This is a genomic window from Micromonospora sp. NPDC005087 (genome assembly GCF_042872965.1).
Lineage (GTDB): Bacteria > Actinomycetota > Actinomycetes > Mycobacteriales > Micromonosporaceae > Micromonospora.
The window spans coordinates 230,687-288,357 of record NZ_JBIALB010000009.1 but is presented as its reverse complement, the minus strand read 5'-3'; the positions used below and the strand labels follow the sequence as shown (position 1 = coordinate 288,357).

At 74.7% G+C, this 57,671-nt stretch carries 32 protein-coding genes (2 of these 32 running past the window's edge); 9 read left to right on the top strand and 23 right to left on the bottom strand.

Annotated features, from left to right (window positions below; genetic code table 11):
- From ACFYPS_RS22255 to ACFYPS_RS22195, 13 genes are all read right to left on the bottom strand, one after another.
- On the bottom strand, window positions 1–2,639 hold the 5' portion of the coding sequence (locus ACFYPS_RS22255) for an amino acid adenylation domain-containing protein (RefSeq protein ID WP_387326674.1). 475 nt of this gene lie to the left of the window's left edge; the window shows 2,639 of its 3,114 coding nt (coding positions 1–2,639); the start codon lies at window positions 2,637–2,639; the stop codon falls past the left edge of the window.
- Between the two features lie 114 nt (window positions 2,640–2,753).
- Window positions 2,754–2,942 (bottom strand): MbtH family protein, encoded by a 189-nt coding sequence (locus ACFYPS_RS22250; RefSeq protein ID WP_354966705.1) that lies wholly within the window; start codon window positions 2,940–2,942, stop codon window positions 2,754–2,756.
- A complete protein-coding gene (locus ACFYPS_RS22245; RefSeq protein WP_387326671.1) occupies window positions 2,942–3,895 on the bottom strand; it encodes a TauD/TfdA family dioxygenase in 954 nt (317 codons plus the stop codon). Before ACFYPS_RS22245 ends, ACFYPS_RS22250 begins: the two co-directional genes overlap by 1 nt.
- 23 nt (window positions 3,896–3,918) lie before the next feature.
- Window positions 3,919–9,378, bottom strand: coding sequence for an SDR family NAD(P)-dependent oxidoreductase (locus ACFYPS_RS22240; RefSeq protein WP_387326668.1), 5,460 nt, complete (start codon window positions 9,376–9,378; stop codon window positions 3,919–3,921).
- 14 nt (window positions 9,379–9,392) lie between these two features.
- Complete coding sequence (locus tag ACFYPS_RS22235) at window positions 9,393–12,920, bottom strand: amino acid adenylation domain-containing protein (RefSeq protein WP_387326666.1); 3,528 nt, start codon at window positions 12,918–12,920, stop codon at window positions 9,393–9,395.
- On the bottom strand, window positions 12,917–15,226 hold the full coding sequence (locus tag ACFYPS_RS22230) for a lantibiotic dehydratase (protein WP_387326663.1): 2,310 nt from the start codon (window positions 15,224–15,226) through the stop codon (window positions 12,917–12,919). Before ACFYPS_RS22230 ends, ACFYPS_RS22235 begins: the two co-directional genes overlap by 4 nt.
- Window positions 15,223–18,288 carry a thioesterase domain-containing protein gene (locus ACFYPS_RS22225; RefSeq protein WP_387326660.1) on the bottom strand — a complete coding sequence of 1,022 codons (3,066 nt, stop codon included), beginning with the start codon at window positions 18,286–18,288 and terminating at the stop codon, window positions 15,223–15,225. The genes ACFYPS_RS22230 and ACFYPS_RS22225 overlap by 4 nt, the downstream gene beginning before the upstream one ends.
- The gene (locus ACFYPS_RS22220; RefSeq protein ID WP_387326657.1) at window positions 18,285–21,803 is read right to left on the bottom strand and encodes an AMP-binding protein; all 3,519 of its coding nucleotides are present in this window, start codon (window positions 21,801–21,803) and stop codon (window positions 18,285–18,287) included. The genes ACFYPS_RS22225 and ACFYPS_RS22220 overlap by 4 nt, the downstream gene beginning before the upstream one ends.
- 417 nt (window positions 21,804–22,220) lie before the next feature.
- Entirely contained in the window at window positions 22,221–22,718 is a 498-nt protein-coding gene (locus ACFYPS_RS22215) for a DUF2267 domain-containing protein (protein ID WP_387326654.1), read from the bottom strand.
- 42 nt (window positions 22,719–22,760) lie between these two features.
- Complete coding sequence (locus ACFYPS_RS22210; protein ID WP_354966713.1) at window positions 22,761–23,159, bottom strand: NUDIX domain-containing protein; 399 nt, start codon at window positions 23,157–23,159, stop codon at window positions 22,761–22,763.
- Window positions 23,160–23,213: 54 nt separating this feature from the next.
- A complete protein-coding gene (locus ACFYPS_RS22205) occupies window positions 23,214–24,572 on the bottom strand; it encodes a hypothetical protein (RefSeq protein ID WP_387326651.1) in 1,359 nt (452 codons plus the stop codon).
- Window positions 24,569–25,390, bottom strand: a complete 822-nt coding sequence (locus ACFYPS_RS22200) for a sugar phosphate isomerase/epimerase family protein (protein ID WP_387326648.1) — start codon at window positions 25,388–25,390, stop codon at window positions 24,569–24,571. The genes ACFYPS_RS22205 and ACFYPS_RS22200 overlap by 4 nt, the downstream gene beginning before the upstream one ends.
- Entirely contained in the window at window positions 25,390–26,427 is a 1,038-nt protein-coding gene (locus ACFYPS_RS22195) for a zinc-binding alcohol dehydrogenase (protein WP_387326645.1), read from the bottom strand. The genes ACFYPS_RS22200 and ACFYPS_RS22195 overlap by 1 nt, the downstream gene beginning before the upstream one ends.
- 116 nt (window positions 26,428–26,543) lie before the next feature.
- On the opposite strand from ACFYPS_RS22195, the gene ACFYPS_RS22190 reads away from it, so the two are divergent.
- From ACFYPS_RS22190 to ACFYPS_RS22175, 4 genes are all read left to right on the top strand, one after another.
- Entirely contained in the window at window positions 26,544–27,938 is a 1,395-nt protein-coding gene (locus tag ACFYPS_RS22190; protein ID WP_387326642.1) for an ABC transporter substrate-binding protein, read from the top strand.
- Complete coding sequence (locus ACFYPS_RS22185) at window positions 27,935–28,891, top strand: carbohydrate ABC transporter permease (protein WP_387326639.1); 957 nt, start codon at window positions 27,935–27,937, stop codon at window positions 28,889–28,891. Before ACFYPS_RS22190 ends, ACFYPS_RS22185 begins: the two co-directional genes overlap by 4 nt.
- On the top strand, window positions 28,891–29,757 hold the full coding sequence (locus ACFYPS_RS22180) for a carbohydrate ABC transporter permease (RefSeq protein ID WP_089021366.1): 867 nt from the start codon (window positions 28,891–28,893) through the stop codon (window positions 29,755–29,757). Before ACFYPS_RS22185 ends, ACFYPS_RS22180 begins: the two co-directional genes overlap by 1 nt.
- A gap of 112 nt (window positions 29,758–29,869) precedes the next feature.
- Window positions 29,870–30,475 (top strand): class I SAM-dependent methyltransferase, encoded by a 606-nt coding sequence (locus tag ACFYPS_RS22175; protein ID WP_387326634.1) that lies wholly within the window; start codon window positions 29,870–29,872, stop codon window positions 30,473–30,475.
- 21 nt (window positions 30,476–30,496) lie between these two features.
- On the opposite strand, the gene eccB is transcribed toward ACFYPS_RS22175, so the two are convergent.
- On the bottom strand, window positions 30,497–31,882 hold the full coding sequence (gene eccB, locus ACFYPS_RS22170) for a type VII secretion protein EccB (protein WP_387326631.1): 1,386 nt from the start codon (window positions 31,880–31,882) through the stop codon (window positions 30,497–30,499).
- A 127-nt stretch (window positions 31,883–32,009) separates the two neighbouring features.
- Between eccB and ACFYPS_RS22165 the strand changes: the two genes are divergently transcribed.
- The gene (locus ACFYPS_RS22165) at window positions 32,010–32,729 is read left to right on the top strand and encodes a spermidine synthase (RefSeq protein WP_387326628.1); all 720 of its coding nucleotides are present in this window, start codon (window positions 32,010–32,012) and stop codon (window positions 32,727–32,729) included.
- Between the two features lie 118 nt (window positions 32,730–32,847).
- A complete protein-coding gene (locus tag ACFYPS_RS22160; RefSeq protein ID WP_355067416.1) occupies window positions 32,848–33,024 on the top strand; it encodes a hypothetical protein in 177 nt (58 codons plus the stop codon).
- Between the two features lie 12 nt (window positions 33,025–33,036).
- Here ACFYPS_RS22160 and ACFYPS_RS22155 read toward each other — a convergent pair whose 3' ends face one another.
- The 6 genes from ACFYPS_RS22155 to ACFYPS_RS22130 form a co-directional block, all read right to left on the bottom strand.
- On the bottom strand, window positions 33,037–34,839 hold the full coding sequence (locus tag ACFYPS_RS22155; protein WP_387326626.1) for an acyl-CoA dehydrogenase: 1,803 nt from the start codon (window positions 34,837–34,839) through the stop codon (window positions 33,037–33,039).
- Window positions 34,840–34,944: 105 nt separating this feature from the next.
- Entirely contained in the window at window positions 34,945–46,728 is an 11,784-nt protein-coding gene (locus ACFYPS_RS22150; protein WP_387326623.1) for an amino acid adenylation domain-containing protein, read from the bottom strand.
- Window positions 46,721–47,065, bottom strand: a complete 345-nt coding sequence (locus tag ACFYPS_RS22145) for a phosphopantetheine-binding protein (RefSeq protein ID WP_387326620.1) — start codon at window positions 47,063–47,065, stop codon at window positions 46,721–46,723. The genes ACFYPS_RS22150 and ACFYPS_RS22145 overlap by 8 nt, the downstream gene beginning before the upstream one ends.
- Window positions 47,062–47,886 carry a hypothetical protein gene (locus ACFYPS_RS22140; RefSeq protein WP_387326617.1) on the bottom strand — a complete coding sequence of 275 codons (825 nt, stop codon included), beginning with the start codon at window positions 47,884–47,886 and terminating at the stop codon, window positions 47,062–47,064. Before ACFYPS_RS22140 ends, ACFYPS_RS22145 begins: the two co-directional genes overlap by 4 nt.
- Window positions 47,822–50,929 (bottom strand): AMP-binding protein, encoded by a 3,108-nt coding sequence (locus tag ACFYPS_RS22135; protein ID WP_387326614.1) that lies wholly within the window; start codon window positions 50,927–50,929, stop codon window positions 47,822–47,824. The genes ACFYPS_RS22140 and ACFYPS_RS22135 overlap by 65 nt, the downstream gene beginning before the upstream one ends.
- Entirely contained in the window at window positions 50,926–52,674 is a 1,749-nt protein-coding gene (locus ACFYPS_RS22130; RefSeq protein ID WP_387326611.1) for a non-ribosomal peptide synthetase, read from the bottom strand. Before ACFYPS_RS22130 ends, ACFYPS_RS22135 begins: the two co-directional genes overlap by 4 nt.
- A gap of 288 nt (window positions 52,675–52,962) precedes the next feature.
- Here ACFYPS_RS22130 and ACFYPS_RS22125 point away from each other — a divergent pair, with 288 nt between their 5' ends.
- The 3 genes from ACFYPS_RS22125 (at window position 52,963) to ACFYPS_RS22115 (ending at window position 55,328) form a co-directional block, all read left to right on the top strand.
- Complete coding sequence (locus tag ACFYPS_RS22125; protein WP_387326608.1) at window positions 52,963–53,385, top strand: MmcQ/YjbR family DNA-binding protein; 423 nt, start codon at window positions 52,963–52,965, stop codon at window positions 53,383–53,385.
- A gap of 149 nt (window positions 53,386–53,534) precedes the next feature.
- Window positions 53,535–54,572, top strand: coding sequence for an L-dopachrome tautomerase-related protein (locus tag ACFYPS_RS22120; protein ID WP_387326605.1), 1,038 nt, complete (start codon window positions 53,535–53,537; stop codon window positions 54,570–54,572).
- Between the two features lie 60 nt (window positions 54,573–54,632).
- Entirely contained in the window at window positions 54,633–55,328 is a 696-nt protein-coding gene (locus ACFYPS_RS22115) for an alpha/beta fold hydrolase (protein WP_387326602.1), read from the top strand.
- A 99-nt stretch (window positions 55,329–55,427) separates the two neighbouring features.
- On the opposite strand, the gene ACFYPS_RS22110 is transcribed toward ACFYPS_RS22115, so the two are convergent.
- The 3 genes from ACFYPS_RS22110 to ACFYPS_RS22100 all read right to left on the bottom strand — a co-directional run.
- On the bottom strand, window positions 55,428–56,681 hold the full coding sequence (locus ACFYPS_RS22110) for an MFS transporter (RefSeq protein WP_354966732.1): 1,254 nt from the start codon (window positions 56,679–56,681) through the stop codon (window positions 55,428–55,430).
- Complete coding sequence (locus tag ACFYPS_RS22105; protein WP_387326599.1) at window positions 56,678–57,274, bottom strand: ArsR/SmtB family transcription factor; 597 nt, start codon at window positions 57,272–57,274, stop codon at window positions 56,678–56,680. The genes ACFYPS_RS22110 and ACFYPS_RS22105 overlap by 4 nt, the downstream gene beginning before the upstream one ends.
- Window positions 57,275–57,335: 61 nt before the next feature.
- Window positions 57,336–57,671 carry the final stretch of an LLM class flavin-dependent oxidoreductase gene (locus tag ACFYPS_RS22100; RefSeq protein WP_387326596.1) on the bottom strand. The gene runs 1,278 nt beyond the window's last position, so only the last 336 of its 1,614 coding nucleotides appear in the window; its start codon lies beyond the right edge, outside the window — the gene reads right to left on this strand; its stop codon occupies window positions 57,336–57,338.

Genomic DNA, 57,671 nt, shown 5'->3' with positions numbered 1-57,671 from the left:
AGGTAGCCGACCAGCGTCGGCTCGCCGCTGTCGGCGCGGACCACGACCACGGCCTCGTCCACGTCCGGCCGGGCACGCAGCACCGACTCGATCTCGCCCAGCTCGATCCGCATGCCCCGGACCTTGACCTGGTTGTCCCGGCGGCCCACGTACTCCAGCGTCCCGTCGGCCCGCCAGCGGGCCAGGTCACCGGTGCGGTACATCCGCTCCCCCGCCGGCCCGTACGGGCAGGGCAGGAAGCGCTCGGCGGTGAGCGCCGGCCGGCGCAGGTAGCCCCGGGCCAGTTGCGACCCGGCGACGTACAGCTCGCCGACCACGCCCGGCGGTACCGGGGTCAGCGCGGCGTCGAGCAGGTGGACCCGGGTCGTCCAGGTGGGTTGGCCGATCGGCACCGGACCGGCGGGCACCGGCTGCCCGGGGGCGATCCGGGCCGCGACGCAGCCGACGGTCGCCTCGGTGGGGCCGTACTCGTTGATCACGGCCACCTCGGGGTGGGCCCCCCGCCAGCCGGCCAGTTGCTCACCGGCCAGCGCCTCGCCGCCGATCACCAGGTCGGTGGTGGGCGACAGCGCGTCGTCGAGCAGCGGCAGGTGGCTGGGGGTGACCTTGAGGAAGGTGGGCGGGCCACCGGCGCGGGCCGCCGGCGTGTCGATGCCGGCCAACCGGACCGTGCCGCCGGCGGTGAGCGGGCCGAGCAGCCCGGTCACGGTCAGGTCGAACGAGACCGGCGAGTGCAGCAGCGCGGTGCCGGCCAGCCCGGGGTAGGTGTCCTGGGCCCAGGCCAGGTACGCGGTGACCGCGCGGTGCTCGATCAGCACGCCCTTGGGCCGGCCGGTGGAGCCGGAGGTGTAGAGCAGGTACGCGGGGTGCTCCGGGTGCAGCGGCGACCGCCGGTCGTCGTCGGTCAGGTCGGCGCCGTCCAGGTCGGCGGCGGTCGTCGGACCGAGCACCAGCGCGTCGGTCGGGGCCAGCTCGGCCGTCCGCGGGGTGGCCAGCACCAGCGCCGGCTCGGCGTCGGCCAGCAGGTAGCCGATCCGGTTCGCCGGGTAGTCGGTGTCCACCGGCAGGTACGCCGCGCCGGACTTGAGCACCGCGAGGATGGCCACCACCAGCTCCACCGAGCGGGGCAGCAGCAGCGCGACCCTGGTCTCCGGGCCGGCGCCGCGCTCGACCAGGAGCCGGGCCAGCCGGTTGGCCCGGGCGGCCAGCTCGGCGTAGCTCAGGTGCATGCCGTCGCAGACCAGCGCGACCGCGGCCGGGGTGGCGGCGGCCTGCCGCTCGACCTCGGCGACCAGGGTGGCCGGGGCGACCTCACCACCGGTGCCGGTCCAGGTGAGCAGCACGTCGCGTTCGGCGTCGTCGAGCAGGGGCAGCGCGGACAGCCGCGTCGCCGGGTCGGCGACGGCGGCGGCGAGCAGCCGCAGGTAGCGGGCGACGACCGACTCGGCGGTGGCCCGGTCGAACAGGTCGGTGCGGTAGACCAGCCGACTGGTGCCGCCGGTGATGTCGAAGGCCAGGTCGTCCTTGGTGGTGCCCAGCGGCACCGGGTCCAGGCCGGAGTCCGGGATGAAGTTCAGCGCGGTCTGGAACACCGGCTGCACCGACGGGTCACGGTGCGGTGTGACCACCTCGACGATCCGCTGGAACGGCGTCTGCCCGTGCTCCATCGCGTCCACCAGGCCGGCACGGATCCGGCCGAGCAGCTCGGCGACGCTCGGGTCGCCGGCCAGGTCGCACCGCAGCGCGACCGGGTTGACGAACATGCCGATCAGCGGGGTCAGCTCGGCCGTGTCCCGCCCGGCGGTGGAGACCCCGACCACCACCTCGGGATCGCCGGAGATCCGGGACAGCAGCGCCGCGAAGGTGGCCAGCAGCACCATGTACGGGGTGGCCGAGGCGTCGGCGGCGAGCTGCCCGACGCGGTCCAGCAGCCCTTCGGGAAGGTCGAAACGCACCTCGTCGCCGGCGAAGCCGAGCTGGGTGGGGCGTGGCCGGTCCAACGGCAGGCCGGTCACCGCCGGCGCGCCGGCCAACTGCTCGCGCCAGAAGGCGAGCTGGCGTGTCAGCTCGTCACCGGAGAGCTGGTCACGCTGCCAGACGGCGAAGTCGGCGTACTGGATGGGCAGCTCGGGCACGTCGGCGGGCGCGCCGGTCAACGCGGCCCGGCTGAACGCGGCCAACTCGGCGTCGAAGAGCACCGCGGAGTGGCTGTCGAAGACCGCGTGGTGCACCACGAACTGCAACCGGAGCCGGTCGTCGAAGCGGGCCAGCCGGGCCCGCCACGGTGGCGGGGCGTCCAACGGGATCGGGGTGCGGGCAAGCTCGGTCATCGTCTCGGCGTACCGGCGCTCCTGCTCGTCGGCGGGCAGGCCGGTCAGGTCCAGCTCGGACAGCTCCAGCGGCTCGGCGGCACGGACCACCTGCACCAGCGCGCCGTCGACCATCCGCAGGTGGGTACGGAGCGACTCGTGCCGGGCGACCACCTGGGCGAGCACCTCGACGGCCTGCGCCGCGGTGACGCCGGCCGGGAACCGCCACGGCGCCGAGACGTTGTAGACCGGCGAACCCGGGTCGAGTTGGTTGGCGGTCCACACCCGCTCCTGGGCGAAGGAGGCCGGGAAGGTCCACTCCCTGGTCATCGGTGCCACCTTCCGTTCGCGACTGCGGGGCTCCGCTTCGCTGCACTCCTCGCGCTCACCGGTGCCGCCTTCCGTTCGCGACTGCGGGGCTCCGCTGCGCTGTGCTCCTCGCGCTCACCGGCTCGCCTCGCGTACCGAGCGGGGGCGCATGTCGGTCCAGACGGTGTCGATGTGCGCCAGGCACTCCTCGCGGGTGCCGGCGAAGCCGGCGTCGTGCCACCCCGCCGGGAGGTCCCGCTCGGCCGACCAGATGGAGTACTGCTCCTCGTCGTTGCGTACGACCAGGAATCGGGTTTCGGCCATCACTGCTCTCCAACGGTGTCGGGGGTGTGCGGTTCGGCCATCGCGACGGCGATCCTCCGGGCGCCGGTGAACGGCTCCCGCCCGTGCGCGGCGGTCATGTTGTCGACCACCAGCACGTCGTCGCGCTGGTAGTCGAATCGGACACTGGCGGCCCGGTACGCGGCGCGCAGGTGGTCCATGACGTCGGCGGGGATCTCACCGCCGTCGCCGTAGTAGGTGTTCGACGGCAACCCGTCGGCGCCGAACATGGCCAGCAGGCCTTCCTGGATGTCCTTGGCCAGGCTGCTCACGTGGAAGAAGGTGGCGTGGTTGAACCAGCGGGGGGTGTCCGAGCCGGGCCGGTGGTGCACGGCGTCGCGGACCGCCCGGGTACGCAGCCCGTCGCGGCCGGTCCACTCCAGACTGATCCGGTTGACGGCCGCGTACGCCTCGACCTCGGCCCGGTCGTCGGTGCCGAACACGTGCTGCCAGCTGGCGCCGAAGTCCTCGTGGAAGTTGCGCATCAGCATCCAGCGGCGGCGGACGAACTCCTCGCGTACCGCGGGGTCGATCTCCCGGTAGACCTGGCGGATGTCGGCCAGGGGTGTGGCGCCCAGCGTCTCCGGCGCGGTGATGCAGTAGAAGAACAGGGTCAACGGCCAGCGCGCCTGGTACGAGTTCTCGTTGTGCAGGAAGATCTCTTCGTCCGGCGGGTAGTCGGTCGAGGTGTACACCTGGCCCTTGATGGCGTGCCGCGGCGAGGACCGCTCGGTGTAGGTCAGCGGCTCACCGGACAGCGCCCGGACCACCTGGTCGAAGCCGTCCACCCCGTCCACGTCGAAGCCGCGGAACAGCAGACCACCCTGCTCGGCGAGGGTGGTCCGCAGCTCGGCGCGGCGCTCGGTAATCAGCTCGGTCAGTGCCCGGCCGTCGGATTCGACGACCACGGGCAGCGTGGCGATCGTGTCGCTCATGGCTCTCCAGTCCTGATTTCTCGTCACGCGCGGGGCAGTCGCGGAATGGCGGGGATCGGTGCCGGGCTGGCCGGCTCGTCGGTGGTCGTGCCGCGCAACTCCTCGATCCGGGCGGCCAGCCCGGCCACGGTGGGGATCTCGAAGAGGCTGCGCATCGGCAGCTTCACCCCGGTCGCCCTGCGCATCGCCGCGATGAGCTGCACCGCGACCAAAGAGTTGCCGCCCAGGGCGAAGAAGTCGTCGTCGAGGCCGACCCGGGTCACCCCGAGCGCGTCCTGCCACACCCGGGCGATGGTGCTCTCCAGCTCGGTGCCCGGTGCGGCGCTGCCGTCCCCGACGCCGGGCTGGACCGGATCGGCGACCACGTCGTCGCCGGTGAGGTTGCCGGTGGTGACCCGCCCGGCTCGACGGCGGATGTCGTCCACCGTCCGGGTGGCGATGACCACCTGGGCGCCGAGGCCGGCGGTGAGGCTGCGACGGAACGCCTCCGCGCCGTCCACCGGCCGGATGTCCTCGGTCGAGGTCGGCGCGGCAGAGCCTCCGTCCGCATCGGACGGTCCGGTCAGGCCGCCGGTGACCGCGCCCTGGTCGACCCGGCGCAGCACGAAGTCGCTGATCGCGACCAACTCCCGGCCGCCCGGGTCGCGCAGCGACAGATCGGCGGCGACGACCTCGTCGGTGTCGCCGGCCCGGTGCCGCAGCTCGCTGGTGAACCGGGCCGGCAGCGGCCCCCGCACCACGATCCGGCCGTACGACATCGGCAGGTACGTGCCGCTGCCCTGACCCCGGCCGAACGCGGTCGCCACGTCCAGCAGCGCGGGGTGCAGGCCCCAGTCGGGCAGGTCGCCGACGGCCGGAGCGGGTGCCTCGACCACCGCCAGTTCGGAGCCGTCGGCCAGGTGATGCTCGCCCAGCGCCGCCCAGCGCGGCCCGAAGGTGAGCATGCTGGTCCTGCCCCGGCCGAAGGAGGCGTCGTCGTCCACCCGACGGCCGGCCGGAACGGCCGGGACAGCCGGTGGGGCCGGCTCGTCGGTCCAGCCGGCCGCGCCCCGCACATGGGTGCGCAGTCGGCCACCGGCCAGGCTCCGGACCGCGAAGTCCGTGCCGCCGTCGTCGGCCCGCGTCAGCTCCACCCGGTACTGGGCGACGGTGCCGTCGGGCACCGCGAACGGCTCCAGGAAGACCACGTCGCGCAGCTCCACGGCCGCTCCCGGGCCGGGGGCGGGCAGCGCGGACGCCACCGCGGCCCGCACCGACTCCAGGTGGGCGGTGCCCGGCACCACCGGAACCCCGCCGATCCGGTGCTCGTCGAGCAGCCAGTGGGTGCTGGCGGAGACCAGACCGTGCAGCACCGTCTCCGCCGGCCCGGTGACCTTCGTGGTGAGCACCGGGTGGTCGACCGGGCTCGTCACCGTGTCGCGGCCGGCCGCCCGGAACCCGGCCGGCGCGGCGGTCTCCACGGCCATGCCCACCTCGGCCCAGCCACCCCAGTTCTGCGACAGCACCGGGGCCCGCCAGCCCGCGCCGGAGCGGGCGTGCGCGTCCAGGAAGGCGTTCGCGGCGCAGTAGTCGACCTGCCCGAAGCCGCCGACCACCGCGGTGATGGACGAGCAGAGCACCACGAAGTCCAGCGGCAGGTCGCCGAAGACCTGGGCGAGGGCGAGGGTGCCGGCGAGCTTCGGGGCGAGCACCCGTTCCGCCTCGGCCCGCTCCTTGACCTCGGCCATCCCACCGCCGGGCAGACCGGCCGCGTGGACGATGCCGTCGACGCCGCCGTACGCGGCCGTCGCGGCGTCGCGGACCCGGCGCAGGTCGGCCGGGTCGGTGACGTCGGCGGCGAGCACGAGCACCTCGGCGCCGGCGGCCTCTATCCGGCGGATCGCCGCGATGGCCCGTCCGGCCCGATCATCGCCGCGCACGGCGAGGTGGTCGTCCCACCGCTCGCGCTCGGGCAGCCCGGAGCGGGCCAGCAGCACCAGCTTCGCGCGCGCCCGGGTGGCGAAGTCCTCGGCCAGGGTGATGCCGATGCCGCCGAGGCCGCCGGTGATCACGTACCGGCCGCCGTCGCGGAGCGCGCCCGGCTCCCCCTCGGCATCGATCGTCACCTGCTCGACGTCGGCCACCCAGCGGCGGCCGCCACGCAGGGCCACCTCGGGCTCCCGGGGACGGCGCAGCTCGGCGACCAGCGGGCCGGCGTCGTCGTCGGTCGGGTCCGCGTCGATGAGCCGGACCGCCAGCCCGGGCAGCTCGGCCGGGAGCACCCGGGCCAACCCGGCGAGGGTGGCGTGCTCCGGGCGGCGCAGGTCGTCGCCGCGCACGTCGCCGATGCCGGCGGTGAGCAGGTCCAGGGCGAGGCCGTGCTCCTCGCCGGTCAGCCCGGCGCCGGCGAGCGCCTGCACCAGGTGCAGGGCGCTGAAGAAGCCCAGGTCCTGGGCGGCCCAGGTGGCCGCGATGTCGGTGCCGGTGGGCGCGGCGTCCAGGGTGAACGCGTGCACCAGCCGGATCGGCGGTGCGGCGTCGGCGGTGAGCGCGGCGACCAACGCGTCGTGGTCGGCGCGTACACCCGGGCGCAGCCGGTAACCACCGTCGGCGGCGGCGAAGGCGTCGCCGGGGCGTACCGGCACCGGGTCGGCACCGGCGGCCCGCAGGCCGGCGACCAGCGCGTCACCGCGCGGACCCGCCGTGAGGACCAGGCAGCGGCCCAACGACCCGGACGGCGGCAGCGGCGCGGCCTGCCGCCAGACCGGCACCGCAAACCACCCGGCCAGCGGTCGCGGCCCGGTCTCCACCGGCGCGGCGGCGACGGGCTGTTCCGGGTCCGGCTCGATCCAGTAGCGGCGGCGCTCGAACGGGTACGTGGGCAGCGGCACCCGGCGGGCCGTCGGGTCGGCGTCGACGCGCACCGGAAGCCCGGCGCACCACAGCGCGCCGGCGGTGGCGAGCAGGGCGGCCAGATCACCGGTGCTCTCCCCGGCGGCGGGCAGGCTGGCCAGCGGGGTGAGCGAGCGCTGCTCCGGCGCGGCCTTCGCGACCTGCATCCGGGCCAGGCTGGCCAACTGACGGCCGGGACCGCACTCGACCAGCTGCCACGTGCCGGCGGCCAGCAGGGTGGCCACGCAGTCGCCGAAGCGGACCGGCTGACGCAGGTGCGTCGCCCAGTACGCCGGGTCGATCGCCTGCTCAGCGGTGATCCAGGTGCCGGTGACGTTGGACAGGAACGGCACCGTCGGCGGGCGCAGCGGGACCGTGCCCATCAGCGCGGTGAACTCGGCGAGAATCGGCTCCACCATCGGCGAGTGGAACGCGTGCGACGTGCGCAACGCCTTCGACTTGCCCTTCAGCGTCGCGGCGAACGCCTCGACGGCGGCGGTCTCGCCGGCCACCACACAGGTGCCCGGGCCGTTGACCGTGGCCACCGAGAGGCCGTCGGGCAGCAGGTCGGCGACGACCGACTCGTCCAGCGCGACGGCGAGCATCGAGCCGGCGGGCAACGACTGCATCAGCCGGCCCCGGGCGGCGACCACCCGCAGCGCGTCCGGCAGGCTCAGCACGCCGGCCACGGTGGCCGCGACGTACTCGCCGATGGAGTGGCCGATCATCGCGGCCGGTCGGACCCCGGCGGCCTGCCAGAGCGCGGCCAGGGCGTACTCGACGGTGAACAGCGCGGGCTGGGTGTAGCGGGTCTGGGTGAGCTTCTCCCCCGCCGCCGGATCCCGGCCGAGGATCAGGTCGCGCAGGTCCAGACCCAGGTCGGGGCGGAGCAGCTCGGCGCACTCGTCGACGACCGCGGCGAAGCGGGGCTGCTCGGCGTAGAGCTGCGCGCCCATCCCCGCGTACTGGGCGCCCTGACCGGAGAACAGGAATGCCACTGTCGGGGCTGGACGGTCGGTCAATGGTTTCGGTCCGCGGAGAGGGGCACGGAGAGCGGCTGCTGCCGTGGGGAGGTCGGTGGCGACGACGGCGCGGCGATGCGGGTGTGCGCGGCGGCCGACGAACAGGGTGTGCGCGACGTCGGCGAGGTACGCGGGCCCGGCGTCGGCGGCGCCGTCCAGGTGCGTGGCGAGGCGTTGCACCGCCCCGTCCAGGGCGCTCGGGGTGGCCGCGCTGACCTGGAGCAGGTACGCCGGGCGCACCCGACGGTCCGTGCGGTACGCCGCCGGCGCCTCCTCCAGCACCACGTGGGCGTTGGTGCCGCCGATGCCGAACGAGCTGACCCCGGCCCGGCGGGGCCCGCCGTCGGTGTCCCACTTGGTGAGGGTGTTCGCCACGTAGAACGGGGTGTCGGCGAACTCGACGGCCGGATTCGGCGTCTCGAAGTTGATCGTCGGCGGGATCAGCCCGTGCTCCATGGCGAGCACCGTCTTGATCACGCTGACGATGCCGGAGGGTTGGCTGAGGTGGCCGATGTTCGACTTCACCGAGCCGATGCCGCACCAGCCCCGCTCGTCGGTGTCCCGGGCGTACACGGCGGACAGCGCCGCCACCTCGATCGGATCACCCATCGCGGTGCCGGTGCCGTGCGCCTCGACGTAGCTGATGGTGCGCGGGTCGACGTCGGCCATCGCCACGGCCTGGGCGATGGCCGCCGCCTGCCCGTCGATGCTGGGCGCGGTGAAGCCGACCTTGGCGGCGCCGTCGTTGTTGATCGCGTTGCCGAGCACGACCGCGCGGATGGCGTCCCCGTCGGCGATCGCGTCGGAGAGCCGCTTGAGCAGGGTCACCCCGGCGCCGCTGCCCCACACCGTGCCGTTGGCGGCGGCGTCGAACGGGCGGCAGCGACCGTCGGGTGAGGTGAAGCCGTCCATGCCGAGGTAGCCGACGTGCGGCAGCTCGATGTTCACACCACCGGCGAGCGCCATGTCGCACTCGCCGTTGCGCAGCGCCTCGCAGGCCAGGTGGAACGCGACCAGCGACGTGGAGCAGGCGGTGTGCACGGTCAGGCTCGGCCCGCGCAGGTCCAGCCGGTACGACACGTTGGTGGCCACATAGTTCGGCGAGTTGCCGGTGGCGATGGAGACCGCGGAGTGCGGGTTGCCGCCGACCCGCCGGTTCCGCAGCACGTGCCGGTTCAGGTAGATGTTGCCGCCGGTGCCGGCGTACACGCCGATCGCGCCGTCGTAGCGGGTCGGGTCGTAGCCGGCGTCCTCCAGCGCCGTGTGGCAGGACTCCAGGAACAGGCGGTGCTGCGGGTCGGTCAGCTCCGCCTCCCGGCCGGTCATCCCGAACAGCGTGGCGTCGAACTCGTCATAGCCGTCGACCAGCGGAGCGCGACTGACCCAGCCCGGGTCGTCGACCTCCTCCACGCTCGCGCCCCGGGCCAGCTGCTCCTCCCGGGTCAGCTCGGTGACCGACTCCACCCCGTCGATGAGGTTGCGCCAGAACTCGCGCACGTCGGCCGCGCCGGGCAGGCGCGCGGCCAGACCGACGATCGCGATCGGTTCGATGCCCTCGTCGGGCAGGTCGGCTGCGGTCGGGTTGCTCATCAGGTCGTCCTTCGTCACGCGGTGCCGCCGGGGCGGCGGGGAGGGATACGGCGGGTACGGCCGCGGCGGGCGGCGGCGCGCAGAGCGGCCCGCGCCAGCTCCGGGCGGTCGGCGGCTCCGTCGAGGCTGGCGGCGAACGCCCGGATGGTGGGGTGGCGGAACAGGTCGAGCATCTTGATGGACCGGCCGGTTGCGGTGGTCAGTCGGGCGTGGACGGCGGCGAGCGCGAGGGAGTGCCCACCGATGTCGAAGAAGTTGTCGGTCACCCCCACCCGATCGCGCTCCAGCACCTCCCGCCAGATCCCCGCGACCAGCTCCTCGGTCTCGGTGAGTCCGTCCGGGCCGGCGGGCACCAGCGCCGGCGGGTCGCCGCCGGCCACCGTCATCGCGCCGAGCTGCGGCACCCGCACGGTCGGCCGGGGCAGCGCGGCGGCCACCTCGCGGGCCGGCGTGTCCGGTGCGCCGGCCAGCGCACCCACCAGTTCGGCCAGGTCGGCGAGCAGGTCGTCGATACGAGTGGCGTCGAACAGGTCCGGGTTGTAGACCACCTCGACGCCGGTGCGGCCGTCGGTCTGCACCACGTAGACGGTGATGTCGAACGGCGAGCCCGGTTTGGGCACCGGCACCGCCTCGGCGGTCAGCCCGGTCAGCGTCAGCCGTGGTGGCGCGAAGTTGAGCACGTTAAACAGCACCTGCACCAGCGGCGCGCGGGCGGTGTCCCGGCCGACGCCGAGCGCCTCGACGATCCGTTCCAGTGGCGCCCCGGGATGCGCGGTGGCCTCATGCAGCTCCCCGGAGCACCGGTCGACCAGCTCGGCGAAACTCGCCCCGCCGGTACGGACCCGCACCGGCACGGTGTCGATGAAGAAGCCGATCACGTCGTCGAAGGCGGCCAGCCGCCGGTCGGCGACGATCGCGCCGAGCACGTGGTCGTCGCCGCCGGTGAGCCGCGCGATCAGCTCACCGAACGCGGCGAGCAGCACCGCCGCCACGGTCGTGCCGCGCCGCTCGGCCAGCTCGCGGACCGCGCGGTCGGTGTCGGCGGGCAGCCGGACGGCCGCCTCCGCACCGGCGTAGGTTTGCACCGCGGGTCGGGGTCGGTCCCGGGGCAGGTCCAGCACCGTAGGGACGCCGTCCAGGTGCGCCGTCCACCAGGCCAGGTCCGCCGCGCCGCGCAGCCGGTCCCGTTCGGCCCGCCAGACCGCGTAGTCGGCGTAGCGGGCGGGCAGCTCCGGCAGCGCCGGCGGTTGGCCGGCCACCGCCTGGGCGTACCCGGCCGCGAGGTCGTCGTAGCAGACCCGTTCGGACCAACCGTCGAAGACGGCGTGGTGCCAGGTGGCGGCCAGCACGTGCTCGGCCGGGCCGAGCCGGTAGACGGTCACCTGCCAGGGCGGCCCGGTGGCCAGGTCGAAGGGGTGCGCGGCGCCGCCCGCGAGCATCCGGGTCAGCTCGGCCTCCGGCTCGGCGCCGCCGGTCAGGTCGACCACGGGCACGGCCACGTCGGTCGGCTCGGCGCAGACGGCGTACGGCACGCCTGCGGTCTGCGGGATCCGCCAGCGCAGCACGTCGTGCCGCTCGGCGACGGCCCGCAGCGCCGCCCCGAGCGCGGCGGTGTCCAGCGGGCCACGCACCCGGTGCGCCACCGCGATGTTGTACGGCGCGCTGGACGGCGCGAGCTGGTCGACGAACCACAGCCGGCGCTGAGGTGGGGAGAGGGTGGGCGGGTTGCCGGTGCGCAGCCCGTCCCCGCCGCTCGGCGCGGCCGCCACCCGCTCGACAAGCCGCCCGAAGGTGCGCTCGGTGAACACCGCACGAGTGTCGAGCTGCCGGCCCAGCTCGGCGCGGAGCGCGGCGACCAGGCGCATCGCCGCGATGGAGTTGCCACCGGCGGCGAGGAAGTCCGTCGCCGGCTTGGGTGCCGCGCCGAGCAACCTGGTCCAGATGCCGGCCACCGCCGCCGCCACGGAACCGTCCGGCGTGGCCGGACCGGTGGCGGTGGTGGCGGTGTCGGCGGGGGCCGAGGGGAGGAGCACGGCGGCGGCCAGCGCGCGCAGCGCCGGCCGGTCCAGCTTTCCGCTGACCGTGCTGATCGGCAGGGCGGCGCGACGCAGCACCCGGGCCGGCAGCATCGCCGCGGTCAGCCGGCTGCCGGCGTACGCCCGCAGCCGGGCGTCGTCGAGCGCGTCCGCAGGGGTGAGGAACGCGACCAGCTCGACGCCGGCGGGGCCGGGCACCGCCTCGACCGCGACGCCGGTCACCCCGGGCAACTCGGCCAGCACCGCCTCCACCTCGCCCAGCTCGATGCGCTGGCCACGGATCTTGACCTGCCGGTCGGCCCGGCCGAGGTAGGCGATCCGCCCGTCCGGGTCGAGCCGGACCAGGTCGCCGGTGCGGTACAACCGCTCGCCGGGCAGCCCGGAGAACGGGTCCGGAACGAAGCGCTCGCCGGTCAACGCGGGCCGGCCCAGATAGCCGTCGGCCAGCCCCGGCCCGCCGATCAGCAGCTCACCGATCTCCCCCGGCGGCACCGGGTCCAGCGCCACGTCCACCACGTACGCCCGGTGGTTGGGCAGTGGCCGGCCGATCGGCACCGGCTCGGTCTCGGTGGCGCTCAACGGGCCGCTGACCGCGAGCACCGTCGTCTCGGTGGGGCCGTAGCCGTTGAAGAATCGACGGCCGGGCGCCCAGCGGGCGGCCAGCGCGACCGGCACGGCCTCGCCGCCGCACAGCACCGTGCGCCAGGCGGGCAGCTCCGCCGGGTCCAGCATGGCCAGCAGGGTGGGCGTGATGAAGCCCCAGTTGACCTCGTGCGCGGCCACGAACCGGGTCAGCCGAACCGGGTCGGCGCGGTCCTCGACGCCGAGCAGTTGCACCGTGCCGCCGAGCAGCAGCGGCACGAACAGGTCCATGGTGGCCGCGTCGAAGCCGAGCGACGCGATGCCGAGGCTACGGACGCCGGCGTCCGCGCCGGTGAGCGCGACCACGCCGGCGACGAACTCGACCACGTTGCGGTGGCTGGTGAGCACGCCCTTGGGTCGACCGGTGGAACCCGACGTGAACAGCACGTACGCCGGATCGCCGGGGCGGGCCAGGCAGGGTGCGAGCGGGGCCGGGCCGGGCAGTGCGAGCGTGTCGACGCCCGGCACGTCGCCGAACTCCGCCTCGGCGGCGTCACCGACCACCAGGGACACGCCCGCGTCGGCGGCGATCCCGCGCAGCCGCCGACGCGGGCCGCCCTGCTCCAGCGGCACGTAGCAACCGCCAGCCAGCAACACCCCCAGAACGGTGGCGACCAGTTCCGGACGGCGGGTGCCGCACACCCCCACCCGGCTCTGCCGGTCGACGCCCCGGACGCGCAGCGCGGCAGCCACCCCGGCAGCCCGGGCCACCAGCTCGGCGTAGGTGAGCCGGCTGTCCCACTGGCGTACCGCCACCGCGTCCGGGGTGCGGGCGGCCTGCGCGATCACCAGCTCGGCGAGCGTCGCGTCCGGCCAGGACAGCGGCTCACCGGCCACGGCGCTGATGGACAGGATGTCGGTCACCCGTTCCCCCCGGGGTAGCTGCTCGGATCGATGACTTGCAGACGCAGCTCGCTGACGGTTCCGCGGCCGTGCACATCGGTCACCCAGCTCTCGTCAGGTGCCGGCAACAGCTCGGTGACGACGACCGCGACGTCCAGCCCGGTGCGGGCGGCGGCGTCGACCATCGCGCACAGCGACTGGGCGTGCAGCGGCCCGGTGAAATCGACGTAGCAGGGCTTGACCTCGGTGCCGACCTTCACGAACACCCGCTCGGGCAGGCCGAGCCGGGCCCGCCACCGGCGCACCGCGAGGAACCGCTCGGCCTCTCCGGTCACCCCGACCAGGCCGCTGTCCGCGACGGTGGTCCGCCAGGTCCGCCGGGCCACGACCAGCCGATCGATGGTGATCCTGGGCGTGTGCGGCGCCGGGTCGAGCAGCTTGAAGGCATCCACCAGCAGCGAGCCGAGCAGGTTGGCGAACACTTCCACCAGCGGCCACCGGCTGCCGTCGGGCAGCACCGCCGTCAGCCGGTCACCGACCGGCACCACCCGCACCTCGGTCGCCGGGACCAGCCGGTCCACCTCACCGCCGCGAGCGGTGTCGATGCCGAGCTGCCGGTCAGCCGGGCCGGTCAGCCCGTACGTGGTGCGGGTGGTGACCCGGGGGAAGCCCTCCGGATAGAGCACCCGCACCCGGGCCGGACCCAGGTCGGCGTCCAGCCCGGCGCGCAGCGCCGCCGCGTCCGGGTGGAACGGCACGAAGACCGCGCTGTCGAAGGTGGCGTTGGCCGGGTGCAGCTCACCGAGCACGAGCAGGAACTCGCCACGGTTCAGCGCGGCCAGGTCGACGGCGCTGATCTGCACGTCCGGGCTGTGGATCCGGGCCGACGGCCAGCCCGGCGCGTCCGCCGGGAACACCCGCCGGGCCCGCTCGGCCAGCTCCGTGCCCCGCAGCCGCAGCTCGGGCTGCCCGGTCGGCAGCGCGGCCAGGTCGAACAGCTCGGCCCAGCGGGCGGTGAAGCCGGCCCCCGCGGCGGCCAGCGGCCCGTCCGGGGCGACCAGCAGCCCCTGGGCCAGTGACCAGATGTCGGCCAGCCGCACCGGCCCGTCGGCGCGCAGCTCCTCGTAGAGCTCGGCGAGGAGCCGCTCGCAGGCGGCGCCGATCTCGGCGGTCAGCCACCGGGCGGCCTGGAGCAGCACGGCCAGCGGCGCGGCGAGGGCGTCGAGCACCGCCGCGCCGACGGTGACCTGGAGGTCGCGGGCGGTCTCCTCGTAGACGACGGTGCGGCCGGCGTACATCTGACCGGCCTGCCGGGTGGCGGGCCGGCCGGTGACCGCGGTGAATTCCTCGTTCAGCGCGGCCAGCGCGGCGCCCAGCCGGTCCGCGTCGCCGGCCGCCGCGGCGACCTCGTCGCGGGCCGCGCAGAGCCGGTCGAAGCCGGCGCTCACCTCGGCGCGCAGCATCCGGTCGCCGATCGCGGCCAGCCGATCGCGTAGCACCTGCTCGGCCCGAGGGCTGATCGGCAGGCCGGCGTCCCAGGTCAGCAGACCACGCTCGACCAGCCGATCGAGCTGCAGGAACGCATCGTCGACAGTGCGCAGGCCGGCATCGCCGTCGGCGTGCACCCGCTCGGCCAGCCGCACCGCCGGGGTGCGCCCGTCGCAGCGGGCCAGCAACCGCGCCTCCAGAACGGACAACTCCACCGGCGGGTGCAGCGGTCGGTGCAGCAGGCGGCCCACCACGCTCAGGTGCGGCGGCAACGCCGGCGCCCACCAGCGGCGCACGGCCGGGTCGTCGGCGAGCCGGTCGGCGTACGCGATGAGCGCCCACGCCTCGAAGTGCACCTCCCGCCTCGACAGTGACGTCGGCCCCGGCCGCAGCCGAGTGGACGGGTCGGTGCCGTCGAAGGTGCCCCAGCACACCGGGCCGAAGAAGCCGATCGTCTCGGCCTTACCGCAGTAGCGCTGCCAGTAGCGCAACAGACTCAGCTCACGCTTGCGCCGCCGGACGTTGCGCACCGTGGGGTCGGTGTGCAGCAGCCCGTCCAGGGCGATCAGCATCTCCGCGTTCTGCCAGGTGACCGCCTCGCGTAGCAGCGGGTCGGCGGCGATCCGGCCGGCGGCGGCCGACCCGTCGGCGAGCGCCTCGGCGAACGCCTTGTCGAACACCTCGGCGGCGACCTCACCGGCCAGCCGCGCGTCGGCGGCGTCGGCGGCGTCCGGGGCGGCGAAGGCGTCCAGCCCGACCGCCGGGAACCCGGCGGTGCGCAGCACCACGTCGCGCGACACCGACCAACCGGTCTCACCTAGCGGCAGCCGGTGGCTCATCGGGCCGGCTCCGGCTCGGCGGCGTCCACGATGTGCAGCCGCAGCTCACTGAAGTAGCGCCGGCCGGCGGCGTCGGGCACCCAGGCGTCCTCGGGGGTGGGCAGCATCTCGCTGACCACCAGGGTGACGTCGTCGCCGCCGTCGCGGCGGGCCGCCCGGACCATCGAGCAGACCAGACTGGCGAACGCGGGGCTGCTCAGGTCGACGAAGCACGGCTTGGTCTCGGTGCCGAGCTTGACGTACACCTGCTCGGGCAGGCCGAGCCCTCGCCGCCAGTCGCGCACCGCCAGGTAGCGGGCCCGGTCGCCGGTCACCGTGGCCAGGCCACTCTCCCCCACGGTGGTACGCCATGTCTGCCGGGCCACCACCAGCCGGTCCAGCGTGATCCGGGGCGTGTACGGCGCGGCCGCGACCAGCTTGAACCCGTCGACGGCGTGGGTGCTGAGCAGTGCCGCGCAGACCTCGGCCAGCGGCCAGCGCTGCCCGTCGGCGGCCGTGACGACCAGTCGGCCGGCCTCGTCGTGCACGGTGAGCGTGACGGTGGGCAGCACCCGGTCCTCCTCGGCGCCGGGCGCCGCCGCGAAGGCCAACTGCCGGTCGGTCGGGCCGGCCAGCGACTCGGCGACCCGGCTGGTGCGCCGCGGCCAGTCGGTCGGGTAGAGCAGTCGTATCCGACGTGGGCCGAGGTCGGCCGCCAGCCCGGCGCGCAGCCGCTCCACGTCGGGGTGCGACGGGGTCACCGCGTAGGTGTCGAACGACGGCCAGGCGGCGTGCAGCTCACCGAGCACCACGGTGTACTCGCCGCGGGCCAGCGCGTCCGCGTCGGCGGCGCAGATCTGCAGGTCGGGGCTGTGCAACCGGGCGTTGGACCAGTGTGCCGCCGGCGTCGGGAACGCCTCGTCGACCCGGGCGGCCAAGTCCGCCACGTCCAGCCGGACCTCGGTGGCGCCCGACGGCTGCTCGGCCAGGCCGAACAGGTCGGCCCAGCGGGCGGCGAACTGCGCGGCGACGGCGTCCACCGGGCGCTCCCCGGTGCCCCAGAACAGGCCCTGCACCAGGAACCACAGGTCGGACAGGGCGACCGGACCGTCGCCCGCCTCGGCGCGCAACTCGTCGTACAGCTCGCGGAAGACCGCGCCGTACGCCTCCTCCAGCGCGCCGGCCAGCCAGCGGGCGGCCCGCAGCAGCACGGCCAGCGGCGCCGCCAACTCGTCCAGCAGCGGCGCGCCGAAGACCACGTCCAGGTCCCGGCTGGTGTCCTCGTAGCAGAGTGTGCGGCCGGCGTACATCTGCCCGGCCCGCCGTCGCGGCGGCTGCCCGGTCAGCTCGGTGAACGTCTCGTCGAGCGCGTCCAGGGCGGCCCGCAGCCGGTCCGGGTCACCGGCCGCTGCGGCGACCGCGTCCCGGGCGGCGCACAGCCGGTCGAGGCCGACCTGGGCGGCGGCCCGGGCCGGGGCGTCGCCGATCGCCGCGATCCGCTGGCGCAGCACCTCCTCGGCGTGCGGGGTCACCGGCAGCGCGGCGTCCCAGGTGACCAGCTCCCGCTGCACCAGTCGGTCCAGCAGCTCGTACCCGTCCTCGGGTCGACGCAGCCCGATGGACGCGTCGGCGATCACGTCGCGGGCCGGGCGGCGGCCGTCGACGGCGGCCAGCAGCGCCGCCTCGACCGGGGACAGCGGCACCGGCGGCCGGGCCGGACGAAGCACCTCGCGGCCGGCGAGGCTCAGGTGCGGGGCGAGCCGGGGTGCCCACCACCGGCGCACCGCCGGGTCCGCGCCGATCCGCTCGGCGTACGAGGCCAGCGCCCACGACTCGAACCACACCCAGCGGCGGCGGGTCAGCGCCGCGCCCGGGCGCACCTCGGCGGCGGCCGGCAGGTCAGGGTCGATGGTGACCCAGCAGCTCGGCCCGAAGAAGCCGATGGTCTCGTTCTTGCCGCAGTATCGCTGCCAGTACTTCAGCAGCGCCCGCTCCCGCTCCCGCCGGCGCACGTTGCGGGTGGCCTCGGCGCCACCGCGGACCAGCCCGTCCAGGGCGGGCAACGCACCCCGGTTCTGCCAGGTGATCGCCTCCCGCAGCAGCGGGTCCGCGGCCAGGTCGGTCAGCCGACCGGCGCTGGCGAGCAGGGCCTCGTCGAATTCCTTGTCGAACTGCTCGACGCCGGCGCCGGTTACCAGCAGCTCGTCGGCGGCCGCGGCGGCCTGCGGTGCGGCCAGCAGAGTCAGCCCGTCGGCCGGGAACCCGGTGCTGCGCAGCAGGGCGTCGCGCCACACCGACCAGCCGGTGTCGCCCAGCGGCACGCGGTGCCCGCCGGCCTCCGGGGCGCTCCCGGCGACGGCCGCGCGCAGGTCGGCGCGGATGGTGGCGGCCAGCGCTGGCAGCGCGTCGTGCAGGAAGAAGTGCCCGGCGTCCAGCTCGTGCAGGGTGAAGCCGGCGGCGGTGTGCTCCCGCCAGGCGGCGCTCTGTTCCCGGGTCACCGCACGGTCGGTGCGGCCGCTGAACGCCACGATCGGCACCGGCAGCGGCGCCTCGGGCCGGTAGCGGTAGCCGTCCACCCGGTCGAAGTCGGCGCGCAGCAGCGGCATCAGCAGCTCGACGAGTTCGGGGTGCTCCAGCAGCCCGGCGGGGAGCCCGCCCCCGGCATCCAGCCGGCGCAGCAGCTCGGCGTCGTCCACCCGGGACAGTCCGTCGAAGGCGCTCGGCTCGCTGACGTGCGGTGCGCGGGCGCCGCCGACGTAGAGGCGCAGTGGCAGCGGCCGGCCGGTGCGGCGCAGCTCGCGGACCACCTCGAAGCCGACCCGGCCGCCCATCGAGTGCCCGTAGATGGCGTACGGCCGGTCGGCCCGCCCGGCGATGGCCCGGGCCACGTCGGCGATCTGGAATCGCGGGTCCTCGCTGATCCGGTTCTCGCGGCCGGGGAGCTGCACGGGCAGCACCTCGACGTCGGGGCCGAGCCGGTCGGGCCAGTGTCGGAACGCGCTGGCGCCGGCACCGGCGTAGGGCAGGCAGAACAACTGCACCGGTGCCGGGTCGCGGCTGCCGGCGGAGATGAACCAGTTCACCGCACGCCTTTCTGAGGGGGGTCGATCCAGTACCGCTGCCGCTGGAAGGGGTAGGTGGGCAGCGAGGTTCGCCGGATGGTGCCGGCGGGATGCAGGGTGGTGAGGTCGACGTCGCGCCCGGCCACCCAGGCGGCGGCCAGCTCGCGTAGCGGCCCGGGTGCGCCGGCCACCCGCGCGTCGGTGGCCAGCAACTCGTCGAGGGCGGCGAGCGCGCCGGCCGGGTCGGTGGCCACCACGGCGGCCCGGTGGCGGAACGCGCGCCGGCCCAGCGCCAGCGTCGCGGCCGCCTCGGCCAGCGCCGGGGTGGTGCCGGCGAGGTGCCGCCGCAGCCGGGTCAACGCCGCCCGCAGCGCCACCGGGGTACGCGCCGACACCGGCAGCAGGTGCGCCCCGGCCGGCGGCGGGTCGACCGGCTCGGCCGGCGGGGCCTGCTCGACCACGACGTGCACGTTGGTGCCGCCCAGCCCGAACGAGCTGACCCCGGCGACCCGGCGCGGCGTGTCCGGCCAGTCGCGCACCTTGGTCGGCACGTAGAACGGGCCGGCGGACAGGTCGATCTCCGGGTGCGGGCGGGTGAAGTGCAGGTTCGGTGGGATGATGCCGTGCTGCACGGCGAGCACCGCCTTGATCAGCCCGGCGATGCCGGCGGCGGCGTCCAGGTGGCCGATGGTGGTCTTCACCGAGCCGAGCGCGCAGGTCTCGGCGGGCGCGGCGCCCTCGTACACCTCGTGCAGCGCGGCCACCTCGATGGCGTCGCCGAGCGGCGTGCCGCTGCCGTGCGCCTCGATGAAGCGGACCTCGCCGGGGGCGACCTCGGCGGCCGCGAGCGCGCCGGCCACCGCGGCGGCCTGGCCGGCGGGCCCGGGAACGGCGTAGCCGGCGCGGTCCCCGCCGTCGTTGGTGACCGCCCAGCCGGGCAGGACCGCGTAGATCCGGTCGCCGTCGGCCTGCGCGTCGGCGAGCCGGCGCAGCGCCACCGCCCCCACACCGGAGCCGAAGCCGGCCCCCTGGGCGGCCTCGTCGAACGCCCGGCAGCGGCCGTCCGGGGAGGCCAGGCCACCGGGGGTGTGCCGGTGCCGCGGCCAGGTGACGCTCACCCCGCCGGCAAGCGCGATGTCGCACTGGTAGTCGGCCAGGCTCTGCGCGGCGAGGCAGACCGCCACCAGTGAGCTGGAGCAGGCACTCTGCACGGCCACCGCCGGCCCGGTCAGCCCCAACCGGTACGCGACCTGGCCGGGCAGGTGGTCGGTGAGCTGCCGACCGACCAGCCGGGCCTCCCAGTCGTCCGGGTCGACGTCGCCGACCACGGCCGGGTTGTCCATGAGGTGGAACAGGAAGTAGCGGTTGACCGAGGTGGCCGAGTAGACCCCGACCAGACCGGGGAACCGGTCCGGGTCGTGACCGGCGTCCTCCAGCGCCTCCCAGGCCGTCTCCAGGAAGAGCCGGTGCTGTGGGTCGGTGCGGGCCGCCTCCCGGTCGCCGAAGGCGAAGAACTCCGCGTCGAAGTCGGCGACCCCGTCGAGCCGGCCGGTGGCCTTGACGTGCCGGGGGTCGGCGCGCAGCCCCGGGCCGACGCCGAGCGCTGCCAGCTCCTCGTCGCTGTGGTCGTGGATGGCGTCCACCCCGGCGCACAGGTTCCACCAGAAGGTGGCCACGTCCGGCGCCTCGGGGAACCGGCCGGCGAGACCGACCACGGCGATCTCGTCGCCGGTGTACTCCCGCGCGCCGACCGGCGCGGCGGGCGGGCCGGCGGCAATCGGCGGCACGGCGGGCAGGGTCGACGCCGTGGCAACCGGCGTCGGCGTCGGCGGCGTGGTCGGTGCCGGCGGGTCGACCAACCGGGCCTGGGCGGCGACGGTCGGGTGGTCGAACAGCCGCAGCAGCGGCACTGCCACACCGAACCGTTCGGCCAGCCGCTGCTGCACCTGGCCGAGCAGCAGGGACTGCCCGCCGACGTCGAAGAAGCTGTCGGTGCGACCGACCATGTCCCGACCGAGCACGGCGCACCAGATGTCGTGCACGACCCGCTCGGTCGGGGTGGCTGGCCGGTCCCCGGGCGGCACCGCCCGGGCCGGGTCCGGTAGCGCCCGCTCGTCGACCTTCCCGCTGGTGGTCAGGGGGAACTCGGCGACCGGTACGACCGCGCGGGGCAACGTGTACTCGGGCAGTTGCCGGGCCAGGGCGGCCCGCAGCGCCGCCGGGTCCACCGGCGGCCCGACCGGCCGGACGTACGCCAGCACCTCGCCGTCGCGGACGATGGCGCGCACCTCGGCGATGCCCGGCTCGGCGGCGAGCACCGACTCGATCTCGGTCAGCTCGATCCGGAACCCGCGCACCTTGACCTGCCGGTCCAGCCGGCCGAGGCAGCGCAGCTCGCCGGTGGGCAGCAGCTCGCCCAGGTCGCCGGTGCGGTACACCGGCACGCCGTCGGGGTCGTGGCCGAACCGGTCGCTGGCCCGGTCGAGGTAGCCGGGGGCGAGGTGCCGGCCGCGCACGACGATCTCGCCGTCCGGCGCCAGCCGCAGCGCGTACCCGGGCAGGGCGGTGCCGATCGGCAGCGGGCCGGTTGCCGCCGGGTCGACGTCGGCCAGCGGCAGCGTGTGCCGGGCGACGAAGGTCATCTCGGTGGCCCCGTAGCCGTTGACCAGGACGCAGCCCGGGGCGAAGCGACCACGGGCGCGGGCCGCGTCGGCGTAGGTGGCCTGCTCGCCGCCGAGCAGCACCACCCGGACCCGGTCCAGCCGCTCGACGCCCGGGGTGTCCAACAGGTGCCGGTAGACGGTCGGGGTGGAGTGGTAGACGGTGACGCCGTGCCGGGCCAGTTGGTCGACGGCGTACGCCAGCCCGTGCCGGCGCAGGTCGACCGGAACGACGGTGGCGCCGGTGAGCAGCGCCGGGTACAGGTCGGGGATTGCCGCGTCGAAGCTAAACGAGGCGAGCAGGCTCAGCCGGTCGTCCGGCCGCACGGCGAGGAGGGCGATCTGGTTGTCCACCACGTGCGTCAGGTTGCGGTGGCTCTGCCCGACCGCCTTGGGCCGCCCGGTGGAGCCGGAGGTGAACAGCACGTACGCGAGCGCGTCCGAGGCCACCGGCACCGGCCGCAGCCGCGCGGGCCGCACGTCCACGGCCGGAACGACCCGCAGGCCGGGCCGGTCGGCGGCGAGCCGACGGGCCAGCTCGGTGTGCTCGCCGCCGCAGAGCAGGACGGTGACGTCGGCGCCGTCGAGCAGGTGGCGCAGCCGCTGCTCCGGGAAGCCGGGGTCGAGCGGCACGTAGGCGGCGCCCGCGGCGAGCGTGCCGAGGATGGCGGCGATGGTGCCGGCGCCGTGCGCGGTCAGCAGGCCGACCCGGTCACCGGGCCGAACGCCGGCCGCGGCCAGCAGGCCGGCGTGCCCCCCGGCCAGGCCGGCGAGGGCGGCGTAGTCGAGCGGGCCGGTGTCGCCGAGTACGGCGGGATGGTCGGGACGAGCGGCAGCGGCATCGCCGAAGCGATGGATCAGCGTCGAGGTTCCCATTTCAGGACGCGTGCACCGGTCCACAACAGACGGGCGCGCGGCAATCAACAGTCTTGATCATGATCCCCCCCAGGACGTCACAATGGAACGAGCATAGGGTTCGATGGCTGCCGGGAAAGATCATCGATTAGAGTCAAGCCAAAGGGTCGACTCGGGCTCGGACGAGGGACGACGAATATCGTCCGATCATCCCCCTGGCGCAACGGTGAATTTTCGCCTAACACGTCTGCCAGCGGCCAATTTTTCGGCACATCGTTTCTTGCGTGGTGGAATTTCCCGCTCAACACAATGGAGTCGTGTGCTCGACGGCCCATTCGTCGGATGATCGACACCGGTTCGCGGGGCTACGAATGTCAGGCATACCGCAATTTCTACGATCTGGAGTGGGTCTCACCGAAAACACACCTGTGCGGCGGGTTAGGCCCCATACGGATCGGGCGGGACCGGCGTGACATCGCCGTCGCCATCGCGCGGCAACCGCGCCACCATCTCCCGGAACTCCCGCACGGTCACCGCCTCCCGCAGGGTCGCGAAGACCGCGCCCGTGCCGGTCCGGGCGGTTGCCGGGTCGACCCCGGCGCGCTGACCCACCCGGCGGAGGAACTCCACCGGCCCGGCGTCCGGCGCCGGCGGGGCCGCAGCCGTGCCGCCGATGTCCAGGCCGGTGTCCAGCCCGGCCACGCCGCTGTCCGGGCCGGCGGTCACGGTCGGCGGGGCCGGGTCGGTCAGGTAGCCGTCGAGGTCGTCCGGGAGGTGCCCGGCGAGGGGGTCGGGCGGCCCACCGCTCACCCGTTCTGCCATCGTCTGGAGCACGGCGCGGGCGATGGCGGCGGCCTGCTCGGCCGGCAGGCCGGACCGCCGGGACACCGCGTCGATGAAGTGTGGGAACTGCCCGCCGCCCGCCCTGTCGGTCACGCCCCGGCGCTTACCCCCGGCCGGTGCCGACAAACTGCGCCGTCAGCGCAGCAGGTCAGCCGCCAGCAGATGATCGAAGATGACCTGGTCGACCGGGGAGGTGCGGTGCCGGTCGGCGTACCCGAGCCAGGCCAGCTCGGCGATCTCGCTGGCCGGCCTCAGCTCGCCGTCGTGTGCGGCGCGGTAGCAGGTCATGCGGACCGTCGTGCCGGCGGCGTGGCCATGCGCCTGGGCGGTGAACGTGCCGACGTGCACGGCGCCGGCGACGTCCACCGCGACGCTCAACTCCTCGGCGACCTCCCGGCGCAGCGTGTCCAGGTCGCTCTCCCCCGGCTCACGCTTGCCGCCCGGCAGGTACCAGACATCCTTGCCCCGGGAGCGTGTGCTCAGCACCCGCCCGTCCTCGATGAGGATCCAGGCCACCTTGTCGATCTCGGGCACCGTGCTCCTTCGCGTCGTCGGACGAGGACACCGTACGCCGACGCACCGACGTGCTCAGTGCGGCGTGGTCCCGGCGTCCTCGGCCAGCAGGTCGAGCAGCAGCGCCGCGGTCCAACTGAACGCCGGCGAGCCCAGCCCGGCGCCGGTGTCCGGATGGAAGTACTCGTGGCAGCCGGCGCCGGCGACCAGCCCGATCATGGACCGGCGCAGCCCGGCCGCCAGCTCCGGGTGCCCGTGCGTGAGCAGCCCGCGCCGCACCAGCCAGCCGACGTTCAGCCAGCTCGGCCCGCGCCAGTAGCGCAACGGTTCGAAGTCCGGAGCGGTCCGGTCGTGGCTGGGCAGCGGCCGGTCCATCTGCCGAGCCACCCCGAAGCGCGCCGACCGGGCCTCCACGATCAGCGCGTCCGCCTGGCGGGTCGGCAGACCGGGCAGGATCAGCGGCGCCAGGCCCAGCACGGTGCGTGCCGGGACCAGCCGGTCGGTGCGCAGGTCGCGGGGGGCGAACGTGCCGGTGGCCGGGTCGTACAGCCGGCGCACCAGGGCCTCGGTGATCCGGGCCGCACGGGCCCGGTGCGGCCCCGGGTCGGCGCCGACCAGCGCGGCGATCTCGGCCAGCGCGTGCTCGGCCGCACCGAACGCCGCGCTGAACAGCGGGCACTCCACCAGGAACGGGTGCTCGTCGGCCAGATGCTGGTCGGAGTAGGCGCGATCCCGGTACGAGGCGACGATCGCCAGGTAGCGCGCGTAGTCCAGGTCCGTGGGGCGGTGCGCGGCGTCGGCGTGCGCGGTGTCATGCCGGCGGTACGCGCGCATCACCGTCGCCTCGGCCGGCACCGCGGCCATCGGCTCGTCCCAGGCCGGGCTGTTGTCCAGGCCGGACTCCCACGGGTGCACGATGCAGGCCAACCCGCCGCCGGTCAGGTCCCGCCGCTCGGCCAGGTAGCGCTGCTGGGCCACCAACGCCGGATAGAGACGGCGCAGTGCGGCCAGGCCGGCCGGGTCGGGCGCCCGCCGGTACGCCAGCCACGCGGCGAGCGCGTGCACCGGCGGCTGGACCAGGCCGGAGGTGTCGACGGCCGGAGCCCCCTCGGCGGTCGCCGAACGCCACAGCTCCGGCCCCGGGAAGTACGCGCCGACCCGCAGCGCCGGGTTGAACACGATGTGCGGAACCCGCCCATCGGCCCACTGCGCCCGGAACAGGCTCGCCAGCTCCCGCCAGGCCCGCTCGGGACGGACCTGGGCCAGCCCGATGGCGATGAACGCGGAGTCCCAGCTCCACTGGTGCGGGTAGAGCGTGCGTGAGGGCACCGTGTGGTCGTGCTCCCAGTTGGCGTCGAGGGTGGCGACCGCGAGTCGGCGCAGCCCGGCGAGGTCGGACGGCGCGCCGGTGCGGGCCAGGGCGTCGGCGGTCATGCCGCAGCCCGCCGGGGCAGCGCGTGCCGCAGCACCGTGGCGGCCTGCTGGAGGGCGCGGACCGGGTCGCCGCGCAGCCGACACTCCAGCGCCAGCCAGCCCCGGTAGTCCAGCTCCAGCAGGGTCCGCACCAGCGCCGGCCAGTTGAGGTGCCCGGCGCCGGGTTGGTACCGGTTGGAGTCGCTGACCTGCACGTGCCCGAGGTACGGCGCGGCGGCACGCAACGCCCGGTGCACGTCGTCCTCCTCGATGTTCATGTGGAAGGTGTCGGCGACCACCCGCACCGACGGCAGGCCGACCGCCGCGCAGAGCGCGACCGCCTCGTCGAGCCGGTTGACCATGTGGTCCTCGTACCCGTTGAGGGGTTCCAGGAAGAGGGTGACCCCCTCGGCCCGGGCGTGCTCGCCCAGCTCGCCGAGGGCGTCCAGGAGCACCTGCCGGTCGCCGGTCGGCGGGCGCGGCGGCTCGAACGGCGGCAGCCGCCGGGAGAACATCCCCCACGACGCCGGCGTCATCGCCCCGACGCCGCCCAACTCGGCGATCACCGAGAGCTGGGAGCACAGGTTGCGCACCGCGTCGGCGGACCGTGCCGGGTCGAAGTCGCCGATGAAGTGGTCCATCTCGACGCAGACAGTGGGCATCACCACCCCGGCGGCGCGGGCCCGGCGCAGCTCGGGCAGCCGGCGGGCGAACGCGAGGTCGCCGCGCCCGCGCAGCTCGATGCCCTGGTAGCCGAGGGCGGTGGCGAGGGCGTACTTCTGGATCAGGTCGGTGCCCGGCAGGAGCTGTTCCTGGCAGGCCAGCGCGATGGTGGTCATCAGAACCTCAGCACCACTTGAAGGACGTCACCGGCGCCGCGGTCGAGCAGCGCGAGGGCGTCGGCGACGGCGCTGGCGTCGACGATGTGACTGACCAGCGCCAACGGATCGACGCTGTGCTCAGCCACCAGCTCCATGAAGGTCTGCGCCACTCGGTCACCGGTCCACCGGCCGGCCATGCTCGGCGCGGGGGTCGGGCCGGAGACCTGGGCGGCCACCAACTGGATGCGGTTGTGGTGGAACTCCTCGCCGAGGCCGAGTCCGTCGGCCTGGCCCTGGTAGAAGCCGGCGGCCACGACCCGGCCGGCGTGCGCGGTGGAGCGGATCGCCTCGTGCAGCGCGGGGTACGCCCCGGACAGCTCCAGGCAGACGTCCGCGCCCCGGCCGTCGGTGGCCTGCCGCAGCACGGCGGCGGCGGACTCCGCGCCGGCTACCACCGTCGACCGGGCGCCGTAGCGGGCGGCGTGCCCCAGCCGGCCGGGCATCCGGTCGACCGCCACCACCCGCGCGCCGGAGAGCACCGCGAGCCGGGTGGCGAGCAACCCGATGACGCCCTGCCCGAAGACACCGACCCAGTCGCCGAGGTGCAGGTCGCCGGCGAGCACGGCGGTCAGCGCGATCGCGCCCGGCCGGGCGAAGACCGCGGCGAGCGGGTCCAGGCCGGCGGGCAACGGGCGGACCGCCCCGGCGGCCAGCACGGCCTCGGCGCGGTGCCCCCAGATGCCCCAGACCAGCTGCCCCGGGTGCCGGTCGGCGACGTCCGGGGCCACCTCGACGACCTCGCCGACCTCCTCGTAGCCGAAGCCGATCAGCGGGTAGGGCACCGGGGTCTGCCGGGGCACGAACATCCGCGCGGCGTCGTCCCAGTCCTTGCTGAGTCGTGGATTGCTGCCCCGGTAGAGAGTGAGCTCGGTGCCGGCCGAGATGCCGGAGTAGCAGGTGCGCACCCGGACCTGGCCGGGGCCGAGCGGATCCGGCGGGCAGGGCTCGAGGCTGATCCGTCGAGGCCCCGCGAGAGAGACAACCCAGTTGACCATGAGTCACATCCCGGTAGCACTGGGCTCCAGGATAGGCAAAAAATCGTTATATGTCTTGTTATTGATCAATTGAAGGCGTTGAATCCTTCATGTACCCTTCGAGAGGAGTGCCACCGATGTCAACACCTCCGAGGCGGATACTCGCCACCACCCTGATCATGGCACTTACCGCATGCACCTTGCTGGCCTGCGGCGACGACGAACCGGACAGCGACAGCAAAAAGATCACCGTGTGGAGCCTGGAGGACGTGGCCGACCGGGTCACCGCCACCAAGGCGATCATCGCCGACTTCACCGCGAAGACCGGGGTCCAGGTTGAACTGGTCACCGTCAACGAGGACCAGTTCCCCTCCCTGATCGCCGCCAACGCGGCCGCCGGCGACCTCCCCGACGTGGTCGGCTCCGTCTCCCTGGCCGGCATCCGTACGCTCGCCGGCAACGAACTGCTGCACGCCTCGGCCAACACCGAGATCGTCGACACGCTCGGCCGGCAGACCTTCTCCCCCCGCGCGCTGGAGCTCACCTCCGACGACGGCAAACAGCTCTCCGTGCCCAGCGACGGCTGGGGGCAACTGCTCGTCTACCGCAAGGACCTCTTCGCCGCCGCCGGCCTGCCCGCCCCCGACACGTACGAGCGGATCACCGCCGCCGCGGCGAGGCTCAACACCGGCGGCGTCGCCGGGATCACCGCGGCGACCGCCCCCAGCGACGTGTTCACCCAGCAGACCTTCGAGCACCTGGCGCTGGCCAACGGCTGCCAGCTCAACGACGACGCCGGCAAGGTCGCCCTGGACTCGCCGCAGTGCGTCGAGGCGTTCCGCTTCTACGGCGACCTGATCCGGACCAGCTCGATCAAGGGCGCGCAGGACGTGGACACCACCCGCGCCACCTACTTCGCCGGGAAGGCGGCCATGGTGGTCTGGTCGCCGTTCATCCTCGACGAGCTGGCCGGGCTGCGCAACGACGCCAAGCCGACCTGCCCGCAGTGCCAGGCCGACCCGTCGTTCCTGGCGAAGAACAGCGGATTCGTCACCGCGATCAAGGGCCCGAACGGCACCGAACCGGCCCAGTACGGCGAAATCAGCTCTTGGGCGGTGCTCGACGGCGCCGCGACCGACTCGGCGAAGTCCTTCGTGGAGTACATGCTCGGCGACGGCTACCCGCGCTGGTTCGGCATGTCGCCCGAAGGCCGCTTCCCGGTGCGCAAGGGCACCCCGGCCGAGCCCGAGGCGTACCTCGCCGCCTGGAACACCAGCCAGGCCGGCGTGGACGCGAAGAAGCCCCTCGCGGACGTATACGGCGACGAGGTGCTGGCCACCCTGCGCCGCAGCCCGGACACCTTCCAACGCTGGGGGCTCGGCCAGGGGCAGGGCAAGCTGGTCGGCGCCATGCTCGGCGAGCTGCCGGTGCCCAAGGCGTTGAACGACGTCATCTCCGGCAAGTCCGACGCGGCGGCCGCCGCAGCGCGAGCCAAGAAGGACGTCGACGCCATCAAGGCGGGCGTCAATTGACCACCACCGCACCCGGCGCCGGTCGCTCGCCCACCCGCGAGCGACCGGCGCCGGCCCGCCGCCGACCGCTGACCCTGCGCCGTCGGGAGTCCCGCGCCGGGCTCGCGCTGGTCGCCCCGACCCTGCTCGTCACCATCACCGTCATCGGCATCCCGATCGTCTGGACCGTGGTGCTCGCCTTCCAGCGGGTCCGGCTCGCCACGCTGCGCAAGACCGGACTGTTCGGCGAGTTCACCATGGACAACGTCGACCGGGTGCTGCACACCCCCGGCTTCGCCAGCACCCTGTGGACCACGCTGGTCTACAGCCTCGGCGGCACCGTCGGGTCGATCCTGCTGGGCCTGGTCGCCGCCCTGGTGGTCCGCCGGCCGTTCCGCGGTCGCACCCTGGTGCGGGCGTCCATGCTGCTGCCGTACGTGGCGCCGGTGGTCGCGGTGACCTTCGTCTGGCAGGTGATGCTCGACCCGCAGCTCGGCATCGTCAACGACTGGGGCCGGCGACTGCTCGGCTGGGACGCCCCGGTGCCGTTCCTGTCCCAGGAGTCGACCGCGCTGGCCACGGTGATCGTGTTCGAGGCGTGGCGGTACTTCCCGTTCGCGTTCCTGTTCCTGCTGGCCCGGCTCCAGGCGGTGCCCGGCGAGCTGGAGGAGGCCGCCCGGGTCGACGGCGCCACCCCCACCCAGCGGTTCCGGTACATCCTGCTGCCGCAGCTGCTGCCGGTGATCGCCCTGCTGGGCGTGCTGCGCTTCATCATGACGTTCAACAAGTTCGACGACGTCTACCTGCTCACCGGCGGGGCGGCCGGCACCGAGGTGGTCAGCGTGCGGGTGTACGAGTTCCTCACCGCGCGCACCGACATCGGCGCCGCCGCCGCGCAGGCGGTCGTACTGGCCGTGGTGCTGATCGTGTTCGTGCTGATCTACCTGCGCTTCTTCGGACGGAGGGTCGGCTGATGGACCGCGATCTCGTCGAGACGGTCAGCCTGCGCTGGCTGCGCCGCCTGGTGATCGCCGCGTTCCTTGTGATCACCGTCTTTCCCTTCTACTACATGCTGATGCTCTCGGTACGCCCCATCGAGCGGCTGCTGCTCGACCCCGGCTCACTGGTGGTCGGCTTCGGTGAGCTGACCGTCGCCACGTACGCCGAGGTGCTCAAGGCCACCGACGACGGCGGCCAGGGATTCCTCACCTTCATCCGCAACAGTGGCCTGGTCGCCGTCGCCGCGACCCTGCTCACGCTGCTGGTGGCGATCCCCGGGGCGTACGCCGTGGCCCGGCTTCGGTTCTTCGGCCGGCGGCAGGTCGACTTCCTGTTCCTGGCGGTCTACCTGTTCCCGTCGATCGTCATCGCGATCCCGCTGTTCGTGGTCTTCACCCGGGCCGGGCTACGCGGCTCACTGTTCGGCCTGGTGCTCGTCTACATCTCGCAGACGCTGCCAGTCTCGGTCTACATGCTGAAGAACTACTTCGAGACCATCCCGGTCAGCCTGGAGGAGTCCGCCGCGATCGACGGCGCCGGCCGGCTCGGCATCATCCGCCGGGTCAGCCTGCCCCTGGCCATGCCGTCGATCATGGCGGTCGCGCTCTACGACTTCATGATCGCCTGGAACGAGTTCCTCTTCGCGCTGCTGTTCCTGGTCGACAAGCCGGACCGGTGGACGGTGTCGCTCGGCCTGTCCCTGCTCGCCGATGGGGTCGAGGTGCCCAAGACGGTGCTGATGGCCGGGTCGGTCGTCCTCACCCTGCCCATCGTGATCCTCTTCTTCTCCAGCGAACGGCTACTCACCGAGGGGCTGACCACCGGCGCGGAGAAGGGCTGAGCAAGCCCGGCGTCATCGGCCGGCGGGAACGCCGGCCGATGACGCGGGTGACCCGGGTCCCGCTCCCCCGGGTCGCCCGTCGCGTCCCCGCCGGCCCGGTTACGGTGGCCACATGGCCAAGCCGACCCGTTGGGCGACCGACACCGGACCCGAGCACTCGCAGTGGTACATCGACCGGTTCCGGAAGCTCGCGTCCGAGGGAGCGGACCTGGCCGGCGAGGCCCGGCTGGTGGACGCCCTGGTCCCGCCGGGCTGCCGGATCCTCGACGCCGGCAGTGGCACCGGCCGGGTGGGCGCGGCGCTGGCTCAGCGGGGGCACACCGTCGTGGGGGTGGACGCCGACCCCGCGCTGGTGGCCGCCGCCCGCACCGACTTCCCGGGCCCGCACTGGCTGGTCGCCGACCTGGCCGAGCTGGACCTGCCCGCGCTCGGTGAGGCCGAGCCGTTCGACGCCGCGGTGCTGGCCGGCAACGTACTCGCCTTCGTCGCCGCTGGCACCGAGCCGGAGGTGCTGCGCCGGCTCGCCGGGCACCTGCGCCCGGACGGCGTGCTGGCGGTGGGCTTCGGCACCGAGCGCGGTTACCCGCTGACCGCGTTCGACGCGGACGCGGTCGCCGCCGGGCTGCGCCTGGAGCACCGCTTCGCCACCTGGGATCTGCGCCCGTGGCGCGACGACGCACCCTTCGCGGTCAGCATCCTGCGCCGCCCGGCGGCCTGACCCGGGACCCACCGGGCAACGTCAGGCGGGGGCGGCGACCGCCTTCGCGGCGGCCGGGTCGAGGGTCGCGCCGGCCGGCACCAGGCTGACCAGACCCGCCGGCAGGCGCAGCGGGCGCACGTCGCGGTAGCCGAGCATCGCGAGCACGTCCCGGTCGGCCAGCACGTACCGCCGGCCCAGGTCAGTGACCACGGAGACCGCGCCGCCGGACGCGCCGAGTGCCGCGGCGGCCTCGACCACCGCGCCGCGCCCCGGCTCCACCACCACGTGGTCGGCCAGCACGGCACTGCCAGTCGGCGCGGTCCGCGGCACGGCGGCGAGGTCCGGCAGCGGTACGCCCCAGCGCACCTCCCCGGTACCGCCGTCGTCGCCGACCCGGGCGCAGAGCGCCCCGTCGTCGCCGGCCGCGAGCCGGGGTGGGGCCGGCGGCGGGGCAGTCGGACCGTTCGGGGCAAGGTCGGGCACCGTGGGCAGCGCGGCGAACCGGCCCAGCGTCATCGGCTCCGGCTCACCCTGCCCGGTGCGGGCCAGCAACAGCCCGGCCTGCAACTCGGTGATCCCGGCCAGCCGGGCGTCGAGTGCCACCGCGTACTGCCGACCGCCGCCGGAGTTGCGCACCAGGTACACCTGACCGATCGTGGCGCCCGGCACCCCGGAGGCGCGTCCGCCCAGATCGGGCAGGGCGAGCGGGGCCAGGTCGACGCCGGCGGGCAGCGAGTTGAGCAGGGCGGGAGCCACCGGGACCGCCCGGGCCCGGGTGGTGGCCAGCGCCGCCAGCACCCGGCTGGGGTCGCGGATCAGGTAGCGCCGCTGGTGCCAGACCAGGTGCAGCCCGCCGTCCGGGTGGCGCAGCAGCAGCGCGTCCTCTCCGAGTGGCCGGCCACCGCCGGGCTCGGTGCCGATCAGCAAAGCGGAGCGGGGCGCCTCGCCGGCCGCGCCGGACAGGATCGTCGAGCAGACCGTCCACGCGGCCGTGGCCAACCGGCCCGGGGCGGGCAGCGAATCCGGCGCGTCGGCGATGCCCAGCGGCAGCCCGCGCGGCACGCCGTCGATGGATCGCCGGGAGACCAGCACGGTCTTGGACCGGTCCGCGCCGACGATCAGCAGCGCCGACGCGTAGTTGAGCACCGGGTGCAGCTTCTGCTCGCGGTAGACGAAGCGGGCGCCGGACTCCTTCTCGACGATCACCGCGCCCGGGTCGCGCCAGCCGCTGCCGCCGCCGGCGAACAGGCCGTAGAGCGCCGAGCCGCCCAGCCCGATCGCCGCGACCAGGACGCTGGCCAGCGCGGCGCCGGCCAGCCGCCTAAACGGCGACTGGGCCGGATCGGTCTCGCGCATCACCAGGGCGGCGACCGCCCGCTGGACGCTGAACTGGTAGGAGTGCAGCTGGTCCTGCCGCGACGGCATGAGATCCCTTCCCGCTGTATCGGCCGGCACAGGATATGCGCTGCGTCGATGTCCCGTGGACCCTGCGTGGCCGGCGCCGGTCGGGCCGGTACCATCCGGGGACGAATCCGGCGGCGAGAGGGCACCCGTGGGCACGCGTTTCGAGGAGCTGGCCTGGCGGGAAACCCCGATCGGCGCGATCAGCCTGCGTCGGCGCCGCGACCCGGCGCTCCAGGTCGAGGTGTACGAGGTCAAGCTCGACGACGAGTACCTGATGTCCAGCCTCTTCCCGGTCGCGGAGATCGAGCTGGCCCGGCTGGGGCTGGCCGAGCTGGCCGGCGACACGCTCGACGTGGTGGTCGGCGGCCTCGGTCTGGGCTACACCGCCCGCGCCGCGCTGGACGACCCGCGGGTGCGGTCGCTGCTGGTGGTGGAGGCGATCGAGGACGTGATCGACTGGCACCGTCGCGGTCTGCTGCCGTTCGCGGCGGGGCTCGCCGAAGACCCGCGGACCCGGTTCGTCCAGGCCGACTTCTTCGCCGCCGTGGCCGGCGACGCCGGGTTCGACGCGGAGGCGCCGGGGCGACGGTTCGATGCCGTACTGCTCGACGTCGACCATTCTCCGCGCAACGTGCTGCACCCCAGCCACGCCGCTTTCTACGCACCGGACGGGCTGCGGCGCCTGGCCGCCCTGCTACGCCCGGACGGGGTCTTCGCGCTCTGGTCGGACGACCCGCCGGACGCCGAGTTCACGGCGGCGCTCACCGAGGTGTTCGCGACCGCGCGGGCGCACGTCGTGCCGTTCGCCAACCCGCTGACCGGCGGCCAGTCCGCCAACACCGTCTACGTCGCGCGCAGCGCGGGCTGAGCTGGCCCAGCCCGCACCGCCGGCTGAGCCGGCGCGGCGCTCCGGCATGATCTCGGCCGGATCGGGAAGGTGACCGGGAGGTCGCCGCCGCGGGCGCGACCGGTTACCGGAGGTGGACATGCGCGCGCTGCTCTGGGTTGTCGGCGTGGTCGCCGGCGTGCTGATCCTGCTCGGGCTGATCCTGGAGGCGGTCCGCTGGCTGATCATCATCGGGTTGATCGCGCTGGTGATCGTGATCATCCTGGGTGTGGTCAAGGGGCGGCAGGCGATGCACCACCAGACCCGCCGACGGTGAGGGCGAGGCCGCTCAGAACCAGTCCGCGGGCATGTCCAGCGTGGTGCGGTCCCGGCTGTCCAGCAGGTCGAACTGTGGACCGGTGCGGGGCAGCTCGACCGTGAAGAAGTACCGCGCGGCCTGCCGCTTGCCGGCGTGGAACGTGTCGCCGGACCCCTCCGGCGGCAGGGCCAGCACCTGCTCCAGCCACATCCACGCGACCACGACGTGCCCGACCGCCTCCAGGTAGACGCTGGCGTTGGCCAGCGCGAGCACCGGGTCACCGTCGGCCCACAGTCGGCGGGTCACCGCGACGACCCGATCCACGGCGTCGGCCAGCCGGTCGGCGAGCTCGGCGGCCTCACCCCCGGCCTGTCCGGCCCCGTCGACGGTCGCGCGGATCGTCGAGATCAGCAGGGTCAGCCCGGCGCCGCCGTGCATCGTCATCTTGCGCCCCAGCAGGTCCAGCGCCTGGATGCCGTGGGTGCCCTCGTGGATCGGGTTGAGCCGGTTGTCCCGGTAGTGCTGCTCCACGTCGTGGTCGCGGGTGTAGCCGGCCCCTCCGAGCACCTGGATCGCCAGGTCGTTCGCGGTCAGACACCACTGTGACGGCCAGCTCTTGGTGATCGGGGTGAGGACGTCCAGCAGCAGGTGCGCCCGCTCGCGGTCGGCCTCGGCCGGGGCGGTCTTCTCCTCGTCGAGCAGCCGCGCGCAGTAGAGGACCAGGGCCAGCGCCCCCTCCACATAGCTCTTCTGAGCCAGCAGCATCCGTCGTACGTCGGGGTGGTCGATGATCGGCACCTGCGGCGTGCCCGGGTCCTTGGCGCCGACCGGCCGGCCCTGCGGCCGTTCGCGGGCGTACGCCAGGCTCTTGAGGTAGCCGGTGTAGCCGAGCGCGGTGGCGCCGGCGCCCACCCCGATGCGCGCCTCGTTCATCATGTGGAACATCTGGGCCAGCCCCTGGTGCGGCGGCCCGACCAGATGACCGACCGCGCCGGGGCGACCGGCGGGGGCGTGGCCGCCGTCACCGAAACTGAGCAGGGTGTTGGTGGTGCCCCGGAAGCCCATCTTGTGGTTGAGCCCGACCAGCGCCACGTCGTTGCGGTCGCCGAGCGAGCCGTCCGGCCCGACCAGCACCTTCGGCACGATGAACAGCGAGATCCCCTTCACCCCGGGCGGGCCGCCGGGAATCCGTGCCAGCACCAGGTGGACGATGTTCTCGGCCAGCTCGTGATCGCCGCCGGAGATCCACATCTTGGTGCCGAAGAGCCGGTACGTGCCGTCCGGCTGCGGCTCGGCGCGGGTGGTGATGTCGGCGAGCGAGCTGCCGGCGTGCGGCTCGGACAGGCACATGGTGCCGAAGAACCGGCCTTCCAGCATGGGTCGTACGTAGGTGTCGACCTGCTCCGCGCTGCCGTGCGCCAGCAGGAGGTTGGCGTTGCCCAGGGTGAGGAACGGGTACGCCGAGGTGGCGACGTTGGCGGCCTGGAACCAGGTGAAGCAGGCCGCCGCGACGGCGTGCGGCAGTTGCAGGCCGCCGACCGAGGCGTCCAGCCCGGCGGTGAGCAGGCCGGTGTCGGCGAAGCTGTCCAGCGCCGCGCGGACCTGCGGGATCAGCCGTACCCGCTGCCCGTCGAAGGTCGGCTCGGCGAGGTCGGCGGCCCGGTTGTGCGGTGCGAACTGCTCGGTCGCGACCCGCTCGGCGAGGTCGAGGGCGTCGTCGAAGGTCTCCCGGGAGTGCTCGGCGTAGCGGGGGCGCTCGACCAGCTCGGACACCCGCAGCCAGTCGTGCAGCAGGAAGTCCAGGTCGCGGCGGGAGAGCAGGGTGGACGGCACGGCACTCCTCAACGGGCACGGCGGTCACTCGGTGCGGGGCGCCAGCCCGGCGACGCCCCGGCCCATCCTGACCGATCGACCGGGCGTACACCACCGGCGGCGGGGTCAACGGCGCCCGGCCAGCTCGGCGAGCTGGCGGTCGGCCAGCTCCTGGATCCGGTCCTTGTCGCTGAGCACGACGGTGCCCGGGTCAGCGTCCGGCAGTTCGTCCTCCAGGCGCCGGATCGGCCGGTACGCCCACCCGACCACGGCCAGCGCGAGCGTGCACAGGCCGGCCGCCACGGCGGTCAGGGCGATGCCCCGACCCGGCCCGTGGCCGATCAGGACACCCAGCACCTGACCGGTGACGCCGTCGGCGGACGCCAGCGGGGTGAACACCCGCTCGGCCAGCGGGGCGGCGCAGAGGAACCCGGCGGGCACCATCAGCCAGGAGAGCATCAGCGTGGTGGCCAGGACCCGGCCCTGCAACTCCAGCCCCACCTTGGCCTGAACGATCGCCAACCAGTGGCTGTTGACCAGCGCCGAGGTCAACCCCAGACCGAACAGGCCGAGCGCCGGGAAGATCGGTTCCGGCCGCAGGCCGACGGTGACCACGGCGACCGCGAGCAGCAGCACGCTGGACAGGATGCCGGTCATCCGCCGGGTCGTGCCGCCCCAGACGCCCATCGCGATGCTGCCGAGCAGCAGCCCGGCGCCGCCGGAGGCGAGCACCACGCCGAGCACCGAGGGGTCACCGAAGGACAGGGTGAGCGGGGTTGCCAGCACCTCGACCATGGCGAAGAAGAAGTTGAGCGCGGCGGTGAGCATGATCATCGCGAGCAGCCCGTGCCGGCGGGCGATGAACCGCCAGCCGCCCAGCACCTCCTGGCCGAACGACTCCTCGCGCCGCTTGAACAGCCGGTCGGGGAAGCGCACGGCCAGGGTGATGCCGACCGCCACGGCGAAGGTGGCCAGGTCGAGCAGGACGATGCCGCGCAGCCCGATCGCGACCACCAGCGCACCACCGGCGAGCGGGGCGAGCACCGTGCTGGTCGCCGCGCCCAGCGAGATGATGCCGTTGGCCCGGCCGTAGTAGCGCTTGGGCACCAACTGCGTCACGGCGGCCAGGTACGCGGGTTGTTGGAACGCGGTGGCGATCGCGCTGACGGTGAGCGCGGCGAACACGTGCCAGAGCTGCGCCCGGCCGAACCAGAGCAGCACCGCCAGGGTGACCGTGCCGCAGGCCGCGAACGTGTCCGCGGCGATCATGATGAGCCGGCGGTTCCACCGGTCGGCCACCGCGCCGGCGATCGGGGACAGCACCACGGCGGGCAGCAGGGCCAGCACCGACGCCACCGCGAACCAGGAGATGGAGCCGGTGCGCTGGTAGACCCAGAGCGCCAGCGCGAAACCGGTCAGCCCGGTGCCGATCAGCGACACGAGCTGCCCGAACGCGACGGCGAAGAACACCCCGAGCCCGGCGTCGACCCGGCCGGCGAGCCGGGCGCCCGGCTCGGGAACACCCGCCGACACACGCTCGGTCGGCTCAGCGGGTTCAGCGGGCTCGGTCGGCTCAGCGGGCTCGGCCAGGATGATGTCGGCGAGTTCGGGCGCCTGGTGCTTCTGGAAGTAGTGGCCGGCGCCCTCGATCGTGCGCAGGGACACCGTGTCGGCGAAGTACGTCCACTCCAGATAGCGTTCCTCGTACAGCTCGGTGGCCCGGTCCTTGGTGCCGATCACACAGACCAGCGGCGTGGCGAGCCGGCTCTCCGGCCCGGTGGCGTACGCGCCGGTGTAGTACTCCTCCCCCATCCGGCTGTCGGCCAGGAAGACCGTCATCAGGAAGTCCTTCTCCCGCTCGTCGAGCACGTCGGTGAAGAACCCCATGGCGCGCAGGAAGTCCAGCGCGTGCCGCTTCGAGGTCCACCGCTCGAGCGGGAAGATCCGCCGGAACCAACCGGCGAGCCGGCCCGGCAGTCGGGGTGCCGGGAAGTGCCCGCCGATCACCACCCGACGCAGGTCGACGCCGGCCAGTTCCAGCCGTCGGCCCAACTCCACCGCCGTGGCGCCACCCATGCAGTGCCCGTAGATGATCACCGGCCCGCTGACGCCCGCGGTCACCTCCGCCACACACGCGTCGATCAGCTCGTCCATCTCCAGCCCCGGCTCGTCCGGCCGGTTCAGGTCGTGCCCCGGTCGTTGCAGCGCGAGCAGGGCCACCTGGTCCGGCATGGCCGAGGCCAGCGGTTGGAAGATGACCGCGCCGGCGCCGGCGAACGGTACGCAGAGCACGGTCACCGTCGGCGCGGCGTTCCGCGACGGGGTCAGCTCGTGCCACAGCCGCGCCGGCGCGCCGGCGTCCGCGTCGAGGTGCGCGGTGAGTCCTCGGATGGTGGGGTGGCGGAACAGGTCCAGCACGCTGATCGGCGGCTCGCTGCCGGCCAGCGCCCGGATCGCGGTGAACGAGTCCCCACCCAGGTCGAAGAAGTCGTCGTCGATGCCCACCCGGTCGTAGCCGAGCACCTGCGCCCAGCGGTCGGCGAGCGCCGCCTGCACCGGCGTGGCCGGCGCGGCCAACTCGCCCCCGATACGAGCGCCGCCGCGCTCCGGCGCCGGCAGCGCGGCCCGGTCGAGCTTGCCGTTCGCGGTCAGCGGCAGCGCGTCGAGGCGCACGAACACCGCCGGCACCATGTGGTCGGGCAGCCATTCGCGCAGGAACGCCCGCCAGCCGCCGGCGCCCGGGTCGTCCGCGCCGGCGTTCAACGCCAGGTAGCCGACCAGGGCCGGCTCGGAGTCCAGATCGCGGACCACGACGGCGCTCTCCCGCACGGCGGGGTGCCGATGCAGGGCCGCCTCGATCTCACCCAGCTCGATCCGGAAGCCGCGCACCTTGACCTGCGAGTCGTTGCGGCCCAGACACTCCAGCCGGCCGTCCGGGCGGTACCGGGCCAGGTCGCCGGTGCGGTAGAGCCGGGCGCCGGGCCGGGCGTCGAACGGGTCGGGCAGGAACCGGTCCGCGGTCAGCGCCGGCTGGTCGAGGTAGTCCCGCGCCACCCCGGCGCCGCCGAGGTACAGCTCGCCGACCACCCCCACCGGCACCGGCCGAAGGGCCCCGTCGAGGACGTACGCCCGGGTGTTGGCGATGGGACGGCCGATGGTGACGTCGGCGTCGGCGTCGATCCGGGCCACGGTGGACCAAATGGTCGCCTCGGTCGGGCCGTACATGTTCCACAGCTCGCCGACCCGGGGGGCCAGGTCGCGGGCCAGTGGGGCGGGCAGCGCCTCCCCGCCGCAGAGCGCCCGCAGGCCCGGCTCACCGGTCCAGCCGGCGGCCAGCAGCAGCCGCCATGTCGCCGGGGTAGCCTGGAGCACGGTGGCCTCCTCGGCGCGCAGCAGCTCCGCCAGCGCGCCCGCGTCGTAGCCGACGTCCCGACCGGCGACGACCACCCGGGCGCCCACCACCAGCGGCAGGAACAGCTCCAGCACCGAGATGTCGAAGGCGAACGTGGTCAGCGCGACCAGGGTGTCGTCGGCGTTCAGCCCGGGGACGTCCGCCATCGCGGTCAGCAGGTTCACCACCGAGGCGTGACTGACCCGCACCCCCTTCGGACGCCCGGTCGACCCCGAGGTGTAGAGCACGTACGCCAGGTCGTCCGGTGCGGTCACCGGCTCCAGGTCATGGCAGGACTCGACGGCGTCGCCGGGGGCGTCGACCCGCAGCACCGGGCCGGGGAAGTCGGCGAAGGACTCCGCCGGCCCGGCCTCGGTGACCAGCGCGACGGCCTGGCTGTGGGTGAGCACCCAGCGCTGCCGGTCCAGCGGGTACGACGGGTCCAGCGGCACGTACGCGCCGCCGGCCTTGAGCACGGCGAGCAGCGCGACCAGCAGGTCGGCGGAGCGTTCCAGCGACACCGCCACGGTGGTGTCCCGCCCCACCCCGACCCGGCACAGCCGCCGGGCGAGCCGGTTGGCGCGCACGTTGAGCTGGGCGTACGTCAGGGTCGTCGACCCGAAGGTGACTGCCGGCCGCTCCGGGGTGCGGGCCACCTGCTCCTGCACCAGCGCGGTCAGCGTCACCGGTGGCACCGGCCGGTCGGTGTCGTTCCAGGCGACGAGCTGTCGTTCCCGCTCGGCCGGGGTGAGGATCTCCACCTCGGTCAGGGGCCGGTCCGGCTCGGCGACCACCCCGCGCAGCAGCTGCTCGAGATGTGCCAGCATCCGTTGGGCGGTGGCCTCGTCGTAGAGCGCGGTCGTGTACTCCAGGCAGCAGAGCAGCCCCTCCGGCCGGTCGTACGCGTACAGGGTGAGGTCGACCTGGGCGGTGCCGTTCTCCACGCTGAGTGGCTCGGCGCGCAGCCCGCCCATCGTCAACGGCTCGTCCGGCAGGTTGAGCAGGTTCACCATCACCTGGAACAGCGCGTTGCGGCTCAGGTCGCGGGGCACATCGAGGGCGTCCACCACCCGCTCGAAGGGCACCTCCTGATGGTCGTACGCGGCCAGCGCGGTGCGGCGAACGTCCTCGAGCAGCCGGCCGAAGCCCCACCCGTCCTCCAGCGTGGTCCGCAGCACGAGGCTGTTGAGGAAGAAGCCGACCAGCGGCTCCAGCTCGGCGCGGACCCGGCCGGCCACCGGCGAACCGACGCAGACGTCGCGTTGGCCGGTGTAGCGGTACAGCAGCGTCTGCACGGCGGCGAGCACCGTCATGTAGAGCGTGGCGCCGTGCTGCCGCCCCAGCTCCCGGACCTGCTCGATCAGCTCCGCCGGGAGGGTACGTCGGGCCACCGCCCCGTCGAAGGACTGCACCGGCGGTCGGGGCCGGTCGGTGGGCAGCTCCACGGCGGTGGGCGCGCCGGCGAGCTGCCGCGTCCAGTAGGCGAGGCCGTCATCGGCGTCTGCGCGGGTCCGCTGCCAGCGGGCGTAGTCGGCGTAGCTCAGCGGCAGCTCGGGCAGCGGCGATGGCGCGCCGTCCAGGTACGCGTCGTAGAGGGCGCCGAGTTCGGCCCGGATCACCCCGAGCGACCAGCCGTCGGAGACGATGTGGTGCATGCCGAGCGCCAGCACGTGCCGGTCGGGGGCGCTGCGGAACAGCACCGGGCGGAACAGCGGGCCGGTGGCCAGGTCGTACGGCTCGCGGGCCACCGCGACGAGCGCGACGCGTTCCCGCTCGGCGAGGTCGCCGTCCGCCTCGGGCGGGCCGGCGGGCAGCTCCCGCACGGCCAGCGGCAAGGGTTCGGCGGGGCGGACCACCTGCACCGGGTCGCCGCCGTCCGGCCCCGGCTCGAACACCGTCCGCAGCACGTCGTGACGGCGGACCAGTTCGGTGAGCGCTGCGCCCAGCACGTCCACGCGCAGGTCGCCGTGCAGGCGCAGGGCGCTGAACGCCACGTACGCCACCTGGTCGTGGACCTGTTCGAGGAACCAGAGCCGGCGCTGGCCGGAGGAGACCGGCGCGGGGCCGGCCGGGCCACGCGGGATGCGCTCGGACGGCTGGACCCGGGGCTCGACGCCCACGGCAGGGGCTGGCGGGGCCTCGGCGTCGCCCGCCGCCGGCTCGACGGTGGTGGGCAACGCGGCGGCGATGCCGGCGACGGTCGGCGTCGCGAAGACCGTCTCGATCGGCAGCGCCACCCCGAGCCGGGCGTGCACCCGTACGACGAGCTGAGTGGCGAGCAACGAGTGCCCGCCCAACGCGAAGAAGTCGTCGTGCGCACCGACCGGTGCGATGCCCAGCAGCTCCGTCCAGATCGCCGCCACGGCCCGCTCGGCCGGGCCGCGGGGTGCCACGAAGGCGTTCGGCAGGGCCGGCCGGTTGCCGGTCGCCAGGTCCGTCGGCTCCGGCTCGGCCGTGGCGGCGACGCCGCTGGCCAGCTGCGTCCGTGCGCCGCGCTCGATCCAGTGCCGTTGCCGCTCGAACGGGTAGGTCGGCAGCTCCACCCGGCGCCGCGGTCCGCCGTGGAAGGCGGACCAGTCGACTGGCACCCCGGCCAGCCACAGCCGACCCACCGCCGTCAACGCGATCCGTTGGTCGTCGCCGTCGCTGCGGGGGTGGCGCATCACCGGCACCACCCGGTGTGGTGCGACGCCGGCCTGGCCGACCAGCCCGCCGAGGGTGTGCCCCGGGCCGACCTCGGCGACCATCAGTTCGGTTCGGGCCAGCAGCGCGGCGCAGTCGGCGAAGCGAGCCGTGCCGCGCAGGTGCCGCACCCAGTACTCCGGGTCGGTGACCTGCTCGGCGGTGGCCTCCGCTCCGGTCACATTGGACAGGAACGGCAGCCGGGGCGCCCGGTAGGTGACCTGGCGGGCCTCGGCCCGGAACTCGTCGAGCACCGGGTCGAGCAGCGCGGAGTGGACGCCCCGGTCGGCCGGGAGCGGCTGGCACTCGACCTTCTCGGCGCGCAGTCGAGCGGCCAACGCGTCCAGTGCCGCCGGGCGGCCGGACAACACACACAACTCGGGCGCGTTGACCGCCGCGAGTGAGATTTCCGGGCCGAGCAGCGCGGCGACGTCCGCCTCGGGCAGGGCGACGGCGAGCATCGCCCCCGGCTCGGTGGACTGGGACAGTCGGCTGCGGGCGTGGACCAGCCGCAGCGCGTCGGCGAGGTCGAAGACCCCGGCGAGGCAGGCGGCCACGTACTCGCCGAGGCTGTGCCCGACCAGCAGCTCGGGCCGCAGCCCCCGGTCGAGCAGCAGCCGGGCGAGCGCGTACTCGGTGACGAAGAGCGCGGGTTGGATGATCCGGGGTTCGGCCAGCAGTCGCGACGCGACGTCGAGGTCGTCCGAATCCGGGACGAGCACCCGGCGCAGATCCAGCCCGAGCGGCCCGCGCAGCAGGTCCGCGCACTCGTCCACCACGGCCCGGTAGCCGGGCTCGGCCCGGTACAGCCCGGCCCCCATCCCGGGATGCTGCGCGCCGTGGCCCGGGAAGACGAAGGCCAGCCCCGCGTCGGTCCGGTCCGGCGCGGCGCTGAGCAGCCGCTCCGGCGTGGCCAGCGCGTCGACCGCGTCAGCGCGGTCGCCGCAGACCACGGCCCGCCGGTACGCCATCGACTGCCGCCGGCCCAACGCCGCCGCCACCTCCGGCAACCCCAGCCCGGGGTACGCGTCGAGGTGTCGCCGCAGCGCCTCGGTGGCCCGCTCCAACGCGGCGGGTGTCCGCGCGGAGAGCACCAGCAGCTCCGGCCCGACCGGTGTCGGGGTGGGCGGGGTGGCCGGTTCGGGCGCCTCCTCCAGCACGAGGTGCGCGTTGGTGCCGCCCATTCCGAATGAGCTGACGGCTGCCCGGCGGGGCTGACCGTCGGCCCGCCAGGGCCGGGCCTGCGCCGGCAGATCGAAGGGGCTGTCCGCCAGGTTGATCGCCGGGTTGGGCCGCCGGACGTTCACCGCCGGCGGCAGCGTGCGGTGTCGCAACGCCAGCACGGCCTTGATCAGCCCGGCCACCCCGGCGGCGGCGTCGGTGTGCCCGATGCTGGCCTTGACCGAACCGAGCGCGCAGAACTGCCGGTCGGCGGTGCCGCGCCGGAACGCCTCGGTGAGCGCGTTGACCTCGATGGGGTCGCCGAACAGGGTGCCGGTGCCGTGCGCTTCCAGGTAGCCGATGTCGCGCGGGCTCACGCCGGCGGTGGCCAGCGCCCGGCTGACCACCTCGACCTGCCCGGCGACACCGGGGGCGGAGTAGCCGGCCCGCCGGGCGCCGTCGTTGTTCACCGCCGAGCCGCGGATGACGGCGTGGATCAGGTCGCCGTCGGCGATCGCGTCGGTGAGTCGGCGCAGGACGACCAGCCCGATGCCGCTGGCCGCGATGGCGCCCCGGGCATCGGCGTCGAACGGCCGGCAGTGCCCGTCCGGGGAGAACAGGCCGCCATCGTGGTGCAGGTAGCCCCGCCGCTGCGCCGGAACGACGCTCACACCGCCGGCGACCGCCAGGTCGGACTCGCCGGTGAGCAGGCTCTGACGGGCCAGGTGCACGGCGACCAGCGAACTGGAGCAGGCGGTGCTGACGCTGACGCTCGGCCCGGTGAGGTTCAGCTTGTACGACGCCCGGCTGGTCAGGAAGTCCTTGTCGTTGCTCAGCGCGAGCTGGTAGCCGCCCACCGCGTCCACGAGGTCCGGGTCGGTGAGCAGGTGTTCCAGCAGGTAGGTGCTACGCCCGGAGCCGGCGAACAGCCCGACCTGCCCCGGGTACGCCTCCGGGTCGTGCCCGGCGCGTTCCAACGCCTCCCAGGCGCACTCCAGCAGCAACCGGTGCTGCGGGTCGAGCAGTTGCGCCTCCCGGGGCGTGAAACCGAAGAAGGCCGCGTCGAAGCGGTCGATGTCGGCCAGCTCGCTGCCCCGGCGCACGTACGCCGGGTCGTCGACGAGTGCGGGGTCGGCTCCGTCGGCGAGCAGTTCCACGGTGCTGAACTCGCGGACCGTGTCGACGCCGTCGCGGATGATCCGCCAGAACTCCTCGGGCGTCCGGGCCCCGGGGAAGCGGCAGGCCATCCCGACCACGGCGATCGCGTCGGCCGGCGGCGCGGTCCGGGTGGGCGCCGGTACCGGCCGGGGCGCCACCTGGGCACGTTCCGCGGCGGGGTCAGCCAGGACGGTTGACGCGGCGTTGGCCAGCACGTCGGCCAGCGCCTCGACGGTGGTGTGCCGGAACAGGTCGGTGACCGTCACCACCGGGCCGAGCCGGTCGACCAGCAGCCGGTGGACGGCCAGCAGCCGCAGCGAGTGTCCACCGAGGTCGAAGAAGTTGTCCCGCTCGCCGACTCGGGGCACGCCGAGCACCTCGCGCCACACCTCGACCACCAACCTCCGGGCCTCCGCCCGGTCGCCGGCCGACGCCCCCGCGCCCACCGCCGGCCGGCGCGGCTCGTCGTCGGGAGCAGCGACGGTCCCGCCGGCACCGGTCGGGTCACTGGTCGGCGGGCGCCCGCTGTCGGTGCCGTCCGCCGCCGGTGCGGGGAGGGCGGACGCGTCGAGCTTGCCGTTGCCGGTCAGCGGCAGGGCGGGTACGCCCACGAAGGCGGCCGGCACCAGGTGCTCCGGCAGCTCCGCGCGCAGACCGGCGCGCAGCGCGGCCCGATCCGGGTCGCCGGTGAGGTAGGCGACCAGCCGAGGGTCGTCCGGGTCGTCGTGCCGCAGCACGACAGCGACGTCACCAGCGGGGTGCAGCCGGCGCAGCGCCGCCTCCACCTCGCCGGGCTCGATGCGGTGGCCGCGCAGCTTGATCTGTCGGTCGGCGCGGCCCAGGAACTCCAGCGTGCCGTCCGGGCGGTACCGCGCCAGGTCACCGGTGCGGTAGAGCCGCCGCCCGCCGCCCCCGAACGGGTCCGGCACGAACCGGTCGGCGGTCAGGCCGGGCCGGTTGAGGTAGCCGCGGGCCACGCCGGCCCCGCCGACGTACAACTCGCCGGGCAGGCCGGCCGGGACCGGGTCGAGTCGGTCGTCCAGCACGTACAGCTGGGTGTTCGCGATCGGCCGGCCGATCGGCACCGAGCCGTGCTGCGGGGTGTCCCGGCCGACCTCGTACACGGCGCAGCCGACCACCGTCTCGGTCGGGCCGTACTCGTTGATCAGCCGGGTGCCCGGGGCGTGCGCCCGCCAGAGCGCGACCTGGTCGGCGCGCAGTTTCTCCCCGCCGATCACGAACAGCCGGGTCCGGCCGGGCGCCCCGGCCTCGGTGACCTGCCGGTTGACGATCTCCAACTGAGCCGGGGTGAGCTTGACCAGGCCGTACGGGCTGGTCCGGTCGAGCAGCGCCGCGCCGAGGCCGGCCGGGCCCGCGTCGTCGTCGAGCAGGTGCACGGTGCCGCCGGCGGCCAGCGGCACCAGCAGGCTGGTCACCGTGAGGTCGAAGCCGACCGAGGAGTGCACCGGCACCTCGTCGCCCGGCCCGATCCGGTACGCCGCGGCGGCCCAGCGCAGGTAGTTGACCACGCCTTCGTGGGTGACCAGCACGCCCTTGGGGCGCCCGGTGGACCCGGAGGTGTGGATGACGTACGCCAGATCGTCGGGGCCGACCGGCACCGGGGGCACCCTGTCGGGTGGCGTGACCGGCGCGCTCAGGTCCACCTCGACCGGCTCGGCCAGGCCGGCCGGCAGCCGGGAGCGCAGCGCGGCCGAGGTGAGCACCACCCGCGCGGCAGTGTCGTCGAGCACCCAGCGCAGCCGGGCGGGCGGGTGCGCCGGATCCAGCGGCACGTACCCGGCGCCGGCCCTGAGCACCGCGAGGATCGCCACCGGCAGCGCGGCGGTGCGTTCCAGCAGGATGCCCACGAGATCGCCGACACCGACGCCGCGCTCCCGCAGGGTCGCGGCGAGCGCGTCGGCCCGGACGTTCACCTCGCGGTAGGTCAACGTCCGCGCCCCGTCGGTGACCGCCACCGCGTCGGGGTGGCGGCGGGCCTGCCGCTCGATCAGGGCGTGCACCGAGCCGACCTCAGGTGCGTCGGTGGCGGTGTCGTTCCAGGTGCACAGGATCAGCTCGCGGTCGGCGTCGGTGATCAGCCGGGCGGCGCGCACCGGAGCGTCCGGGTCGGCGAGCAGGTCGGCGAGCAGGGTACGGAAGGCCGCGGCGAACCGGTCCACCGTGGCGGCGTCGAACACGTCGGTGCGGTACTCCAGCGCGGCCTCCAGCCCGCCGGGGCCGGGCCGTACCGCCACGGTCAGGTCGAACTTGGCGGTGGCCGTCGGGACCTCGATCGGGCTCACCTCGATGCCGGGCAGCGGCGGCGGCGCGGTGGCGTCCGCGTACAGGAACATCACCTGGAACAGCGGGTCATGCCCGGCGCGGCGGGCCGGGCGGGCGACGGCGACCAGCTCCTCGAACGGCAACTCCTGCCGCTCCTGCGCGGCGAGCACGGCGGCGCGGACCCGGGTGGTCAGCTCCGCGAAGCTGGGGTCGCCGGTCAGGTCGGCGCGGATCACCAGGGTGTTGACGAGCAGGCCGACCAGCGGCTCGGTGTCCGGGTCGCGGCGATTGCCGACCGGGGTGCCGACCGGCACGTCGTCGCTGCCGGTCCAGCGGGCCAACAGCACCTGGAACGCGGCGAACAGCAGCAGGTACGGGGTGACGGTGAGCCGGCGGCAGGCCGCCCGCAGCGTCTCCGTCGGTACGTCCAGCGGCACGACCCGGGTAGCGCCCGCGTTGGTGGGCGCGGTCGACCGGGCGAGGCCGCCGGGCAGCTCGGGCACCGGGGGCGCGCCGGCCAGTCGCTCCCGCCACCAGTCCCGCTGCGCGGCGGCCTGCGGGCCGGCCAACCAGCGCCGCTGGCGCCCGGCCCAGTCCTGGTAGGACATCGGCAGGTCGGGCACCTCGGGTAGCCGTCCGGCCTGGTGCGCGGCGTACCCCTCGGCGAGCTCGGCTGCCGCGATCCGCAGCGACCACTCGTCGACCGCGACGTGGTGGACGGTCAGCGCCAGCACGTGCTCGGTGTCGGTGAGCCGGAACAGGGTGGCCCGCAGCACCGGGCCGTCGGTCAGGTCGAGCGGGGTGGCGGCCTCGGCGGCCAGCCGGGCGTTCAGCTCGGCCTCCCGGGCCGCCCCGGGCAGGCCGGTCAGGTCGGCGAGCCGCAGCAACCCGGTGCCGGGCGGCCGGAGCACCGGCACCAGGTCGCCGTCGTCGAGGCGCAGCGTGGTGCGCACCGGTTCGTGCCGGGCCACCAGGGCGTCCACGGCCGCGGCGAGGGCCGGCACGTTCAGTGGCCCGCGCAGCCGGTACGCCACCGGCGCCAGGTACGCGGGGTCGCCCGGGTTGGCCTGGTCGAGATACCACATCTGCCGCTGACCGGCGGAGACCACCCGGGAACCCGCCGGCCCGTGCCCGGTGCCGTCCGGGGTGGCGGATGCCTCGGTGGTCTCGGCGGCCCGGCGGGCGCGCAGGGCCGCCAGCAGCGCGGCCTTGCGCGGCGAGAGCAGGTCAGTCATCGAGGCGTCCAATCAGCGCCTCGGCGTCCGCGTCCGAGCAGGCGAGCACGCTCAGGTACAGAGCGGCAGCCTCGTCCACCGCCGGTCCGTGCTCGGCGCGCAGCGCCGTGGTGAACCCACCCAGGGTGGGGTGCTCGAAGACCGCGTTGAGGGGCACCCGCACGTCCAGCGCGGTACGCAGCCGCGCGGCCATCCGGGCGGCGGCGAGCGAGTCGCCGCCGCGCTCGAAGAAGTGGTCCTGTCCGGTGAGCCCGTCCACGCCCAACGCCGCTCCCCAGGCGTCCGCGACGACCCGTCCGAGTGCGTCGGCCCGTGCCGGTTGTCCGTTCGTCGTCATGCTGTTCCCCCGTCGTCCGCGCCGGCTCCCACGCCGGCGCCGCTGTGGTCTGGTGCTGTCGTGTGGCCCGTCGCCGGGCGAGAGACCGCGACGGCCGGCCGGTACGCCAGCCGGTCGAGAGCCTGCGCGTCGTCGGCCAGCACGGTGACCGGGCAGGGCACCCGTGCCTCGCCGGCCCGCGCGGCGTCCAGCAGGAACCACAGCCAGGCCAGGTAGCGGCCGGTGATCTCCTGCGCGGCGGTCTCCGCCTCGGCCGGCGGGAAGCCCTGCGCGGCGACGAACGCGCGGGCGTGCCCGCCCAGCTCGGCCCGCCAGCGCGCGACGACCACGTGCGGCTCGGCCGGGACGGGCGGCGGCGCGGCCTCGCCGGTCAGCTTGCGGTGCAGCGTGGCGTACTCCCGCCAGGCGGCCCGCTCGTCGGGCACGGTTGCCGCCACCAGGGCCAGCGCGTCCGGTGGCGACCCGGCCTCGACCAGGGCTCGGGTCAGGTGCCCGGCGAAGACCGCCGCGCTGCAGTAGCCGACCACGGTGAGCGGGCCCGAGCCGGTCGGCCGGCGGCGCAGGAACTCGGCCGAGGCGGCGTTGGCCAGGGTGGCGTGGTCGGGCAGCCCGCCGTCCAGCTCCACACTGGTCACCGGGTCCAGCCGCCACACCTGGTGCCGGTCCGTACCGGCTGGCCGGTGGCCGCGCGAGGCGTCCGTCTCGGCCGTGGCGAGCGCCGCGGCCAGGCCGGCCCCGGTGGAGTCGCCGGGGAACTCAATCGTCAGCAGGCACCCGGCCCGTCCGTCGGCGACCTGCTGCAACGCGATCGTCCGTGCCATCGGGATCTCCTTGTGCGTACGCCTCGAGCTGATCGGTGACGGCGGTGGCGAGCGCCGTGACGGCGGGCCGGTCGAGCAGCCCGCCGTCGGCCTCGACGAGGATCGACAGCGCGCCGGACGCCGCGTGGCGCAGGGTGAGGCAGAGCGGGAAGCGGTTCGCGGCGCGGTGCAGCTCCCGCCGCTGCCAGCGAACCGCGCCGGTGACCAGCTCCGGTTCCTCCACTGAGTCGAGGTAGCACGTCGGGTAGGTCCCCGGCGGCGCTCCGGTGCCGCGCCGTACCTCCCGTGCCACCACCACGAACGGGGCCTGCTCGGCCGCCACCCGGCGCAGGTGCCCGCCGACCCGGTCGGCCAGGTCGGCCCAGTCACCGGCTCGCACGTCGTCGCAGCGCAGCAGGACGGTGTTCACCGCGTACCCGGCGACGTCGAACTCGTCGGCGGCCCGGCGGGTGTCGCTCGCGCAGCCGATCAGCACGGTGTCCCGGTCCAGCAGCCCGCCCAGGGCGCGGGCGTACGCGGCGGCGACCAGCTCGGTGGCGGTGCCGCCGCCGGGACGGGACAACGCGGCGGCCGACGCCCGCACCGGCCGGGTCAGCACGGTCCGCCCGGCGTGGGCGGCGGGCGCCGGCTCCGGCACATCGCGGACCCGGGCCACGGCCGCCGCGACGGCTGCCTGACCCGCTTCGCCCGCCACCCACGCCGACCGGCGCAGCCCCAGGTCGCACACGGTGGTGGCGGACACCGGAGGCGACCAGGCCGGGTCGGCGTGGCAGCGGGTGACGTCGGCCAGGAGCAGCCGCAGCGACCAGGCGTCCACCACCAGGTGGTGCCAGACCAGCAGCAGCTCGGTACGCCGCCCGGTGGTGAGCACCGCGCAGCGCAGCAGCGGTTCGGCGGTGGTGTCGAAGGGCCGCTCGGCGTGGGCCCGCACGGCGGCGTCGAGCTCGGCCGGGTCGGCGAACCGGCGCACCCGCACCTCCGGCTGGTGCCGGTCGAGCACCAGCTCGGGCAGCCCGTCGACGAGCCGCAGTCCGGCGCCGAACGCGGGATGCCCGGCCAGCGCCCGGCGCAACGCGTCGACCAACCGGGGCAGGTCCACCGGCGCGTCGGTGCCGAAGCGGACCGGCTCGCAGTAGAGGGTGCTGCCGGGGTGGAGCTCGTCGTGCAGCCAGACACCGAGCTGCTCGGGGGTCAGTGGCGCCTGCCGCGCCCCGACCGGGCCGCGTCCGCCAGCGGTGACCGGGCCCGCTCCGCCGACGGGGACCGGATCGGGTCCGGCCGGACCGGCGAGCCGTTGGGCGAGCGTGGCGGCGTCGTCGGCCCGCAGCACGTCGCCGGCGCTCACCGGGACACCGGTGCGCTCGCTGAGCCAGGCCGCCGCGCGGGCGGCGGCCAGCGAGGTGCCGCCCAGCGCGACGAAGCTGTCCCCGGCGCGGACGTCGCGCACCGGCAGCAACCGACGCCAGGTGGCCAGCACCAGCTCGAGCGACCCGGACCGCCGCCCGGTGTCGAGCGGGTCGTCCGACAGATTCGCCGGAGCGCCGGGGCCGGGCACGGCAGCGGGCAGTGGCTGGGCGGCGAGCTGGTCGTGGTCGTACTTGCCGTGCGGGGTGAGCGGCAGCCGGGACAGCAGCAGCACCGCGGCCGGCACCGCGTACGCCGGCAGCCGCTCGGCCGCGTACCCGCGCGCGGCGCGCTCGGTGAGCCCGCTGCCCGGCTCCACCGCCAGGTACGCCACCAGCACGTCACCGGCTCCGGAGAGCCGCCGGGCGGCGACCACCACGTCCCGCACCCCGGGCAGGCCGCGCAGCACCGCCTCCACCTCCGCCGGCTCGATCCGGAACCCACGGATCTTGACCTGCCGGTCGGCGCGGCCGAGGAAGAGCAGGTTGCCGTCGGGCAGCGTGCGTACCATGTCGCCGGTGCGGTAGGCGCGACGGTCGAGCTGCGTCGGGTCCGCGATGAACGCGGGGGCTCCGGCCGGCGCACGCAGGTAGCCTCGGGCAACCGCCGCGCCCGCGACGACCAGCTCCCCGGTGCCGGTGCGGTGGTACGACCCGTCGGCGTGGCGCAGCAGCAGCGTGGTGCCCCGGACCGGGGTGCCGATCGGGGTGCGTTCGCCGGGCGTCGCGCCGTGGTGGGGCAGCACGTACAGGGTGCAGCAGATGGTGGTCTCGGCCGGCCCGTACCCGTTGACCACGGTGAGGTTGGGCCGGCTGCGGGCGATCGCCTCCAGTAGGGAGCGGGGAATGGGCTCCACCCCGACCAGCAGCCGGCGCAGGCCGGACAGCGCGCCCGACTCGGCGCGCAGCAGCGCGTGCAGCTCCGGCAGGAACGCCGGCGGCACGTAGGCGCTCTGCGCCCCACACACGTCCAGGAACGCGGCGAGCGCGGCACCGTCGTGGCGGGCCGCGGCCGGGACCACCCGCACGGTCCCGCCGCGGCTCAGCGGCGCGAGGCACTCCCAGACCGCCACGTCGAACGAGGGCCGGGTCCACCAGGTGCCGGTGTGCCCGGCCGGCACCGGGGCCCGCTCGTCCAGGTCGACGAGCAGGTTGGTCAGGTTGGCGTGCTCGACCTGTACCGCCTTCGGGACGCCGGTCGAGCCGGACGTGTGCACGACGTACGCCACGTCGGACGGTGCCCCGATGTCCGCGAGCGGCAAGCCCGGTCGGCCGACGACGGCGGCCGGGCGGAGCACCGGCCGCCCCGGCACGGCGGACTCGGCCACCACCAGCAGGGGGTCGGCCACGTCGACCAGCGTGCCGATCCGGGCCGGCGGCTGGGCCGGGTCCAGCGGCACGTACGCCGCCCGCACCGCGAACGCGCCGACCGCGGCGGCCACCGCGTGGGGCCCCGGTTCGAGCAGCACTCCGACCCGGTGGCCCGGGCCGACGCCGTACGCCCGGTAGCTGGCGGCGTACCGACCGGCCAGGTCGAGCAGCCGTCCCCAGCTGACCCGGCCGTCGTCGGCGTGCACGGCGATCGCCTCGGGGCGCCGCCGGCCGGCGGTGAGCAGGCGGGTGAGCAGGGTGCCGGTCACCGCGTCGCACCGGCCTCGTCCGCGCCCAGCGCCCGTACCGCGGCGAGGTAGTCGGCGTAGCGGCGGTGCTGGTAGAGCAGCGCCGCCCGTACCTCGATCCGCAGCCCCTGCCGGAGCTGGGCGGTGAGCCGCACCGCGAGCAGCGAGTCCCCGCCGGACAGGAAGAAGTCGTCCTCCGGACGTGGGGGCGTGCCGAGGACGGCCCGCCACGCCTCGGCCACCGCGGCCCCGGCCGGATCGGTCACCGTCGTTTCGGCCGAGGGCGGTGTGGCGGCGTCCTCGGCCGACCAGCACCGCTCGGTGTCGGCACGCAACGCGGCCCGGTCCAGCTTGCCGTTCGGGGTCAGCGGCAGAGCGTCCCGGACGTCCACCGTGTGCGGCACCATCGCCGCGGGCAGCCGGTCGCGCAGCCCGGCGCGTACCGCCTCGGGTGTGACCGGACCAGTCACCCAGGCCACCAGCAGCGCCGCCCCGGCGCGGTGCACGGGCTCGGCGGCCGCCTGACCGACCCCGGGCAGCTCCAGCAGGGCGCTCTCCACCTCGCGCAGCTCGATGCGCTGACCACGGATCTTGACCTGGCCGTCGACGCGGCCGACGAAGTGCAGCTCACCGGCGGCGTCCCGGCGGCAGACGTCCCCGGTCCGGTAGTGCCGCGAGACGCCGTCGGGGCCGGTCCCGAACGCCGTGGCGGTTTCGGTGCCCGCCCGGTAACCCTGGGCCAGCACCGGCCCGCCGATCACCAGCTCCCCCTCGACCTCGCCGTCCAGGGTCAGCAGGGCGCCCGCGACCGCTCGGCCGATCGGCGGCGGCCCGCCCCGGTCGGCGTAGCGGCGCAGGTCATCGGTGGCGGTGACCAGGATGGTCGCCTCGGTGGGCCCGTACAGGTTGTGCACCGCCGCGCCGAAGCCGGTGGGTGGCCAGAGCCGCAGCCGGTCGCCTCCGGTGGCCAGGGTGCGCAGCCGGCCGGTGTCCACGTCGGAGCGCAGCAGCTGCTCGGCCAGCGGGGTGCTGAGGAAGCAGTGGTCCACCCCGCGCAGGGCCTCGGCGATCCGCTCCGGGTCCCGCGCCACCTCCTCGTCGGCGAGCACCACCGTCGCGCCACGGATCAGCGGCGCCCAGATGTCCAGCAGGGCGGCGTCGAAGGCCAGGCCGGCGAAGGCCGCGGTGCGCACCCCCGGGCCGAGCCGGAAGAACCGCGCGTACCAGTCCAGCACGGTCCACAAGCTCCGGTGGGCGACCTCGACCTGCTTTGGACGGCCGGTCGACCCCGAGGTGGAGATGAGGTACGCCAGGTCGTCCGGTTCGGGCAGCCGCAGGTGCTCCTCCTGACCGGCCCGGACGACGGTGACCCCGGCGGGCAGCCGCTCGACGAGCTCCTCGGCGGCGACCGCGACCCGGCACCGCGCGTCGGCCAGGATCTGGGCGATCCGGGCCGGCGGCGACGACGGGTCCAGCGGCAGGAAGGCGGCGCCGCAGAACATGGCGGCGAGCGGGCCGACGACCGCGGCGGCGGTGCGTGGTTGCAGCACCGCCACGACCGGGTCCGGGTGTCCGGTCGCCGGCGGGGGCAGCTCGCGGGCGAGAGCCCCGGCCAGGACGGTCGCCTCGGTCACCAGATCGCGGTACCGCAGGGTGCCGTGCCGGTCGACGACCGCGGGTCGTTCGGGGTACGCGGCGGCCCGGCGCAGCACCTCGGCGGGAACACTGGTCGGACGGTCCGGGCCGGCGTTCGGAACGGCGGTCACAGTTGTCCGCTGGGTCGGATCACGACATCGGCTCCCGGTCGACGCGACGACGACGGCGCGTAACGGTGTGGCAGAACTTGTTACCACGAGCAATCCTGGCATCGCTGTAGGTGTCACGGCCATCAGCCGACACCGATGACCCGGGATGCCGATCGCTCTCAATTTCATGCACGTAGGTCTATTGACGTCTGCCCTGCTCACTCGCTAGTCCGTCGACACACGTCCCGTACGCCCGTACCGCCGTGGGAGACGGTGACCTGTCGTATCGCCCGGCTAGGGTCGCGGACCGTGACCGAACCTGGAGACGTCCCACCCGAGGTCCTCGACCGGCTGCGGCCGATCTGCCTCGGGCTGCCGGAGACGTACGAGGAGCCGGCGTGGGTGGGCACCCGCTGGCGGATCCGCAAGCGGACCTTCGCCCACGTGCTCACCGTCGATCCCGACCACCAGGCCGCCCATGCGCGCGCCGCGGACGTGGACCGCCCGACCTGCCTGCTGATCTTCCGCTCACCGCCCGACGAGATCGCCGGGCTGGTGGCCAGCGGGCATCCCTTCTACAAGCCGGAGTGGGGCCCGACCGTGCTCGGCATGGTCGTGGACGACGACACCGGCTGGGACGAGGTCGCCGAGCTGCTGACCGAGAGCTACTGCCTGCTCGCCCCGAAGCGACTCGCGGCCCTGGTGGACCGACCCGCCCCGCCACCCGGCTGAGCGCCCCGCCGGGCGGGTGGCGGTCGGCGGCGACCCACGGGCCGCCGGTTTCGGGCGGCACGACCCGGGGATACCGCGCGCCGGGTGGTCGGCTCCCCCGGCCACCGGTTGGCGCCCACGACGCCGTCGGGCGAGTGAGGAGCGGTCCCGTGTCCACGCTGCCCACCGAGGAGGACCCTCGACTGACGCCGGTGCTCGCCGAGGACCGGGTGTGCACGGGCGTGACGACCCTGCGGGGGCGCATCTTTCTGAGCTACCCGTCGGCGGACGGGCCGGGCGTGCGGGTCGCCGAGGCACTGCCGGACGGCCGGCGCGACCCGTACCCGGATGCCGCGTGGAATCAGGCCGATCAGCCACCGGACACCGCGTTCGTCACCGTCAACGGGCTGCGTGCCGGCCCGGACGGCCGGCTGTGGATCATCGACGCGGGCGCGCCGGGGATCGGCACCCGGCAGGTCCCGGGCGGGGCCCGGCTGATCGTGGTCGACCCGGACAGCGACCGGGTCGACCGGATCTACCACCTGGAGTCGGCGGTGCACCCCACCAGCTACGTCGACGACGTCCGGTTCCACGACGGCGTCGGTTACCTGACCGACGCCGGTTCGCCGGGCCTGATCGTGCTCGACCTCGACTCGGGGCGGGCCAGGCGGGTTCTGGACGGACATCCGAGCACCGTGGGCGGGCGCCTGGTGGCGGACGGCCGTCCGCTGCGCGACCCCGACGGCGGCGAGGTCCACGTGCACGCCGACCAGGTGGAGGTGTCCCCCGACGGCCGGTGGCTGTACTACCAACCGGCCTCCGGCGGGATGTCCCGCATCGGCACCCGGTGGTTGGACGACCCGTCGATGTCCGCGGACGAGCTGGGCCGGCGGGTCGAACGGTGGTTCGACACCCCGAGCACCGGCGGTACGGCGATCGACGCCGCCGGCACCATCTACCTCAGCGATGTGGAACGACGGCGCATACTCGCCCTGGCGCCGGACCGCACCGTGCGCACACTCGTCGCCGACTCCCGGCTCGCCTGGGTGGACGCCATGTGGATCGACGCCGACGCCCGGCTCTGGCTGCCGGCCGCCCAGTTGCACCTGACCGCCGGGCTCAACGGCGGACGCGCCGCCGTCGACTACCCGGTCCGGATCTACCGGATGCCGGTCGACGCCGGCCCGCCCGCACTGGACCACTGCTGAACGAACGACCGCTCGGCGGGTGCGGCGGCGATGTCGGAGGGCCCGGCTAGGGTCCGGTCCATGGCTGAATTCGTACTGGTGGCAGGGGCGTGGTTGGGGTCGTGGGCGTGGGACGAGGTGCTGCCGCCGCTGCGCGCGGCCGGCCACGGCACCCATCCGCTGACCCTCTCCGGCCTCGCCGAGAAGCAGGGTGTGCCGGCCGGGCAGCAGACCCACGTGCAGGACATCGTCGGTGAGATCGAGCGGCGCGACCTGCGCGACGTGGTGCTGGTCGGGCACAGCTACTCGGGCATCCCGGTGGGTCAGGCCGCCGGGCGGATCGGCGACCGGCTGAGCCGGGTGGTCTTCGTCGACTCGGAGGTGCCGGTCGACGGCGGGTCGTTCGCGTCCGGCTGGTGGCAGGGCCCGGCGGCGCTGGAGTCGTTGCTCGCCGACAACGGCGGCTACTGGCCGCCGCTGAGCGCGGCCGAGCTCGACGGCCAGGGGCTCACCGACGAGCAGGTCGCCCGGTTGACCAAGGGCTTCACCCCGCACCCCGCCGCCACGCTGACCGAGCCGGCCGTGCTGACCCGCCCGCTCGGCGAGCTGCCGACCACGTACGTCAAGTGCCTGCTCGACGGGCCCGAGCCCAACGACACCGTGGCCGCCCTGCTGACCAGCGAGCACTGGCGACTGGTCACGATGGCCACCGGCCACTGGCCGATGGTCTCCCAGCCCGCGGAGTTGGCCCGGTTGCTGCTGGCCCCCGCGGACTGAGCTGCCCGGGGCCGCTCAGGCGATGGCGGCCCCTGTGCGTCGGGCGCTCCCCACCGGCGGTGCGGCGCCCGCCGCACGGCCGGTGGTCTGCCGGAGGGGTCAGGTCGCCGTATCGAGGCTGGCGATGTGGCGCACCGGCGACGCGAGCAGCCAGAAAACGGCGAGCGCGCCGCCCAGGCCGGCGACGACGAGCGTCGGCCGCAGCCCGATGGTCGTGCCCAGCGCGCCACCGACCAGCGCGCCGAGCGGCCGGATCCCGTAGTTGACCGCGCCGTACGCGCCGGCCCGGCGGCCCCGTGCGTCGTCGGGCGTGACCGCGGTGATGAGGGCGTTCAGGTTGACGTCCATGAGCATCACCCCGACGCTGGAGACCAGCTCGATGGCCGCCAGCGTGGCCACCTTCGCCCAGGTCGGCCCGGTCACCAGCGCGGTCAGCGCCAGCGGCGCGGGAAAGAGCACCGCGCCGATCATCGCGGTACGGCCCAATCCGATGGCGCGGGAGACCCGGGGCGCCAGTGCCGCGCCCGCGAGCCCGCCGATCGCGCCGGCGCCGAACGCGATGCCGATGGCGCCGGCGGACAGGTCGAGTTCGCGATTCGCGTACAGCACCAGCAACGCGGTGGCGATGAAGGAGAAGAAGTTGACGGTGCTGGTGCAGCCGAGCGCGGCGCGCAGCACCGGGTGGCGCAGCACCAGCACGAGACCTTCGCGGACGAGGCCGAGAGTGGACGACCGCCGTGGCGGCGGAGGCGCCTCGGTCACCGGGATGCGGCCGATCAGCAGCGCGGACCCGAGGAACGACACCGCGTCGACGATGACGGCGACCGGCGCGCTCAGCGCCTGGACCAGTCCACCGCCGACGGCAGGGCCGGCCATGAAGGACACGGCGCGGCTCATGCTCAGTTTGCTGGTCGCGTCGACGTAGGCCGACGGCGGCACCAACGCGACGAAGAACGCCTGGCGCGCCATGGCGAACAGCACCGCCCCGGCGCCGGTCAGCAGCGCCACCAGGTAGAGCTGGGTGAGGGTGACCGCGTCGAAGAGGTAGGCCACCGGCAGGCTGAGCAGCACCGCCGCGCGGACCAGGTCGGCGATGATCAGGAGCCGGCGCTTGCGGGTGCGCTGGTCCACCCACGCGCCCAGGAACAGGCCCAGCAGGTTGGGCAGCCAGATCAGCGCGGTGAGGACACTGACCTGCGCAGGGGTCGCGGCGAGCAGGGAGACGGCGATCAGCGGCAGCGCCAGCTCGCTGATCCGGTCACCGAACTGGGAGATCGTCTCGCCGATCCAGAAGGTGCGGAACCGCCGGTCGCGGTGCAGGGCCGGCGGTGGCGCGGTGTCGACGGTGGTCACGACGTCGCCGGGTCGTCGCCGGGCTCGGGCAGCAGGTAGCGCAGCATCCGGACGACCTGCGCGCCGGCCGGTGACTCCTGCTCGTCCTTGCGCCGTACGTACGGGGCGAGCAGCTGCTCGATCGCGTCCTCCAGCTGCCGCAGCTCGTCGGGGGTTGCCACGAACCGGGTGTCGGCCACCCCGGCCAGCCCGCGCCACTCGGCGTCCAACCGGGGCTCGTCGTGCAGCAGCCACTGCTGCGGCGCGTCGGCTGCCCGGGCGAACATCTCGCCGCGCAGTTGACGGGCGGCGGCCTGCCCCTCGGCGTCGTCGGGCAGCGTGAAGCGGAAGCCCCGGGCGGCCGCCTGCCACCAGCGCTCCCGCTTGCTGGTGGCGCCCTCCCAATCGGTGACCAGGCCGAACGTCGCGAGATGCCGGAGGTGCCAGCTGACCACCGACGGCGTCGCGCCGACGTGCGGCGAGAGCCCGGTGGCGGTCGCGGGGCCGTGCCGCTGGAGGCGGTCGAGGATGGCCAGCCGGACCGGGTGGGCCAGCGCGCGCAGCGCCTGCGGCTCGGTTACCTCGAAATCCCCGAACGGATTCTTGAGAGACATGTTTCGAAAGTAGTCTCTCAGATTGGTCGGGGCAACCCCCGGCCGAGCCGGATCGCCGCGGTCAGCTCACCCCCAGCCGGGCCAGCGGCTCGACCAGCTCGCGCTCCTCGTAGCTGAGGTGGGACAGCAGGGCGTCGGTCAGCAGGTTGACCGCCGCACGCAGCTCGGCCAACCCGTCCGGCGCCCCGACGTACGCGACCAGGGCCCGGTCCACGCCCTCCAGGACGTCGTGGATGACGTGGTGTTCCTGCTCCAGCCGGTCGATGACCGGGCGGAGCCGGGGGTCGGCCTGCCGCAGCCGCGGAAAGAGCGCCTGGTCCTCGATGGTGTGGTGGGTGGTGACGATGCGGCAGTAGGACTCGCAGTAGGCGCCGAGCGTCCACCGGTTCTGTCGCAT

Excerpts from the sequence above, each read along its gene's own strand:
- ACFYPS_RS22250 (WP_354966705.1), bottom strand. The coding sequence starts at position 2,942 with ATGGCCGAAACCCGATTCCTGGTCGTACGCAACGACGAGGAGCAGTAC.
- ACFYPS_RS22245 (WP_387326671.1), bottom strand. The coding sequence starts at position 3,895 with ATGAGCGACACGATCGCCACGCTGCCCGTGGTCGTCGAATCCGACGGC.
- ACFYPS_RS22240 (WP_387326668.1), bottom strand. The coding sequence starts at position 9,378 with ATGAGCAACCCGACCGCAGCCGACCTGCCCGACGAGGGCATCGAACCG.
- ACFYPS_RS22230 (WP_387326663.1), bottom strand. The coding sequence starts at position 15,226 with ATGAGCCACCGGCTGCCGCTAGGTGAGACCGGTTGGTCGGTGTCGCGC.
- ACFYPS_RS22220 (WP_387326657.1), bottom strand. The coding sequence starts at position 21,803 with ATGGGAACCTCGACGCTGATCCATCGCTTCGGCGATGCCGCTGCCGCT.
- ACFYPS_RS22205 (WP_387326651.1), bottom strand. The coding sequence starts at position 24,572 with ATGACCGCCGACGCCCTGGCCCGCACCGGCGCGCCGTCCGACCTCGCC.
- ACFYPS_RS22200 (WP_387326648.1), bottom strand. The coding sequence starts at position 25,390 with ATGACCACCATCGCGCTGGCCTGCCAGGAACAGCTCCTGCCGGGCACC.
- ACFYPS_RS22195 (WP_387326645.1), bottom strand. The coding sequence starts at position 26,427 with ATGGTCAACTGGGTTGTCTCTCTCGCGGGGCCTCGACGGATCAGCCTC.
- ACFYPS_RS22190 (WP_387326642.1), top strand. The coding sequence starts at position 26,544 with ATGTCAACACCTCCGAGGCGGATACTCGCCACCACCCTGATCATGGCA.
- ACFYPS_RS22180 (WP_089021366.1), top strand. The coding sequence starts at position 28,891 with ATGGACCGCGATCTCGTCGAGACGGTCAGCCTGCGCTGGCTGCGCCGC.
- ACFYPS_RS22175 (WP_387326634.1), top strand. The coding sequence starts at position 29,870 with ATGGCCAAGCCGACCCGTTGGGCGACCGACACCGGACCCGAGCACTCG.
- eccB (WP_387326631.1), bottom strand. The coding sequence starts at position 31,882 with ATGCCGTCGCGGCAGGACCAGCTGCACTCCTACCAGTTCAGCGTCCAG.
- ACFYPS_RS22160 (WP_355067416.1), top strand. The coding sequence starts at position 32,848 with ATGCGCGCGCTGCTCTGGGTTGTCGGCGTGGTCGCCGGCGTGCTGATC.
- ACFYPS_RS22150 (WP_387326623.1), bottom strand. The coding sequence starts at position 46,728 with ATGACTGACCTGCTCTCGCCGCGCAAGGCCGCGCTGCTGGCGGCCCTG.
- ACFYPS_RS22145 (WP_387326620.1), bottom strand. The coding sequence starts at position 47,065 with ATGACGACGAACGGACAACCGGCACGGGCCGACGCACTCGGACGGGTC.
- ACFYPS_RS22140 (WP_387326617.1), bottom strand. The coding sequence starts at position 47,886 with ATGGCACGGACGATCGCGTTGCAGCAGGTCGCCGACGGACGGGCCGGG.
- ACFYPS_RS22115 (WP_387326602.1), top strand. The coding sequence starts at position 54,633 with ATGGCTGAATTCGTACTGGTGGCAGGGGCGTGGTTGGGGTCGTGGGCG.
- ACFYPS_RS22105 (WP_387326599.1), bottom strand. The coding sequence starts at position 57,274 with ATGTCTCTCAAGAATCCGTTCGGGGATTTCGAGGTAACCGAGCCGCAG.